At 62.3% G+C, this 57,671-nt stretch carries 49 protein-coding genes (2 of these 49 only partly in view); 20 read left to right on the top strand and 29 right to left on the bottom strand.

Features of this window, described 5'->3' with window-relative positions:
• The 8 genes from pilV to AC3WQA_RS05060 form a co-directional block, all read right to left on the bottom strand.
• Nucleotides 1–323 carry the 5' portion of a type IV pilus modification protein PilV gene (gene pilV / locus AC3WQA_RS05095; RefSeq protein ID WP_492674001.1) on the bottom strand. It extends 211 nt beyond the left edge of the window, so 323 of the gene's 534 nt are visible here — the first part of the coding sequence; it begins with the start codon at nt 321–323; its stop codon lies off the left edge, out of view.
• Between the two features lie 338 nt (nt 324–661).
• Nucleotides 662–1,417 (bottom strand): M90 family metallopeptidase, encoded by a 756-nt coding sequence (locus AC3WQA_RS05090; protein WP_492674000.1) that lies wholly within the window; start codon nt 1,415–1,417, stop codon nt 662–664.
• A gap of 495 nt (nt 1,418–1,912) precedes the next feature.
• Nucleotides 1,913–3,574, bottom strand: a complete 1,662-nt coding sequence (locus tag AC3WQA_RS05085) for a tetratricopeptide repeat protein (RefSeq protein ID WP_492673999.1) — start codon at nt 3,572–3,574, stop codon at nt 1,913–1,915.
• Nucleotides 3,571–6,258, bottom strand: a complete 2,688-nt coding sequence (locus tag AC3WQA_RS05080) for an NERD domain-containing protein (RefSeq protein ID WP_492673998.1) — start codon at nt 6,256–6,258, stop codon at nt 3,571–3,573. The genes AC3WQA_RS05085 and AC3WQA_RS05080 overlap by 4 nt, the downstream gene beginning before the upstream one ends.
• On the bottom strand, nt 6,255–7,415 hold the full coding sequence (locus tag AC3WQA_RS05075) for a restriction endonuclease subunit S domain-containing protein (RefSeq protein WP_492673997.1): 1,161 nt from the start codon (nt 7,413–7,415) through the stop codon (nt 6,255–6,257). Before AC3WQA_RS05075 ends, AC3WQA_RS05080 begins: the two co-directional genes overlap by 4 nt.
• Nucleotides 7,415–9,247 carry a class I SAM-dependent DNA methyltransferase gene (locus AC3WQA_RS05070; RefSeq protein ID WP_492673996.1) on the bottom strand — a complete coding sequence of 611 codons (1,833 nt, stop codon included), beginning with the start codon at nt 9,245–9,247 and terminating at the stop codon, nt 7,415–7,417. Before AC3WQA_RS05070 ends, AC3WQA_RS05075 begins: the two co-directional genes overlap by 1 nt.
• 15 nt (nt 9,248–9,262) lie before the next feature.
• Nucleotides 9,263–11,653 (bottom strand): EcoAI/FtnUII family type I restriction enzme subunit R, encoded by a 2,391-nt coding sequence (hsdR, locus tag AC3WQA_RS05065; protein WP_492673995.1) that lies wholly within the window; start codon nt 11,651–11,653, stop codon nt 9,263–9,265.
• 36 nt (nt 11,654–11,689) lie between these two features.
• Nucleotides 11,690–12,013, bottom strand: a complete 324-nt coding sequence (locus AC3WQA_RS05060) for an HVO_A0114 family putative DNA-binding protein (protein WP_487968101.1) — start codon at nt 12,011–12,013, stop codon at nt 11,690–11,692.
• 145 nt (nt 12,014–12,158) lie between these two features.
• Here AC3WQA_RS05060 and AC3WQA_RS05055 point away from each other — a divergent pair, with 145 nt between their 5' ends.
• Nucleotides 12,159–12,362 carry a hypothetical protein gene (locus AC3WQA_RS05055; RefSeq protein WP_492673994.1) on the top strand — a complete coding sequence of 68 codons (204 nt, stop codon included), beginning with the start codon at nt 12,159–12,161 and terminating at the stop codon, nt 12,360–12,362.
• A gap of 11 nt (nt 12,363–12,373) precedes the next feature.
• A complete protein-coding gene (locus AC3WQA_RS05050) occupies nt 12,374–12,952 on the top strand; it encodes a hypothetical protein (RefSeq protein ID WP_492673993.1) in 579 nt (192 codons plus the stop codon).
• Between the two features lie 557 nt (nt 12,953–13,509).
• Here AC3WQA_RS05050 and AC3WQA_RS05045 read toward each other — a convergent pair.
• Entirely contained in the window at nt 13,510–14,061 is a 552-nt protein-coding gene (locus tag AC3WQA_RS05045; protein WP_492673992.1) for a hypothetical protein, read from the bottom strand.
• A gap of 230 nt (nt 14,062–14,291) precedes the next feature.
• On the opposite strand from AC3WQA_RS05045, the gene AC3WQA_RS05040 reads away from it, so the two are divergent.
• The 10 genes from AC3WQA_RS05040 (at nt 14,292) to AC3WQA_RS04995 (ending at nt 21,559) form a co-directional block, all read left to right on the top strand.
• Nucleotides 14,292–15,029 (top strand): hypothetical protein, encoded by a 738-nt coding sequence (locus tag AC3WQA_RS05040; protein ID WP_492673991.1) that lies wholly within the window; start codon nt 14,292–14,294, stop codon nt 15,027–15,029.
• A 119-nt stretch (nt 15,030–15,148) separates the two neighbouring features.
• The gene (locus tag AC3WQA_RS05035) at nt 15,149–15,346 is read left to right on the top strand and encodes a helix-turn-helix transcriptional regulator (protein WP_492673990.1); all 198 of its coding nucleotides are present in this window, start codon (nt 15,149–15,151) and stop codon (nt 15,344–15,346) included.
• A gap of 14 nt (nt 15,347–15,360) precedes the next feature.
• Nucleotides 15,361–17,196: an AICE element replication initiation protein gene (locus tag AC3WQA_RS05030; protein ID WP_492673989.1), complete on the top strand. Its 1,836-nt coding sequence runs from the start codon at nt 15,361–15,363 to the stop codon at nt 17,194–17,196.
• The gene (locus tag AC3WQA_RS05025) at nt 17,189–17,440 is read left to right on the top strand and encodes a hypothetical protein (protein WP_492673988.1); all 252 of its coding nucleotides are present in this window, start codon (nt 17,189–17,191) and stop codon (nt 17,438–17,440) included. The genes AC3WQA_RS05030 and AC3WQA_RS05025 overlap by 8 nt, the downstream gene beginning before the upstream one ends.
• 23 nt (nt 17,441–17,463) lie before the next feature.
• A complete protein-coding gene (locus AC3WQA_RS05020; RefSeq protein WP_492673987.1) occupies nt 17,464–18,393 on the top strand; it encodes a hypothetical protein in 930 nt (309 codons plus the stop codon).
• A gap of 162 nt (nt 18,394–18,555) precedes the next feature.
• Nucleotides 18,556–18,990 (top strand): hypothetical protein, encoded by a 435-nt coding sequence (locus AC3WQA_RS05015; protein WP_492673986.1) that lies wholly within the window; start codon nt 18,556–18,558, stop codon nt 18,988–18,990.
• Nucleotides 18,991–19,051: 61 nt separating this feature from the next.
• A complete protein-coding gene (locus AC3WQA_RS05010) occupies nt 19,052–19,300 on the top strand; it encodes a hypothetical protein (protein ID WP_492673985.1) in 249 nt (82 codons plus the stop codon).
• Between the two features lie 2 nt (nt 19,301–19,302).
• Complete coding sequence (locus AC3WQA_RS05005) at nt 19,303–19,764, top strand: DUF2924 domain-containing protein (RefSeq protein ID WP_492673984.1); 462 nt, start codon at nt 19,303–19,305, stop codon at nt 19,762–19,764.
• A complete protein-coding gene (locus AC3WQA_RS05000; protein ID WP_492673983.1) occupies nt 19,761–21,110 on the top strand; it encodes a recombinase family protein in 1,350 nt (449 codons plus the stop codon). The genes AC3WQA_RS05005 and AC3WQA_RS05000 overlap by 4 nt, the downstream gene beginning before the upstream one ends.
• The gene (locus AC3WQA_RS04995) at nt 21,107–21,559 is read left to right on the top strand and encodes a site-specific recombinase resolvase (protein ID WP_492673982.1); all 453 of its coding nucleotides are present in this window, start codon (nt 21,107–21,109) and stop codon (nt 21,557–21,559) included. Before AC3WQA_RS05000 ends, AC3WQA_RS04995 begins: the two co-directional genes overlap by 4 nt.
• 26 nt (nt 21,560–21,585) lie before the next feature.
• On the opposite strand, the gene AC3WQA_RS04990 is transcribed toward AC3WQA_RS04995, so the two are convergent.
• Nucleotides 21,586–21,951, bottom strand: coding sequence for a hypothetical protein (locus tag AC3WQA_RS04990; RefSeq protein WP_492673981.1), 366 nt, complete (start codon nt 21,949–21,951; stop codon nt 21,586–21,588).
• A 568-nt stretch (nt 21,952–22,519) separates the two neighbouring features.
• On the opposite strand from AC3WQA_RS04990, the gene AC3WQA_RS04985 reads away from it, so the two are divergent.
• From AC3WQA_RS04985 to AC3WQA_RS04950, 8 genes are all read left to right on the top strand, one after another.
• Nucleotides 22,520–23,125: a type IV toxin-antitoxin system AbiEi family antitoxin domain-containing protein gene (locus AC3WQA_RS04985; protein WP_492673980.1), complete on the top strand. Its 606-nt coding sequence runs from the start codon at nt 22,520–22,522 to the stop codon at nt 23,123–23,125.
• Entirely contained in the window at nt 23,122–23,973 is an 852-nt protein-coding gene (locus AC3WQA_RS04980) for a nucleotidyl transferase AbiEii/AbiGii toxin family protein (RefSeq protein WP_492673979.1), read from the top strand. Before AC3WQA_RS04985 ends, AC3WQA_RS04980 begins: the two co-directional genes overlap by 4 nt.
• 74 nt (nt 23,974–24,047) lie before the next feature.
• The gene (locus AC3WQA_RS04975; protein WP_492673978.1) at nt 24,048–24,545 is read left to right on the top strand and encodes a hypothetical protein; all 498 of its coding nucleotides are present in this window, start codon (nt 24,048–24,050) and stop codon (nt 24,543–24,545) included.
• Between the two features lie 136 nt (nt 24,546–24,681).
• Nucleotides 24,682–26,247 (top strand): recombinase family protein, encoded by a 1,566-nt coding sequence (locus AC3WQA_RS04970; RefSeq protein WP_492673977.1) that lies wholly within the window; start codon nt 24,682–24,684, stop codon nt 26,245–26,247.
• Nucleotides 26,244–27,143, top strand: coding sequence for a plasmid partitioning protein RepB C-terminal domain-containing protein (locus AC3WQA_RS04965; RefSeq protein ID WP_492673976.1), 900 nt, complete (start codon nt 26,244–26,246; stop codon nt 27,141–27,143). The genes AC3WQA_RS04970 and AC3WQA_RS04965 overlap by 4 nt, the downstream gene beginning before the upstream one ends.
• A complete protein-coding gene (locus AC3WQA_RS04960; protein ID WP_492673975.1) occupies nt 27,140–28,024 on the top strand; it encodes a plasmid partitioning protein RepB C-terminal domain-containing protein in 885 nt (294 codons plus the stop codon). Before AC3WQA_RS04965 ends, AC3WQA_RS04960 begins: the two co-directional genes overlap by 4 nt.
• 75 nt (nt 28,025–28,099) lie before the next feature.
• A complete protein-coding gene (locus tag AC3WQA_RS04955; RefSeq protein ID WP_492673974.1) occupies nt 28,100–29,389 on the top strand; it encodes a YfjI family protein in 1,290 nt (429 codons plus the stop codon).
• A 170-nt stretch (nt 29,390–29,559) separates the two neighbouring features.
• On the top strand, nt 29,560–30,252 hold the full coding sequence (locus tag AC3WQA_RS04950) for a hypothetical protein (RefSeq protein WP_492673973.1): 693 nt from the start codon (nt 29,560–29,562) through the stop codon (nt 30,250–30,252).
• A gap of 47 nt (nt 30,253–30,299) precedes the next feature.
• Here AC3WQA_RS04950 and drmC read toward each other — a convergent pair whose 3' ends face one another.
• From drmC to AC3WQA_RS04855, 19 genes are all read right to left on the bottom strand, one after another.
• Nucleotides 30,300–31,061, bottom strand: a complete 762-nt coding sequence (gene drmC, locus AC3WQA_RS04945; protein WP_492673972.1) for a DISARM system phospholipase D-like protein DrmC — start codon at nt 31,059–31,061, stop codon at nt 30,300–30,302.
• Between the two features lies 1 nt (nt 31,062).
• The gene (drmB, locus tag AC3WQA_RS04940; protein ID WP_492673971.1) at nt 31,063–32,919 is read right to left on the bottom strand and encodes a DrmB family protein; all 1,857 of its coding nucleotides are present in this window, start codon (nt 32,917–32,919) and stop codon (nt 31,063–31,065) included.
• A 2-nt stretch (nt 32,920–32,921) separates the two neighbouring features.
• Nucleotides 32,922–36,890, bottom strand: a complete 3,969-nt coding sequence (gene drmA, locus AC3WQA_RS04935) for a DISARM system helicase DrmA (RefSeq protein ID WP_492673970.1) — start codon at nt 36,888–36,890, stop codon at nt 32,922–32,924.
• Nucleotides 36,891–36,914: 24 nt separating this feature from the next.
• On the bottom strand, nt 36,915–37,868 hold the full coding sequence (locus AC3WQA_RS04930; RefSeq protein WP_492673969.1) for an O-methyltransferase: 954 nt from the start codon (nt 37,866–37,868) through the stop codon (nt 36,915–36,917).
• A gap of 3 nt (nt 37,869–37,871) precedes the next feature.
• Nucleotides 37,872–39,287 (bottom strand): ATP-binding protein, encoded by a 1,416-nt coding sequence (locus AC3WQA_RS04925; protein WP_492673968.1) that lies wholly within the window; start codon nt 39,285–39,287, stop codon nt 37,872–37,874.
• Between the two features lie 76 nt (nt 39,288–39,363).
• Complete coding sequence (locus AC3WQA_RS04920) at nt 39,364–43,725, bottom strand: Eco57I restriction-modification methylase domain-containing protein (protein WP_492673967.1); 4,362 nt, start codon at nt 43,723–43,725, stop codon at nt 39,364–39,366.
• Complete coding sequence (gene drmD / locus AC3WQA_RS04915) at nt 43,722–46,850, bottom strand: DISARM system SNF2-like helicase DrmD (RefSeq protein WP_492673966.1); 3,129 nt, start codon at nt 46,848–46,850, stop codon at nt 43,722–43,724. Before drmD ends, AC3WQA_RS04920 begins: the two co-directional genes overlap by 4 nt.
• A 16-nt stretch (nt 46,851–46,866) precedes the next feature.
• Nucleotides 46,867–47,328 carry a very short patch repair endonuclease gene (locus AC3WQA_RS04910; RefSeq protein WP_492673965.1) on the bottom strand — a complete coding sequence of 154 codons (462 nt, stop codon included), beginning with the start codon at nt 47,326–47,328 and terminating at the stop codon, nt 46,867–46,869.
• A 21-nt stretch (nt 47,329–47,349) separates the two neighbouring features.
• A complete protein-coding gene (locus AC3WQA_RS04905) occupies nt 47,350–48,399 on the bottom strand; it encodes a DNA cytosine methyltransferase (protein ID WP_492673964.1) in 1,050 nt (349 codons plus the stop codon).
• A 66-nt stretch (nt 48,400–48,465) separates the two neighbouring features.
• Nucleotides 48,466–48,663 carry a methylation-associated defense system helix-turn-helix domain-containing protein MAD1 gene (gene mads1, locus AC3WQA_RS04900; RefSeq protein WP_492673963.1) on the bottom strand — a complete coding sequence of 66 codons (198 nt, stop codon included), beginning with the start codon at nt 48,661–48,663 and terminating at the stop codon, nt 48,466–48,468.
• Between the two features lie 176 nt (nt 48,664–48,839).
• Nucleotides 48,840–49,295, bottom strand: coding sequence for a lysozyme (locus tag AC3WQA_RS04895; RefSeq protein WP_492673962.1), 456 nt, complete (start codon nt 49,293–49,295; stop codon nt 48,840–48,842).
• On the bottom strand, nt 49,292–49,768 hold the full coding sequence (locus AC3WQA_RS04890; protein ID WP_455342684.1) for a hypothetical protein: 477 nt from the start codon (nt 49,766–49,768) through the stop codon (nt 49,292–49,294). Before AC3WQA_RS04890 ends, AC3WQA_RS04895 begins: the two co-directional genes overlap by 4 nt.
• Complete coding sequence (locus tag AC3WQA_RS04885) at nt 49,765–50,067, bottom strand: DUF6127 family protein (RefSeq protein WP_492673961.1); 303 nt, start codon at nt 50,065–50,067, stop codon at nt 49,765–49,767. Before AC3WQA_RS04885 ends, AC3WQA_RS04890 begins: the two co-directional genes overlap by 4 nt.
• A 76-nt stretch (nt 50,068–50,143) precedes the next feature.
• Nucleotides 50,144–50,365: a hypothetical protein gene (locus AC3WQA_RS04880; RefSeq protein ID WP_058719301.1), complete on the bottom strand. Its 222-nt coding sequence runs from the start codon at nt 50,363–50,365 to the stop codon at nt 50,144–50,146.
• Nucleotides 50,358–52,373 carry a hypothetical protein gene (locus AC3WQA_RS04875; protein WP_492673960.1) on the bottom strand — a complete coding sequence of 672 codons (2,016 nt, stop codon included), beginning with the start codon at nt 52,371–52,373 and terminating at the stop codon, nt 50,358–50,360. The genes AC3WQA_RS04880 and AC3WQA_RS04875 overlap by 8 nt, the downstream gene beginning before the upstream one ends.
• 3 nt (nt 52,374–52,376) lie before the next feature.
• Nucleotides 52,377–52,772 carry a hypothetical protein gene (locus AC3WQA_RS04870; protein WP_492673959.1) on the bottom strand — a complete coding sequence of 132 codons (396 nt, stop codon included), beginning with the start codon at nt 52,770–52,772 and terminating at the stop codon, nt 52,377–52,379.
• Nucleotides 52,769–53,854 (bottom strand): hypothetical protein, encoded by a 1,086-nt coding sequence (locus tag AC3WQA_RS04865; RefSeq protein WP_492673958.1) that lies wholly within the window; start codon nt 53,852–53,854, stop codon nt 52,769–52,771. Before AC3WQA_RS04865 ends, AC3WQA_RS04870 begins: the two co-directional genes overlap by 4 nt.
• Before the next feature lie 3 nt (nt 53,855–53,857).
• Nucleotides 53,858–55,123, bottom strand: a complete 1,266-nt coding sequence (locus tag AC3WQA_RS04860; protein WP_492673957.1) for a hypothetical protein — start codon at nt 55,121–55,123, stop codon at nt 53,858–53,860.
• Nucleotides 55,124–55,145: 22 nt separating this feature from the next.
• Nucleotides 55,146–57,671 carry the 3' portion of a hypothetical protein gene (locus tag AC3WQA_RS04855; protein WP_492673956.1) on the bottom strand. It continues 1,047 nt past the right edge of the window, so only the last 2,526 of its 3,573 coding nucleotides appear in the window; the start codon falls outside the window, past its right edge — the gene reads right to left on this strand; the stop codon is at nt 55,146–55,148.

Raw genomic sequence — 57,671 nt, 5'->3', positions numbered from 1 at the left:
GTGCTCCACATCTGCATGTCGTGCGCGGCCACGTCGTCGGGCGTGCACGGCGAGGTGCTGTCGCAGGCCGTGGTGACGCTGGTGGCGACAGGGTAAACCGAGCTGTTGTAACTGCCATCCCACACGGCGACCGGGTTGGCGCCCATGCGATCGGCCATGTTGTGGGCCATGAAGGTGGCCTGGGTGCGCAGGTAGGCCGCCTGGTTGGAGTGTGTGGCCATGATGAGCAGGCCGGCCAGACCGACCAGACCGATGCTGAAGATCATCACGGCCACCAGCACCTCGATGAGCGAGACGCCGCGCTGAGGTGATCGCTTGTGCATGGTTCCCCCGGATACTTGTGCGAATGGCAGTCGTCGAATGACGTGTGGGCGGCGATGGAGCCTGCCCATGCGCCGCGCGCTGCCAGGATAGACGGCTCGGATTATGCGCGGAGCGACCGCTGGTGCGGGTGCCGCTGGTCGGGAAATCTACACCGTCGATCGGCGCAAGCGGCCGTATCGGCGGGCGTGGTGCGGCAAACGTGCGCCACGTCACGTGTTCCGTCCACGCCTGCCCGTCGCCGTGTCATGCACGACAGTGGTCGCCTCCCGCTGCGTGATGCAGGTCGGCGCGGGTGACCGGGGGTGCGATGTTCGGCATGGCTGGAAACCCGGCGCCGTCAAAACGGATGCTGGCGATAGAACCGTTCGAGTTGCCGGTAGACCTCCGGCAGGTGTTGGCGCAAGTTGGCCGGCGCCTCGAAGAACTGTTCGCTGGCCACCGCGAAGAACTCGGCTGGGCTTTCGAGGGCATAGGCGTCCAGTGGCAACGGGATGCCGCTGCGCTGATCCTCCTGCAGGCGCTCCCACGCGCCGGCAAAGGCGCGCGACCACGCCCGGCGATCCATGTGTCGATGCAGCGGTGGGCAGCCGTCGGCGTCGCCGTTGCGCATGTCGAGCTTGTGCGCCATTTCGTGGATGATCACGTTGCGCCCGGGAGCTGGCGCGGCTGGCCATACATCCGCCCACGACAAAATCACCGGCCCATGCTGCCAGGCTTCGCCCGCCATCGCGATGTGCGTTGCGTGTTGCACTCCGGCGGCATCGGTGCGGGTGCGGCGCGGTACGAAGGAGTCCGGATACACGATCACGCTGTGCCAGCTGTCGTACCAGGCCAGGCCGAGTTTCAGGATAGGCAGGCAGGCATGGGTGGCGAGCAGCACGCGGTCGGCGTCGCCCAGCACGGTGTCCTTGACCGGTTCCAGCGACTTGCGTTGCAGGAACAGCGTCACCAGCACGCGCAGCGCGGCCAGGTCGGAGGCGCCCAGCCGCTGCGCCGGGGCGCAGTGCCGCAGTGCGTGGCGCCAGAGCGGCTCGGCGATCGGGTGGTGGGCAACGATGCGCCGCTCGCGCCAGTTTCTGAAGTTGTCGAACATGGCCACGTGCGCGATGGGGAAGCCAAGAGCATCGGGTCGATGCGGGCATTCTCAAGGCGCTGGCGGTTGTCCGGCGGCTCCGCGTGACAAGCCGGTGGCGGCAGGCCGCGCGATGCCTGGTCGCGCGATCCGCGCTGGCATCGGCAAAGAAAAACCTGATTAGCGGCAAGGCGCAGCTGAAAAACCGTTCGCGCTGAGCGTAGCTTGCGACAGCAAGCGAAGTCGAAGCGCATGCACGCGGCCATCCTTCGACTTCGGCCCTGCGGGCCTGCGCTCAGGGCGGGCGGCGAGGTGTCGACGGCTGAGCTTCATTGCTAATCAGGAAGAAAAAAGGCCAACGGCGAGCCGTTGGCCTTTGAACTTTGGTGGCGGACGGTTGACCACGTGCCAACTAGCCTCTCGAGCTTATGAGCACTTGGGCGGGTTGCAGCGGGTACACGAGGGATAACGGATTCATCGCGCATTCGAGAAAACTCATGAAATAAAAAAATGCATTTAGGCAGCGTTCATCTCAATGACCCGCCAGCCATATTCACCCTTTGTTGGATTTTTGGCATAAACAGCCAGGGCGACCACCTCGTCAATACTCGGGTCAATAGATTCGACAATGTGAGGGGGAGCAAAAGCATCCTCTACGAAGCCAAAACCCTTCGGATTACGACGTAGTTGTCCATTGAACCGTCTGACGTCTTTTCCGGGCAATTCTTGCCGCTCCACGTTGAACACATCCATTCGATTGTTCTTTGGGTTACGCGCGAAGCTGCACCGAACGCCATCACCAATGCGCAGGGAGTTCTCTGAGGATTCATCGACTTTTACCTCTTCGCCGGTGTCCACGATAAGAACTTTTGCTGACTTGTCGGCGGCTGCCTCACGCGTGATTACACCAACGCCTGAATCCACAGAATCCCATCGCTTGCCATCCTCCCGAATCGAAACATGAACGATCGTTTGCCGGTCATCTCCGTTCTGCCGACCAATAACAACCGTTAACGGCGTTCCAACTTCAAACTTCAGTTTCTTCATGGCCGGACCAACAAGGCTCCACGCATGGCCATTGGAGTCCTTGATTGCAAACCGAGACAGTGGCTTCGGCTTCCAACCAGGACGAGGATCCTTTGGCATGTGTGGAACAAGGAGGCCGAGGTAGTTTGCTGCCCTGGTTTCCACGATATCGAAACAAAGTGACAGCGCGGCAGGGGAATGCTTCCCATAAAAGTCCCTGGGTGGTTCGGCCCCCTCTGCAGCAGGGTCATACCAAGGACTGGAGATCAGAGCCTCCATTTCGCGACCAATAGGCCACCCTTCCGCTTGACGGATATCGATGGTCATCGCGACCTCACGACTCGCTTGTGCGTACTCCTCCTGCTCCACCAGAAGTTCGGCAAGTTCACGATGCGCCCGGACCAGGAACTTGGGTTCGGCTGGACATTCCAAAGCCCTGCAGAAGCAAGCCAACGCCAATTCAGGCTGCTCGGATTGATACAACCTGCCTGCTTCAGCCCACACCCAAAATTCGTTGCGTTTAGTCTTTATGACGCTGGCCAGAAGTTCTGCCGCGCGGTGGAAATCTCCCATCTGACGCAAGAGAATGGCCATATCCCAGTGGAGCCAGAGGGAATCATCATCCTTAGTTGCCTTCCCGACTCGCTCGGCCCAATCCAGTGCCAATGCCATCTGTTTCTGACTAGCTTCCGGATGCGCCTTGACCCATTTGCACAAGGTGCGTGCGATATTCATCGCCAAAGAAGAGTAAGTCTTACCTTGGTATTGGCGTGGTTGCCAATCTTCGTCCCTTAGCCCTTCGATGCCCGCCCAACGAATGATTCCAGGAAACTTTGGAAGATTCGATCCAACCTTCACCAGTTGCCCCAGAATGTTAGAACAAGCCATCCCAGGAATGCTTGGCTCCAATGAATGGTACTCGTCCATCCAGCCCATCAAATCGTCCACGTCGCGCGTATTTATTGGCCGACTCTTCGCCATCTCAGCGACCATATTAGCGACGATGATTTTGATGCAGTCAAAGATGACCCACTCATATTCAGATTTGGTTTTGAAATCCCCAGGGTTGTTAGTCAGGATTTGTCTCGCCGTATCCAAGGCCTCTTGAAGTCGCCCAGCCTTGCGCAGCGTACGAACGTCATCTGAATTCACAGAAAAGCCCCCTTGATTTCTTCAAGTAGGTCAATATTGCTGGCATGCACCGGGCGCAAGCTGGAAACGAGCCCCTGCTTGTCGAAGTTGATCTCAAGACCGACTCGCTCATCTTGGCTACGAGCGACCGTTACGGCCAAGCGATACGAAGTCTCAGTGGCGGACACGACCTTCCAGCCAATTTGACCCAAGCGCGACCGTGTAGAACGGAGCAAGGCGGTAGCCTCAGGTGAATAGTCGTTCGTCGAGAGGCATTCAAAGGCAACGTCAGAAAGCAAACCCCAGTGCTCGGGTTCCTTCACGTGCATGGCCGTGACGACATTTTTCCCGTTGTAGGCGATCCGCAGCTGGCAGTGTTCGCCCTGTGGATCAGAAAGGTCATACTGCTCTTGGTAGGGGTGACAGGCCGCTTTTACGACTCGCCAGCCAAACCGCTCTGCAGCGTTGACGACACGAAGCCAGATGGCGACAGACTTGAGAACATCTTTCGATTGGTCGAGCCCCTCGGGCAAGCTGCGCTGCTGATCTCTCTCGGACGCGATTCCGTTGGGCTGAAACACCCAACCCGCACCCACTGAGATGTCAGCAGCCACCTTGACAGCACCTGCTTTCCAGACAGCAGCGTCGAAGGGGTGGATATCCGTGAAATTCAACAAAACCACTTCACGCTCGGCGACAGTGATTGCCGAGTACAACCAACGGAAGAATCCTTCCGAGTGGCGGCCAGCGGCGTGATCGCAATTCACGTAGCAAATCGGCTGTGACATGCCTTGGGCATGGTGAACCGTGGATGCATATCCATAACGGGCATAGGTGAAATCTGGCGCGGCTGGTGGCGGGGGCGGCACCTCTATTCCCTGCAGCGCTGCCTGCTTGCCGCCGAACGCTTTCTCTCTGTCGCGCTTTGCGGCATTTCGCCAGACGCTTTCGGCAACCGCCGTCTCTTTGTCCAACTCCGGCTTTTCTGCCCGCAAGAACTCCTCGAACACCTCAAGCTCAATCTCATCGCGACGATCGACCCTACACCTGAGGGAATGGAACTTGACCGGGCCGCTCTTTACCCAGCTCAACCCTTGTTGGTACACGGATCGTTTGCCGACACTCGCGACGGTCAGGCGCCCGCCGGACTGCATGGCTACCCTTGAGCCGAATGCATCGCGCACATCAGGGCTCACGTAGACCTCCAGCAGGTCGCCCACCTCCATCGTGTCCAGGAGTTTCTTGCCGTGCAAGCGCTCACGAATCCACTGGGTCAATGCGTTGGCCTGGCCATGTGTCTCGGCCAGATACCAGACTGAGCTTGGGTCTGCCTGGAAATGATCCACCATCTCATTGGCAGCATCCTTTTTATCGAGAACCCTGAATCCTTCATCGGTTTCCAATTCCAAGGCAGCAAATTTCTGGGCACGGATGGCGGTTACCAGCTTGACTGCGTTGGCCAGTTTGGCTGAACCACCTGTGGTGTCGATCAGTTGCGTCAGCTCTAGCGATTGGTGCTTCAGTTCACGTGAGTTCTGGAAGTCACCCGAAAGCACGGCACCCTCGCTGCCGCCGCGCTGAATCTGATACGGATCACCAAAGAAAACGACCTTCCGCGCCCCCTTGCCAAGCGCAGCGAAGTCGAAGAAATCCGACAACAACTGGCCGCTGCCATATTGTTTGCCGTCAGGGGTCGAGAATCTGGAGTTACTCAGCAAGTGGGCGTCGTCCAGAAGGTAGACGCAGTCGGCCTCGTCATCGCAGGCGCGCAACGGGATGACTTTGAGCTTCTTCTGTTCGGCCTCGCTTTCCGGTTCATCATCCCCGTTCACACTACCGGTGTAGAGATGCCCGTAGATGCTGTTGGACTCCACCTCGGCGCCATCGGCAAGGCGCCGGTTAGGTTGCAGCACGATGGGCTGCTTTCCAGCCTTTTTAACGACCTCCGCTACCTCGACAAGCAAACGGCTCTTGCCGGTCGAAGTCATGCCCAGAATTGAAAAACTGACAGAATCGTCCGCAGCGACGAAGCTGCACAGTGTCTGCAAGGCCTCGCGTTGATGTCCGGTCAGCGAGGTACGCGCTTGGGGTTGATCTGGGCGCGAATTAATATCACGAACCTGTGGACGACTGGAAGTCCATTCAATCGGCTGAACACCCAGCCTGCGGACGATCTCCAGCGCTTCGTCGCGAGCAATCCTCAACTCAGGTGAGGACAGGCCATCGAGCATGACTGCACAGTGCGCCAAATCCGTCGGGTAGAACCAGGAGCGAACCTTGGATGGGAGTTCCAACTGATCCGTGATCTCACCTGAAAAGATGACACCAGCAGAAATATGACCCAAGTTGCGCCCGGACAGCAGCGCCTTGGATTGCAGCCAATCCAGAACGGAGAACTTGTTGTCGCGCAACTGCTGATAGGGGTTGGCCTTTCGGCCGCCCTTGACGATCACGCCATCGGCTTGCCAAGGCCCGTTCTCGGTACCGGTCAGTGTGCCGCCATAACTCTTGAAGTCGGCCACAATGATCGCGGACGGCAGGATGCAGACCAAGTCGATCTCGGCGCCGTTCCACATTGCGTTTGCAACGGCAACAATCCAGTCGGAGCTGTCTGCCCAGCGATCTTCCTGCCGCTCCAGAAAGACCTGGAGCATCTGGTTTTCGTGGGTGCGGCTGGCCTTCTCGCCATAAACGAGGATGGTCATTGGCGATCTCCGGTGGGTTCGACGCCAAACACCCGCTCTAGCGTCGCCGGGATCAGTGCGGCGTTGGCTTGACGAATGGTGGTGTGTTTGGCCTTCAAGGCGGCGACTTCGGCTTGAAGGCGGTCGAAGGTTTGCTGTACCGCGAGCGAGGGTATAGGCACCTCTATGGCCATCAACTTTTCCAAGCCCAAGGTCCTGTTGCGGCCAGCACCACCGGGCGATGCATCGCCAATCTTGAGCAGTCCCTCGTCGGTCAAGAAGTAGTAGCGCAAGAATTCAGCGGTCGTCAGTTCAGCGTTCGCGTGGCAGGTGATGAAGCGGTGGGAGCCAAAGCGGCCCGCGTCTTCTGGCTGTGCGATAGCGATGGCGCCTTCCCAAGCGAACACATTAGAGAACAAAAGGTCTCCCGGTTCGATGCGGTACAGGCGCTTGGTGCCGACCTCACTGCCGGAAAGCGGCGGCTTGTGGAACGTGCCCTTGCCGAACGAGCGGATGCCGAGTTCCGGATAGCTGCCATCCAGGTCAATGGACTGTTCCCGACGCACAAGTGGTGCCACCTCCGCCATGGGTCGCGGGGGCACGTCGGCAATGGCATCGCGGAAACGCAGTGCCAGCAGATGTTCGGCGTCGCGCTCGACGGCATCCAGATGCGCTTTAACCTGCCGGGTTTTCTCAGCAAGCGCGTCGAGGCGGTCAGCGAGGGCTTGTTGTTCGGTCAGCGGCGGCAGCGCAATCTGCTGATCGAGAAAACGATCTTCTTTGATGCGTACCCGGTTGGTTGTGCCTTCACTGGCAGCCTTGCACAGTTCCACGAAGGGCGATGACCGCACCAGCCAGCCCATGAATGCCGCATCGCACTGGTCCAGGTCGCGAAACTCGAATGAAGGGAAGTCATTACTGACGATGGCACCGTCAAGTTCTGGTGGAACCAAGCCAATCGCGCCATTGCGCGCATCGATCTTGGACAGGATCAGCTGGTTGGTGCGGACGAAACGGCGCACCGAAACGACGTCGCCGCCGCGAACCTTGCCCCGACTGACGACACCTTTCCCCCAAAGCTTGATCGTCACCTCGTGGTACTCAGCCTCTGGGTCAAGTACCGCAGTCTCGTCGGAGCGCCGCAGCAACTCGCCTAGGGCAATTTTGAGCCACGCCATCATTCGCCGCCTTCAACGCCCACCAGGGCCTCAATCTCACCCAACAGCCGCATCACTTCGGCCTCGTGGCTGCGCATCGAGGCGATCAGGTCTTTTGGATCGGCATGCTCCAGCCCTGCCTTGGCATTCGGGTTTTTGATGTCCAGGTTGTAAATGGGCCAGTACAGCGCATCGCCTTCAGCATGGGCAGACTTGGCAGCCTGTTCGTGGGCCTGTTGCTCACTCTTGAGTGCCTTCAGGCGGTCTTGCAGCTCGGCCTTCTGGCCATTGGCAGCAGCCTGGATGGCCTGCTCCAACTCCCGAATGGGCTTGCCCAGCGCGATGGCGGCATTGCGTTCGCTTTCCGCCCGCTGCCAGAGCGGCGTGGCCGCTTCGACGGCAGCGGCGCGCTTGGCGGCAAAGTCCACCTTCCAGGCCTGGGGGCCTTCTTCGCGGGCGTTCCACCACGCCAGGGCCGGGGCAAATTCCTCAAACTGCAGTGGCGCCGTCTTGCTGTACTTCTTGCGACCTTCGGGCAACGGCAATTCGTAGTACCAGATGGTGTCAGTGGGGCCGCCACGTTCGAAGAACAGCAGGTTGGCCGGGATGTCGGTGTAAGGCGCAAACACGCCCTGCGGCAGGCGCACGATGGTGTGGAGTTTGAACTCCTTGAGCATCTCCTCCTTGATGACGGCGCTGATGCCATCGCCAAACAGGGTGCCATTGGGCACGACCACGGCGGCCCGGCCACCGCGACCAGCCGGCTTGCAACCCGGTACGGGCGCACCAGCCACGCGCAGCTTGCGCATGATGTATTGCAGGAAGAGCAGCGCCGTTTCCGCCGTCTGCATGTTGGGCGGGAAGTTGGCCTTGATGCCAGCCTCCTCCTCGCCGCCGAAGGGCGGATTAGTGAGGATGACGTCCACCCGCTCGCTGTGGCCGATCTCGTTGACCCGGCGCTCAAGCGTGTTGCCGTAGGCGATCTGCGGGGCCTCCAGGCCGTGCAGCAGCAGATTCATCTGCACCAGCATGTAGGGCAGCGGCTTGGCCTCCTGACCGAACAGGGTGTCCTGCTGCAATACCCGGCGTTGGTCGGGCGTGCTGACCTGCGGCGCGATGTGGTCATACGCCTCGACCAAAAAGCCGCCGGTACCACAGGCCGGGTCGAGCACTGTTTCACCCAGGCGCGGGTCGGTGACCTGCACCATGAAGCGCACCACCGGGCGCGGCGTGTAGAACTCGCCGGAATCGCCAGCGGCATCGCGCATTTCACGCAGCATCGACTCGTACAGGTGCGAGAGGGTGTGGATTTCTTCGCTGGCGCTGAAGTGAATGCCGTTGATCTTGTTGATGATGTCGCGCAGCAGGTAGCCGCTGACCATGCGGTTCTGCACGCCCTTGAACACGTTGGCGATGACTTCGCGCTGGCTGCCTTTTTCTCCGTCGCCAGCCAGGCCGCGCAAGTAGGCAAACAGGCCCTTGCCGACCGTGCCATCGACACGGATGGCTGCTTCCTGGCTGATGAACGTCAGCAGTTCGTCACCAGTGATGCCGTCATCACGAGCGGCCCAGTCGCGCCACCGGTAAGGGGCTTCGATGATGGGCTGGTAGCGCTTTCCGTCGAGTTCGGCTTCTTCCTCATGGACCGCTTCAAGGTCGTCGAGAAACTTGAGGAACATCACCCAGGTGAGCAAGGGCAGACGATCCACGTCGCCATTGAGGCCCTTGTCCTTGCGCAGGATCTTGCGGGCGCTGCCGATCAGGGCCGACAGGTTTTCACGGGTGGTGAGCGTTGCCTTGGCTTTGCGTGGCGCGCGGGTCTTCTTCTCACCCGTGGTGGCAGATTTGGCCATTGGATACGGTTCTCGTTAATGGTATAGCGCGGTCTGCAGCCGGGAGACAGCGTCCTTCATGCCGCGCACACCGCCGAAGTGACGGGTGGCGATCTCGGAAGGACTGCCGTAGCGGTCGAAGGGCTGGACCTTCATCAGCTCGGACAGCGCATTGAATTGCAGGATGCCGCGCTCGATGTAACGGTCGAGGAGCAGCGTGAGGATTTCGCGGGCTGTCTCACCGTGCTGGGCGAACAGATCTTGCGTCTTGCGCTTGGCGGCTTCAGCACGCTGGCGGCGGGTCAGCAGTGGCGCATTCCAGGCCAGATGGCACAGCAAGTCGAACGGGTCTGCGTCAGGCTGCTCACTGCTGCTGGCCAGCTCCGCGAAGCTGATGCCGCGCTCGGTCAGCTCGCGCAGCACTTCCGCCCGGGTATCGGGGTTGGCCCAGGCCGATTGCAGTGCCTCGCGCGTCGGGTAGAGCGTGCGCACAGCGCGGCCGGAATAGTCGGTGTACTTCACCACCTGCAGCTTTTTGCCATCGGTGTCCAGGTCATAGACCAAATGGCCGATGACTTCGACTTCGCCTCCGTCGATGTAGAACTTGCGCGGTTCCGCCGGTGGTTCCGTGATGATCTCGCCGTTGCCGCCAGTGTCATCGCCCTGTTCCGTTTCGACCACGTACTCCGCTTCGGGCTCAGCCACGCCGGGCACTTCGTCTGCGGTGGTTTCGACGACCTCACCCGATTCGTCGACCGTCACTTCTTCGATGCGAGCAGGATCACCATCGAAGTCCGGATCGGCAAAGTGGCTGGTGGCCGTGCCAGTGAAGTCGATGATGTTGAAGTATTCCTTGCCGTAATCAACCTTGAGTCGCGTTCCACGGCCGACGATCTGCTTGAACTCAGAACGGGAGCCCACGACGCGCGCCAGCACCACGTTCTTGACCATCTCGGCATCAACGCCGGTGGTCAGAAGCTGAGAAGTGGTCAGGATGACAGGCGTGGGCTTGTCCACGTCTTGAAAATGCGACAGATGGGTCAGGCCGATGGCGCCTTCATCGGCCGTCACACGGCAGACGTAATCGGGATACTGCTTGACGAGATCGCTGTTCAGGTTGAGCAACTCCTGGCGCATCTCGGCCGCGTGTTCCTGGTCGACGCAGAAAATCAGGGTTTTGGCGAAGCGGTCGGTGCCTTTGAGCAGGTCGGTCAGATGCCTCGCCATCGCCCTTGTGCGGGAACGAAGGGCCACGACACGCTCGAAATCCTTGGTCTGATACTCGTCGTCGGGCACTTCGCGACCATAACGGTCCAACTCATCCTTGCTGGGCCGCCAGCCTGCAGCATCGACCGTTGTGATCACGCGATGCACGCGGTATGGGGCCAGGAAACCATCTTCGATGCCTTGGCGCAGGCTGTAGGTGTAGACCGGGTTGCCGAAGTATTCGTAGCTGTCGCGAGACTCTTCGCGCAGCGGCGTGGCCGTCATGCCGAACTGGACTGCGGGCTCGAAATAGTCGAGCACCGCGCGCCAGGCACTTTCGTCACGGCTGGAGCCCCGATGACATTCATCGATGATGATGAGGTCGAAAAAGTCGGGACGGTACTGACGGAACACATCTGCGCTGGCGGTGGTCAGCGCCTGGTAGATGCCGAAATACATATCCCGGCTTTGGCTGGTGTCGCCGCCAGCGATCTTGTGCCGAGCGTCCCCAAAGGGTGCGAACATCTTGGCCATCGGGTCGTCCACCAGAATGTTGCGATCAGCCAGAAACAGGATCTTGGGGCGGCGGTACTCCCCAGTCCGGTTCCAGCGGCTGTTCCACAACTTCCAGCAGATCTGGAAAGCGACGCAGGTCTTACCGGTGCCAGTGGCCAGGGTGGCCAGGATGCGTTTCTGCCCGAGCAAGATCGCTTCGATCACCCGATTGATGGCGATCTGCTGGTAATAGCGCGGCACCTTGCCGGAGATCAGATTGAACGGCTCCAGCACATGCGCAGCGGCGTCTTGGGGCAGATGGCTGGCGGCTGAGAGGCGGGCAAACAGTTCATCGGGCGTGGCATAGCGATCCACCTCGCGCTCGGTGCCGGTGGTGTAGTCGATCTCGATGATGCGGTGGCCGTTGGTGGCGTAGGCAAACTTGAGGCCGAGGATCTCGGCGTACTCACGAGCCTGCTGCACACCGGTTTCAGCGGGGAGACCAATCTCCTTGGCCTCCACCACAGCCAGGGGATAGTCACGCCGGTGGTACAGCAAGTAATCGGCCCGCTTCTGTTTACCGCGCCGCACCTTGCCCCCGGCCACGATGATGCGACCGTTGGTAAAAGTGCGCTGCTCGCCAATGGAATGCGGGGCCGCTCCCCAGCCTGCCTCCACCAATCGGGGGGTGACGAATTCGCGGCAGGTATCCGCTTCGGTGATCACGCCATCTTGCATTGCCTCCCCTTTCATCTTCGCCCCTCAATCAATCAGGATCTTGAAACTTGTCGCCAGCGCCATCGGCTCGATTTCACGTACGTTCTTCTTCAGTGCCACCAAGCCATAGCTTTCCATCATCCGCAACGTGCGCGACAGATTCGGTACCTGGCGCCCGGTGAGCTCCGCCAACTCGGTCAACGACTTGGGCCGCTTGTCACGAATGAGACGCAGCAGGGATTGGTTGTCCTCCGACAGCACCGCAGCCATGGTGGCCATCGATGGAAACCAGACAGTCGGGACATCTTTTTGAGCAACTGCCCCCTGCGATTCACCAGGGCGACGAATACCGACAACACAGCGCTTCATATCGGATGTCCTGATCGGCATGGCATAAGACCCTCATCTTATCAATGTGGCACAACTGCAGCCAGATTTTGATGAACAAAGGCTTGGCTTCTTGATCGTTCAGCGCGTGAATGGTGGCGTCATCAATCAACCAAGGAGCCCCGCGATGAACACCAAAACCACCGCCCTCGACACCTATCTCGCCCGCGCCGCAGCCATCCACAACAAATTGACCCGGCTGCGGCAACTGGCCGACGACCACTTCGGTCACGACCCGGCCACCATCCACTGGGGCCAAGTGGGTGACCTCGGGCGGGTAGATCAGGCGCTGGATGACCTGCTGGCAATCTTCGACAGCCAGGCCAAGTGAGGGATGCGGTCATGGACACACTGCCCAAACTCGCCCCGTCTCAAAGCCTGCTGCTGCGCACCGCTGCTCGTCGCGCTGATGGGCGCGTAATTCCGCCAGACACCCTGCGCGGCGGCGCACGGGTCAAGGTGCTGACCGCGTTGCTGCAACGTGGCTGGATCGAACCTGCCGAAGACGGCCACCTGCTGACCGACGCGGGCTACGCGGCCATCGGCCAGGAAAGGCCGGTTCGGCCGGATGACGTCCAGTCCGTGGACACCATCGGTGATCTCCAACTTCTGGAGGGCATCCCTGTGCGCCCTGGCACCAAACTCGCCGCGATAGTCGTGGCGCTGCGCCGCACCGCAGGGTGCGACCAGCCTGCAACTGATGCTGGCGACTGGCTGGCAGCCGCACACCGTGCGTGGGGCGATTTCCGGGATGCTGCGCAAGAAACTCGGCCTGAACGTGGTGCTGGCTCACAACGACACCGGCGAACGGGTGTACAGGGTGGTGTGATCTGTCGCCAAGGGTGTCCAGTTTCTGGAGGCCATTGCCGATACCCAGGCCCGTCTGACGCATCGGACACAGGTTGTCGTAACTTCCCGTGAGGCGCGCACACGCGCACGCGTATAGAGAGTTTCGTAGAGAAGTGTCCGATGCGTCAGACGGTGATCATCGCGCTTCTGCGCACGCTCACCGTTTTGCCCGGTTTTTGACCATCAAGGGGCGCACGCCCCCGCCAGTACTGACTTTTCCACGTTCACCGAATCTGGTTCGGTTGTGGGCCGATTTCTGCAATCCAGGCGGCGAATCGGCCGCAACCCCGCGCCAGCATTGAGTTTTCGTCCCTGGCCGTTTTCGTGAGGTCGGGTGCAAACCTGCAAACCCGGTACGCACCAAGGTTCGCACCTTCGCCATTCCCCAACTTCCAGCACACGCCCGCGCAGACGCGGAATTCAGCCCATCGACCCGCGCCGCCGAGTGCGAACCGCAAACCCTGCAAACCTTGTTTTCTGGTCAGACGGTGGCGCAATGCTGCGCTCGCGCCCCCCGTATTGGACTCTCGCCAGGAAGGACCCCTTTTGCCTGGGGTATGGATGCGTGCGCCGACCATAACAACAGGCGGGGACCGTCACCACCGTCACAACCATCACGGCCAGGCTGGCTACTGACGCGGGCTCGTGTCCAGTTGATGAAGCCTAATACGCTCGAATCCTTGGAACATCTTTTGAGCTGACCGCTGCAAACGTTTGAAATCAACCCAGGTCTCCGGGTCTGGCTCTGCACCTGCCTTGTAGGATGAATGTGCGCCGTCGGGGTAGCGAAACACCGTGGATTTCGGGTCAAGCCGGTCGAATTCTGCGATCCGATCAAGAAGCCAACCAACCTGATCTGCCGGATATCTGCTCTCGATATGTGGCTTCAAGGACTTCGCCAGATCACAGAGCCTGTGACCGTGCCTTTCATTGGGCATGAGCGCCTTCAGATACAACTCAAGGGCGTGCCGATAGCAAAACAGGATCGGATAAGCGGCCTCCCATGATTCGCGCCGCTCGGCCGCAGTAGCCAGAAGCCGGTCGGCTGCATCGGCAAATGCACGGGCCACTTCGAATTCATTCATGCCTCCCGCGCCGACCGCGAACGTCCCAAAATGGAAATCGGACTCCCCGAGTTCGTCTGGTGGCTCAGTAAAGATGTTGTGCTGATCTCTGCTCATTGCTTGCCCCTGACTGTGGATATTGAGACGGCAGACTGGGTTGCTCGCCCGGTGTGACGTTGGTGATGGTTGTGACGATCACCACCTATTGTTTACACCGAAGAAAGCGCAGATCTACCCTCTGCAGGATCATCACACAGGGCGCACAGTGACGGTTCGTACTGAGCGATGCGGAACCAGCACGGATGAACGTGGACTGCGCTGGACCACCCTCGGTAGACTGATGGGTAATGAATCCGCATCTACTCACCCTGGCCCTGACCACACCGCTCGAACAACTGCTGGAGTTGCCGAACGCGGTACGCATTGCCGCCTGCGCGCGAGAAGATTTGCAGCGTTTCAGCGCCGAGCAGTTGCAGCAGATGTTGTCCGGCGTGGACGCCGCCATCACCGATGCAGTGGCATTGGCACAGGTCAAATATGGTGGTGCGTTGGTCAACCGGGATGAACAGCGCGACTTGGACTGGTTCATCGAAGTCACCAATCAAGCCGAATGGCCCTACCTTAGGTTAGCCACTGCAACGGATCGCGATTACCTCCGGCTCTTGGCGCTCTACAAGTTGGGCGTGGTGATTGAGGCCACGACAGATACCCCGCCAGGGATCATCATCAGGGCTGCGGTCGATGCGCTGATGGAATCATTGGAGTCCTTGGTGCTGGCCGATTTGCTGCCGGAATCACCAACGACTGAGCAGATCATTGAAGAGGCGTGGAAGGCGGGGATCACGCCAGAACCCATTGCTGACGACGAAGTCCGCAAGGCGCAAAGCCAAGCTGGCAGGCAGGCGGCTGATGCTCGTCATGCCAGCAACCGGGCTGCCAAGAAAAAAGCCCTGGAACTGTTTGCCTCGAATACCTACCGCACCAAGGAAGAGGCCTACCGCATCATCGGCGCGCAGGTGTGCAAAGCACCGGGCACGATCAAGAATTGGATCGCAGGCATTCCGAAAGACCTACCGTCCAAGTAGTCGACCTGCAAACCTTCACGCTGCGCGCAGCGTGATCATCGTGCGCGCACCGTGTCTGTGAATGCCGATTCTTGAGGTATTCAATACAGAGCATCCCGAAACGACCACGGATGCTCACCATGAACCAACCTCGTCCCGCCCTGCCCGAAACCGGCTTTGTACGGTTGCCGCAGATTCTGTCCCTGATCCCCATCAGCCGCTCGGCTTGGTGGGCGGGTATCCGGGAAGGCAAATTCCCCCAGGGTATCAAGCTCGGCAGCAAGACCACGGTCTGGCGCGCTGAGGACATTCGCCATCTCATCGAACGCTCGCGCTGATTCGGGCGGTGACGATGAGCGCGGCCATCCCTTCTCCGGACGGAGCAGTAGACAACGACCGTCACCACCATCACGACCATCACACGGTCGAGGTGGCTGGCGAGGCGGTGGTCGTTGATGACGTCAGTGGCGAACCCAGCCCCACGCCGGATGCCGATCCCATCGCGGTGATCGAGGCGGCGCTGGTCCGTCTGGTGGATGACGTGGGCGTGCTGGCCGAAGACGACGTGGTGCGTGCCTTCTCGATCCTCAAGGCCACGGACCTGCCCACCTACCTTCGCCTGCGCCACGCCGCCAAGAAAGCCAATCACGGTTGTTCGGTGACGGTGCTCGATAAGTTGGTGCGCGCCGAACTGCCTGCCAGTGATGACGACGCCAGCGCGCTAGATGAACTGGTCGCCCTGGCCAGGGCGCAATGCCAGTTGCACCACGACGCCGATCGCAACGCGGTGGCCGTCATCCCGATGCCCAATCGGCGCGAAGTCTGGCGCGTGTATTCCTCCGGCTTTGAGGACTGGCTGCGCGCCGCCTACTGGCGTGCCAAGGAAATGGGCGTGCCAGAGACCACGATGAAGTCGGCGCTGGCGACGCTCGCCGCCGCAGGCATCAACGATGGCGAGGAGATCGAAGTCCACGTCCGCGCTGCCCGCTGTGACGATGGCTACCTGATCGATCTGGCCGATGAGCAGTGGCAGGCCATTCACGTCACCCCGCAGGGCTGGCGCGTGGTCAACGAGTCGCCGGTGTACTTCACCCGCACACCCTCGATGCGCCCGCTGCCGATGCCGGTTGTTCATGGGGATGTCGGCTTGCTTTGGCAGCACACCAACATCCCGGCACACAGCCGCGTGATGGTGCTGGCGTGGTTGCTCGACTGCTTCCGTCCGGACACGCCTTTCCCGGTACTGGAGCTGGTGGGTGAACAAGGCTCGGCCAAATCCACCACGCAGTCTGTGCTGCGCAGTCTGGTCGACCCCAACAAGGTGATGCTGCGTGGCCGCCCCAAAACGGTGGAAGACGTTTTCGTCGCCGCCGCCAACAACTGGCTGGTCAGCTACGAGAACCTCTCCGGCCTCACGCCCGAGCAGCAGGACGCCTTTTGTACCCTGGCCACCGGCGGCGGCTTTGCCTCGCGCCAGCTCTACACCAACGGCGAAGAGCACGTGATGGAAACCAAGCGCCCGGTGGTGCTCAACGGCATTGCCGTGGTCGCTACGCGGCCGGACCTGATCGACCGGGTGATTCACATCGATCTGCCGACCATTGCCGCCGAAGCCCGGCGCGACGATGCCGACACACATTCGGGCTGGGAACGTGATCAAGCCACAGTGTTTGCCGGGCTGCTCGATCTGTTCTCGGCGGCCCTGTCCATCCTGCCCACGGTCAAGCTCACCCAGAAGCAGCGCATGGCCGATTACGAGCGTCTGGGCGAGGCGGTGGCCCGCGCCCTCGGCTTTGCCCCGGGTGAATTCCAGCAGCAATACGCTGAGCTCGTGCGTGCGGGCATCGACCGGGCGCTGGAGAGCAATGCCGTCGCGCAAGCCCTCGACAAGTACATCGCCGAGCGCGTGCTGCCCATCAACTGGCAAGGCACCGCTGGTCAGCTCTACGACCTGCTGAACACCCACAGCATTCCGGATCGCAGCAGTTGGCCTCGCTCACCCAAGGGCCTGTCGGATCAGTTGCGCCGCATCGCCCCGGCCTACCGCGCCAAGGGCATCGACATCACGCATCTCGGCCACAGCCGCGAGGGGGCGCGCTGGCGCATCGCCCAGATCCGCACCCAAACCCATCCTGCCACGCCACCCGGCATTGAGGGTGGCACTCGATATGGAGCTCACCGTGAGTAATTCCAACTTGCATCCCATCTGGGCGAAAGCCCTTGGTCTTCGGGCCACTTCGCCAGCGCCGCCGCCAGAACCGGACGTCGCCTCGGTCCATTCACCTGATGCGGATGGCTGGCAGGTCATCAACGCCGTCACACCGCGCCCCGGTGCGCCCGTCGCCGTCAAGAAAAAGCTCGGTCCACATCTGTGGATCAGCGCCACCGTTCGTCCGGGTGACCCGCGTTACCCGTCCGCCCTGCAAGCCTGAAACCGCAACCCTTTGGAGCCATCATGAATCTTATCCCTCAACTCAAAACCGCCATCAAGAAGTCCGCCAAGCCATCCGTGGCAACCACCGAGCCACCTGCTCCGGCACCTACGGGCCAGTCCGCCGATGAAATCTGCGACCTGGAGGCTCTGGCTGGAATGCTGCAGCAATTGCAGACCCGCAATCAGCAATACCAGCGCGCCATCGATGCCTTGGTCGCCGCGCGCCGTGTCGTCAATGGCTGGGACCCGAAACCCGAACCGGAACTGACCTGGTCGGTTCGCCGTGACGTGCTGGCGGCGATGGGCGACGTAGAAGCCTTGGCGCGATTCGACCGCGACCACGCGCAAGACCTTGAGGCCGAACAGGCGGCGCGACACGCGGCCACCCAACAGGCGCTGGAGGCACCGGCACGGGTCAAAGCCCTGGAGCAGTACATCACCGAGCTGGCAGCCGAAATGGCGCGCGATGTGGACGAGGGCTTCATCTTTGAGGAGATGAAACGGCTGTTCCAGCCCAGCGCGCAGCGAATGCTGGCAGCCGCAAAGGCCTTCGTGCAGGCTTGGCGGGAGATGAGCACAGTCGAGTCGAGCCTGAAGAGCGCCTTTCGCTTGACGCACTACAGCGTGCAGGGCGACCGCCGCAGCGGCTACGAGATGACCTTGATCGGCAAGGCCAACGATGATGATTTGCTGCCCAACCTGATCGAGGGCGTCGCCTATGACGATCTGGTGGACCTGAATCGCCAGTTCCGTCGCGGTGACGATGCGCTGTCGCACCGGATCTCGCAGCGGCTGCGCGAGGCCGGAATTCCTGCAGGGATGCTGCGTGTGTATCACCCTGGTGGTGCCAGCGACGACCGACAGATCTACGCACCCGACCCGAACCCGCCGCGCAAGCGTCCGCCGGAGTCCCCCTTCGGCGGTTCCACCGTGGTCACGATCCAGACCTGAGACATCGGCCCCACAGGCGAATTGGGTCCTTCCCCGCCCATTCGCCATACGGGGGGCGCAAGCGCGCTGCCCCGCTACCGACAGCCCCCGAAACAGGGTTACCAGTTACCCCCCCGGTTACCGCCCGGCACCGCGCCGGGTTACCACCCTCAAGGAAATGCGATGACCACCACGACAAACATCACAACCAGCGGCAGCGCCGCCCCCATCACCAGCCAGCGGCTGCCCCAGTGCAACCCGGAGGTCGAGCAGCGTGTGTTGGGTTGGCTCAATAGCGGCCAGCTTCTGGCCTGGATTCCAATCATCAGCCAGCAGAACTTCCCCGACACGCCACCCGAGGTCTTGGCGTTTGTCGATCAATACCAGGAAGAACTGCGCTGGCCCATTCGCCAGCCCCAAGACCTGCTGAACCTGCCCGAAGGCATGACCGGCTGGTTGCTGCCCATCGATGCCAACGACACCGATGTGGCCTGCGGCGTGTGGGATGGTCAGGTCTACATCCTGGGCATCACGGATCAGCGCACCGGCAAACCACAGACCTTGCTCGGCGAGCGTGACGAAGGCGCGACAGATGCTGCCAATCAGAGACTGGTTTGACTTGGCTTCTGGTCGCCACAGCGCGTTCATGGAGGTCCGCAAACCCCTCTCGGAGAAATCAATGAGCACCCACCCAACCCTGCGCGTGCAGGTCACCGACACCAACCAGCGCCCGCGCGGCGTGATGACCATCGACGCCGATTTCGATCACCTCGGCCCCTACCGCGTGCAGCACGACGAGCGCACGTATTGGTTCACCGGCAAATCCGGCACCCACCGCGCTAGCGGTTTGGCCACGCGCGAAATGGCCACCGCTGACGATGCACGGCTGTGGATCACCCTGGGCGGCACCGCCATCTGGGAGGACTGAGGATGGCTGCCGAACAGCAACACACCATCTCAGCCCAGTTGGCCGCGTTGCCCTCCCTGCCGATGGTAGAGCTCTGGGCGCTGTGGGATCAGCATTTCCCAAAGCGGCCCAGCCACCGCAACCGCAATTACGTCGAATCGCGTCTGGCCTACCGCATCCAGGAGCTGGCCTACGGCGCGCTGCCCACCAACATCCGCAAGATGCTGGTGGAGGCCGGGGCCAAGCATTCCAGGATCAAAACTGCCACTGGACGCAGCACGCAAACCCTGCTGATGCCCGGGACCACGCTGATCCGCGAATGGGATGAGCGCCAGCACCGCGTCACCGTCACGCCCGATGGGCTTTACGAGCTCAACGGGCAGGTGTTCAAGAGCCTGTCGGCGGCGGCGCGCCACATCACTGGCACGCAGTGGAACGGGCCGAAGTTCTTTGGCCTGCGTGATGGCAAGGGGGCTCAACAATGAACGCGCCGCTGCTCGTGCCACCCAAGCGCTGTGCGGTGTACTGCCGCGTCTCCAGCGACGAACGCTTGGACCAGTCCTTCAATTCCATCGATGCCCAGAAGGAAGCCGGGCTAGCCTTCATCAAGAGCCAAAGCCACGAGGGCTGGATCGCGGTGGCCGATGACTACGAGGATGGCGGTTTCTCCGGCGGCAACATGGAACGGCCTGCCTTGCGCCGCCTGATGTCGGACATCCAGATGGGCAAGGTCGACATCGTGGTGGTTTACAAAATCGACCGACTGTCGCGCTCGTTGGCCGATTTTGCGCGAATGGTGGATGTGTTCGACCGCCACCGCGTCAGCTTCAGCGCCGTCACACAGCAGATCAACTCGGCCACGTCGATGGGCAGGCTGATGCTCAACGTGTTGTTGTCGTTTGCGCAGTTCGAACGCGAAGTGACCGGCGAGCGCATCCGGGACAAAATCGCTGCCAGCAAGGCCAAGGGAATGTGGATGGGCGGGCCGCTGCCGCTGGGGTACGACGTTCGGGATCGGCTACTGATGGTGAATGAAACGGAAGCCACGCTGGTGCGCCGCATCTTCGACGACTTCGTGACCGTTCGCTCGGCCACGCTGATGGTCAAGGCCTATGGTGCGGAAGGCGTGGTCACCAAGGGCGGCAAGCCCTTCACCAAGCAGACCATCTACAAAATGCTGCACAACCGGATGTACCTGGGCGAGATCGTCCACAAGGGGCAGAGTTTCCCGGGCCAGCATCAGGCCATCATCACCCAGGCACAGTGGGATGCGGTGCACGCACTGATTGCAACCGATGGCATCGAACGGCGGCGCGAGACGAGCGACCGCCAGAGTGAGCCGGTGTTACTGCGCGGCCTGCTGTTCACGCCCGATGGCGAACGGCTTGTGCCGAGTTACACAGTCAAGAAGGGCAAGACCTACCGCTACTACACGCCGATCAAGCATCGGCGCTTTGGGGCGTGGGCCAGCCAGCACGGCCCTCTACCAGCAGCGCCCATCGAGGAGTTGGTCATCCAGCAGATCGTGGCGGCGCTGTCGGCTCCGCGCGTCGTGCAATCGGTGTGGGACCGGATGCAGCAGATTCGGCCTGATCTGACCGAACCCCAAGTGGTGCTGCCGATGCGCAATCTCGCCAGCCTGTGGCCGCAGCTTTTCCCCGCCGAACAATGCCGACTGGCGCAGTTGCTGATCGAGCGTGCGGTGATTGCCGATGGCGGGCTGGAAATCATCTGGCGCGATCAGGGCTGGCAGGAACTGGCCAGTGAGTTGCTGCCAGGCACCATTGGCGCGGAATTGCAGGAATGGGAGCAGCAGGAGGTGGAGGCATGAAGCCGAAAGTGCAGGCTTTGGGCGGCCCCATCGCCCGCGAATGCCGGGATGGCGGACAGGTCAAGCTGTCCACCTTCATTCCCCTGAAGATCAGGAAGCGCGGTGCCAGCAAGGTGGTCGTGCGGCCCGACGGTCAAGTCGAGGCACCGGGCAAGGTGGCCACGCAACACGACCAGCCCTTGCTGGTGGCCCTGACGCGGGCCTTCTACTGGCAGCAACTGATCGACGATGAGGTGGTTGGCAGCGGCAGCGAAATCGCCCAACGGGAAGGCCTGCACCACTCGACGGTCAACGAACTGCTGCGTCTGACCTTGCTGGAGCCCGCCATCATCCAGCGCATCCTGGCCGGTCAGCAGCCCCGATGCATGAGCCTGCTGTGGTTCCAGCGGAACCCGCTGCCGACTGACTGGGTGGCGCAGCGTGAGGTGGTCACGGCGTTCGATGCGTAACGAGGGCCGTCGTCCTTCAACCCGCTTCAATCGGTGGATGCAGGTAACCACTTGATACCCGCCACCCCTAGGTTTTTCTGGGTGATGTGGGTGCTGAGGATCGGCACAAGGGTCTGCACATTGGTTTCAAAGCTGTGCTGCCACATGGCTTGCAGTTTCTTCAACGCGTTTTCATTCCGGTAGATGCTGCCGTCCCAGTCGATGACCATCATCGCCACGTCACCGTCGTCGGCCAGCATGCACAGCAGGGCGTCATCGGCATCCTTGTTTAGCGAGGCCTTGAGCTCGTCCTCATAGTCGGCCAGAACTTCAACGTACAGGTCGATGCTCAGTGGGCCCTGCCCAGACAGCGCAGACTGCAGATCGGCGGCAATTTTCTTCTGGTTGGTCATCGTCGACATTTTCGCTGCAAGGGTCCTGCTTGCCCGCAGCGGACCGAATGGGCTACCCAGTGGGAGGTCGCGACGGGGTTTGATGCTTGACCGGTGGTCTTGGTTGACGGTGAACCTGTGCGCGTAAGTGGTTGATTTTGCTAGACCACGATCTGCGCATACCCGCAGGCCAAACGGAGAATAGAGACGGCTCTGGCCGAGAAAGTGGCCGATTTCGGGCGTTTCGGGTGAGGGCCGCCCGCAGCACTGATAGCCGGAACCCCGCGCGGCGTGGGGATTTCGGGCAAGAAAAAGGGCCCGGAGACTATCCGAGCCCTTGTGTATGGTGGTGTAGTTCCCCACTACAGGAAACCGCCCTGCTATAGAAGCAGGGATACCGTGGATGTAATTGTACATCATGCGGAAGTCCGGGGAAAAAACGAGCGCCCCCACGCACTTCCTCGCTGGTTCGGGCTGTGACGGTCTGCGGTTCGATCTCCAAAATGGGAACCAAACACGGCTGCATGGAGCTGTTCCTGTTTTTCGTCGAAATCTTGCATTGGACGAATAAACGGAACATACTCCCACCATGCTCGCCGACACCCACACCCAGCGCGTCCTCGATCTGGCCAACCAGAAGGGGCTGCTGCGCGCCAGCGATCTGGACGCCATCGATGCGCCCCGGGTCGTCCTGACGCGCCTGACCGCCGCTGGCGTTCTGGAAAGGGTCGGACGCGGGCTGTACCGCCTGCCGGATGCGCAGGGATCGGAATTCGAAAGTCTCGCGACCGTCGCCACCAAGGTGCCGCAGGCCGTGTTCTGCCTGCTCACGGCGCTGCAATTCCACGAGCTGACCACACAACTGCCGCGCCAGATCTGGATCGCCATGCCGCGCGGCAGCCACGTGCCCCGGATCGAATATCCGCCGGTCAAGATGGTTCAGATGACCGGTGACGTCTACACGGCGGGCGTCGAGGAGCACCTGCGCGACGGGGTGAAGCTGCGGGTGTACGGCGCGGCCAAGACGGTCGTGGACTGTTTCAAACACCGCAACAAGGTCGGCCTGGACGTGGCGCTGGAGGCGCTGAAGGACGTTCGCGCCAAGCGCAAGGCAACGGCGGACGACCTGTGGCGCTACGCGAAGGTCTGCCGCGTGGCCAACGTGATGCGCCCCTACCTGGAGGCCGTCGAATGAGCAACGTCGCGGCTTCCGTGCGCGCCCGCCTGCTCAACGTCGCCAAGGCGCAAGGCGTCGACTTCAATCAGGTGCTGGTGCGTTTCGCGCTGGAGCGCATCCTCTATCGCCTGAGCCAGTCCGAGCACGCGGATCGCTTTCTGCTCAAGGGTGCGCTGCTGTTCACACTCTGGTATGACATGCCGCACCGGGCCACGCGCGATGCCGACCTGCTGGGCTTCGGTGCGAGCGATCTGGAATCCGTGGCCCAGACCTTTCGCGACATCGCCAGCGTCGCCGTGGACGACGGCATCGTGTTCGATCCGGCCTCGGTCGTCGCAGAAGAAATTCGCAAGGACGCCGGATACGCCGGGGCGCGCATCCTCATCGGTGGCGAGCTGGCCAAGGCGCGATGCAAGACGCAGATCGACGTCGGCTTCGGCGATGCGGTCACACCGGCTCCGGTGGACTCGGTCTATCCGGTGTTGCTGGATGACCTGCCTGCGCCTCGCCTGCGCACCTATCCCGTCTACACCGTCATCGCGGAAAAGCTCCACGCTATCGCGCTTCTTGGCATGACCAACAGCCGGATGAAGGATTACCTCGACCTGTCGGTGCTGCTGGAGCGCGAATCCCTGGACATCGATCTGCTGGCGCAAGCGGTGAGGGCCACTTTCGAGCGACGCGGCATGGCCGTGCCCGCGGCACTGCCGGTCGGCATGACCGACGAGTTCGCAAACGACACGTCGCGGCAGGCGCTGTGGCAGGCATTCCTCAAGAAGAACGAACTCGCCCCCGAACCCCTGGCCGCCATCGTGGTTCGACTGCGGGCGGCCCTGGAACCAGCGTTGCACCGGGCTGCCCGATGATGGCTGCCCCATAGGCGCGACAAGCACGGCGCGCCTTTCGCCACGGTCGGTTGCGGCTTCCATGCGGATTTTGCATGGAGACCACGACGATGACCCAACACTGTGCCTGCTGCGGCAGACCTTTCGAAACCCGCCCGCAAGTTCCCGATCAAGCCTACTGTTCAGCGCCCGACTGCCAGCGTGCCCGCAAGCGCCAGTGGCAACGGGCCAAGCTCCAGTCCGATCCCGACTACCGGGTCAACCAGCGCGCCGCCCAGCAGGCGTGGTCACAGCGCAATCAAGACTACTGGCGCAACTACCGCGACGAGCAGCCCGAGTACGCGCAGCGCAATCGCGAGCAGCAGCGGCTGCGTGATGCAAACGCGCGGAATCAGGGGGCTGAAGTCGATCTTGCAAAGATGGACGTGTGCGACTTGCCGACCGGCCTGTACCGCATCACGCGACACCCAGCTTTTCCGAGGGAAAACGGCGATTCGTGGATCGTCGAGATCACGCCGGTCTGCGTGTCGTGTCCGTGCAAGATGGACGTGTCAAGAGAGGACTTGATCGACACCCTGGCGATCCGCCCGTAACGTCGACCCCAAACAGGCTCTCGAATGTTCTGCATGGCAACGATTCCGACCGTGTGCGCTGCCGCCGTGGCGTGGCGTCGCATTCATTGAAAGGAGTGGCGGACCCGAGAGCACCAATCACAGAGTGACCGGGCCTATGCAAGAAATCGAACCTCCTCCACACCCGCCGGGGTCGGGCCCGGTGTTTCGGGCCGCGCAGTACGTGCGGATGTCGACCGAGCACCAGCAGTATTCGACGGAGAACCAGGGCGACAAGATCCGCGAGTACGCCGCTCGGCGCAACATCGAGATCGTCCGCACCTACGCCGACGAGGGCAAGAGCGGACTGCGCATCGACGGCAGGCAAGCACTCCAGCAACTGATCGCCGACGTGCAGGCGGGCACGACCGACTTCCAGATCATCCTCGTCTACGACGTGAGCCGCTGGGGCCGATTCCAGGACGCAGACGAGAGCGCCTATTACGAGTACATCTGCCGCCGCGCCGGGATTCAGGTCGCCTACTGCGCCGAGCAGTTCGAGAACGACGGGTCGCCCGTGTCCACCATCGTCAAGGGCGTCAAGCGAGCGATGGCAGGTGAATACAGCCGCGAACTGTCGGCGAAGGTGTTCGCGGGCCAGTGCCGCCTGATCGAACTCGGCTTCCGCCAGGGCGGGCCTGCGGGCTACGGCCTGCGCCGTGTGCTGATCGACCAGTCCGGCTCGGTGAAGGGACAGCTGTCTCGCGGCGAGCACAAGAGCCTGCAGACCGACCGCGTGATCTTGCAGCCCGGCCCGGACGAGGAAGTCGCCGTCGCCAACCAGGTCTACCGCTGGTTCGTCGAGGACGGCCTGTTCGAGTCAGAAATAGCCGACCGGCTCAACACCAAAGGCATCGTCACCGATCTCGGTCGGGCGTGGACACGGGCCACCGTTCGCGAGGTGCTGTCCAACGAAAAGTACATCGGCAACAACGTCTACAACCGACGCTCCTTCAAGCTCAAGAAAACGCGGGTGGTGAACAACCCGGAGATGTGGATCAAGAAGGAGGGCGCGTTCGAAGGCATCGTGCCGCCGGAATTGTTCTACACCGCCCAGGGCATCCTGCGTGAGCGTGCGCACCGCTTCAGCAACGAGGAACTGATCGAGAAGTTGCGACGTCTCTTCCAGCAGCACGGCTACCTCTCCGGCCTGATCATCGACGAGGCCGAAGGAATGCCCTCGGCGGCGGCCTACGCGCACCGCTTCGGCAGCCTGATCCGCGCCTACCAGACGGTGGGTTTCACACCGGATCGAGACTACCAGTATCTGGAGGTCAACCAGTTCCTGCGCCGCCTGCACCCGGAGATCGTCGGCCAGACCGAGCGCATGATCGCCGAGGTCGGCGGGGCCGTCGTGCGCGATCCAGCGACCGACCTGCTCACGGTCAACCGCGAGTTCACCGTCTCGCTGGTGCTCTCTCGCTGCCAGTTGCTGGATGACGACCGGCGTCGCTGGAAGGTGCGCTTCGACACCAGCCTCACACCGGACATCACGGTCGCCGTCCGGCTCGATGAGACCAATCAAGTCGCGCTCGACTACTACCTGCTGCCTCGGTTGGATTTCGGCAAATCGGGCATCCATCTGGCCGATCACAACGGCCTCGAATTCGAGAGCTACCGCTTCGACAGCCTGGACTACCTCTACGGGATGGCCGAGCGCAGCCGCATCCGGAGGGCCGCATGACCAAGCCACACCACGCCACCGACCTGCAAATGATTCCGGTCGATCAGATCGCCGTGCTCAACCCGCGCGACCGCAACGGCCGCGTGTTCGAGGAGATCGTCGGCAACATCAAAAGCCTCGGCTTGAAGAAGCCGGTCACGGTCACTCCGCGCGTCGATCTGGAGGATGGGAAACGCTACCTGCTGATCTGCGGCGAAGGTCGGCTCAAAGCCTTCCAGTCGCTCGGTGAGAAGGAGATTCCGGCACTGGTCGTCACGGTCAACGACGAAGACGCCTTCATCATGAGCTTGACCGAGAACATCGCCCGCAGGAAGTACAGCGCGCTGGAACTGCTGATGAGCATCGAGCAGTTGAGCCAACAGGGTTACGACAGGCGCGTCATCGCCCAGAAGACCGGCCTGAGTCTCGACTACATCAAGGGCATCTTGCTCCTGTTCGAGAAAGGCGAGGAACGTCTGCTAGCTGCCGTCGAGTCCGGGAGGGTTCCGCTCAACGTCGCCATCACCATCGCGGGGGCCAGTGACGAAGAATCGGTACAGGCCGCGCTGCAAGATGCCTACGAAAGCGGCCAACTGCGTGGCGGGCAGCTGATGCAGGCTCGGCGTGTGCTGCAGCGGCGCAGCGCCCTGGGCAAGACGCTGGCCCACCGGCCTGCGCGCAAGGGCGCGTCCGTCACCACCTCCAGCCTCGTACGCAACTACCAGCACGAGGTCGAACGGCAGAAGCTGATGGTCAAGAAGGCCGAGTTCGCGCAGCAGCGCCTGCTGTTCGTGATCGAAGCGCTGCGTCAGTTGCTGGCCGACGAGCATTTCTCCAACCTGCTGCGCGCCGAAGGCCTGGACACCTTGCCCAAGCAACTGGCCGAGCGGGTCTGGGCCGGAGGCCACGCGGCATGAGTCGGCCGCCGCTGGGCTTCATTCCCGATCCGCTGACGCTTCCTCTGGATCGCATCCTGCCGTCGCGCAAGACACCGGATGGTTTGCATACCTCCCGAAAGTTCAAGCAGATCATGGCCTCGATGGAGGCGGTCGGCCTGATCGAGCCCCTTAGCGTAGGCAAGGCCGACAAGGTGACTGGCCAGCACGTCCTGCTCGACGGGCACATGCGGTTGCTGGCGCTGCGACAGCTCGGCTACGCTGACGCGCCGTGCCTGATCGCCACCGACGACGAAAGCTACACCTACAACAACCGGATCAACCGCATCTCATCCATTCAGGAGCACCACATGCTCCGGCGCGCGGTCGAGCGCGGCGTCACGCCCGACCGGCTGGCCAAGGCGCTGAACGTGGACGTCAGCCAGATCCACAAGAAGGTGAATCTGCTCGACGGCATCTGCCCGGAGGCGGTCGAGATGCTGAAGGATCTGCACTTCGCCGCCAATCTCGGTTCGGTGCTGCGCAGGATGAAACCCACGCGGCAGGTCGAGTGCATCGAACTGATGCTCACTGCCAACAACATGACGGTCGCCTACGCCGAGGCCTTGCTCGCGGCCACGCCGCCGCCACTGCTGGTCGGCGAAACCAAACCACGGAAATTGCGGGGCGTCACCGCCGATCAGATGGCGAAAATGGAGCGCGAAATGGGAAACTTGCAAGGGCAACTGAAGCTGGTCGAGAAGTCCTACGGGCAGGACGTACTGCTGCTCGTATTGGCGCGCGGCTACCTTGGCAAGCTGATCGACAACAAGGCAGTGTTCCGCTTTCTGTCCCAGCGCCAGCCCGACGTGCTGGCCGAATTCGAGAACATCGTCCAGACGGTGACGCTGGACGGCAAATGAATGCGCCGTGTCTCCGATGCCAGTTCGCCATCGCACGCAGCGTCGCCACCTGACGATGAGCACGACGAGGCGGCGATGGCCGCACACCGCAACGCGCCACAACCCGATCCCGCCTGCCTCTACGGCCTGATTGGCGACGTCGCCCGCGCGGGCAGTGACGGCACGGAAACCAACGCCTACGCCATCGCCGCCAACTTCATGGCATATCTTTCCTGCGCGGTCGGGCGCGGCGTGTACCTGCCCATCGGCAACACCTGGCACCATGCCCGGTTGTTCTGTCTGCACATCGGGCGTTCGGGACGTGGCCGAAAAGGCGATGCGGTGTCACTGACGCTGCGCATCGATCTGGCGCTGCGAGCGATGGACGAAGCCTTCGCGCCGCAGATTCATCGCGGCGGGCTGTCCACGCGCGAAGGTCTGGCGGCGCTGATCCACGACGGCTACCGGCAAGGCCGACAGGACGTGCCCGCCATCGAGGACAAGCGTTTGTGGGTGGTCGAATCCGAGTTCGCCAATGTGCTGCATCAGGGGCGACGCGACGGCAACACGCTGTCGGCGGCGCTGCGTGACTGTTGGGATGGCGTCGATCTCAAACCCGCCACCAAGTCGAACCGGCTCTACGCCAGTGATCCACACGTCTGTCTGAGCGGCGCGATCTCACCGGGCGAGCTGACCGGCCTGATGAGCACGCGCGAATTCACCAACGGCTTCGCAAACCGTTTCCTGATGATCTGGGCCGAGCGGTCACGGATACTGCCGTTTCCGAAGGAAACGCCGCAGGCAGCGGTCGAGCATCTGGCGCACCGAACGCTGGAGGTTCTGACCTTCGTCCACGCCGACCGGCACGACGAGCGCGAACACCTGCGGATGGAACTGTCGCCCCAGGCGCAGTGGCGTTACGCCCAGTTCTACCGGGGCGAACTGCACGATGGCATCGACGATGGCGCGATTGGGGCGTTGCTGGAGCGTCGCGCGCCGATGCTGCTCCGGCTGGCCATGCTGATGGCGCTGACCGATCTGCAAACCCGCATCGACGTCCCGCACATCGACGCCGCGATGGCGTGGATTCGACACGCCACGGCATCCGTGCGTTTCGTGTTCGTCAGCGCCGCTGAAGAGGCGAAGCTGGCGCAGGTGCTGGAACTGGCGAACCGCGTGTTGGCCTTCCTGCACGAACGCGGTCAGGCCACGCGCAGCCAAATCAGCGCCGAATGTTTCCGGGGCAAGGTGCCGAAGGCGCGGATCGACGCCAGCCTGGAGCACCTGTTGGCCAGCACGCCGCCCAAGATCACGGTCCAGTGGGGCGAACGCGCCGACGGTGCGCCGGGTGCGCCACTGCGGGTGTACCGGTTGGCCACGGAGTGATGTGGAGGATTTTTTCGCTGATTTCGCCGAGGTGGATCTGCCGCAAGTGCTTGTCACCGCACTAATTTCGCTGATTTCGCTGATTTCGCCGTGTGCTCTACCATCTGAAACCGTCAGGGTCGCCCAGAACAGACTGTGCGATTCGCACCTACAGATATGGAGGCGGGCCGATGCAGCAGTTGCGGTGCTACGGTGACGACAGAAACAAGGGGTTCTGCGTGCATTGCGGCGGGCCAAGCGAAACCGTCGACCACGTCCCGTCGAAGGTTCTCTTGGACGAGCCCTATCCGGAGAATCTCATGGCGGCCCCAGCGTGCCGTGAATGCAACAATGGCCTTTCGCTGGACGAAGAATATCTGGCGTGTTTGCTCGAATGCGTCATCGCCGGGGACACCTCACCGGAAAAGCTGCACAGGGCCAAGATTGGCCGTATCTTGCGGGCGAACTCCTCGCTGTTGACCCGATTGCAACGGGCACGCACGGATAGTGCAGAAGGCCCGGTCTGGACAGCCGAAAACGACCGCGTGAGTCGCGTCGTCCTCAAACTGGCCCGTTGCCACGCGGCGTTCGAACTCAACGAGCCGCAACTCCATGATCCATCACATCTCGGAATCAAGCCGCTGCCGCTGATGATGAAAGACGAGCGCGAAGCCTTCGAACGTGATGACGACGCATTCGGCATCTGGCCGGAAGTCGGGAGCCGTGCGATGCAGAGGCTGCTCGTGGCGGGCACCGACACTTTCACTGAGGGTTGGCTGGCCGTGCAAGAAGGAAACTATCGCTTCCGTACCAGCCAAGCCAACGGGCTGACCGTGAAGATAGTCCTTCGGGAATATCTCGGCTGCGAAGTCGTCTGGGACTGATCCGGCAGGACGCATTCGTAGCGGCAAATGGATTGCGATGTGGCGATTCAGACGGGTGCAACCGTCTTCGTGTCCACCAGCGCCTGCAAATGGTCGAGTAGCAGCTTGGGAATCTGCCCGCCGGTGAGCAGCACACCGGCTTCCATGTTCTGCTCCATGGCGTGACCCGTCAGGTTGGCGCTGGTGATGAAGCACACGTCGCCGTCGGCGACGGCGACCTTGGCGTGAACCCGCCCGTCCGCGAACGGGGCCGATCGCTCGCGCCAAGCGTAGAGCTTCGCCGAGGAAACCAGCGTCCGCATCTTGCCGATCACGTCGAACGAGATGCTGCCACCATGATCCTGCGACGATTCGAGCAGCATAGCGATGCTCACACCGCGTGCGCTGGCGTCGTTCAACGCTTTCACGATGGTCGAGACGTCGTAGGCCACGAAGCTGGTGATGAACAAGTTCTGCTTGGCCGCGCCGATGACTTGCAGCAGCGCCTGTTCCGTTCGACGAGCAGAGACGAAGGGCGTCGTCGGCCCCGTCCACACGAGTTCGGTGGACTGGTGCCTCGACACGTTCTCGAATGCATGGCCTGCGGCGAGCAGCATCGAGGCCAACTCGTCGGAACCGACCGACGTGACCCGCCACGCATCGACGAGCCGATCGACGACGGCTCTTGCAGTGGCCGTGCCGACGACATCCGACAGGGAGAGGTTCGCCTTTACGTCCTCGATCTTCCGAACTCTGCCCGCCAGCGCCCGAACCTTCTCCGGCGAAACGAGACAGACCACGGCTGTGACGGCTTCCAGCAGTCTTTCCATGTCACAGCCCCGCGAAGAACGCGGCATTCCCTCGGTCGAGGGTCTGCACCAGCAATGATCTGTCGAGGTAACGGTTGCCTCGCTCGCAGGAGGTCTCGGCGACGAGGCTGCATGCATGGCAGGCCGCCGCGTGGAGCGAACGGTCTTTCGCCGGATCGTGCTCGGAGCAGAGCGGATCGGACGAGCAGATCTTCGATCGGTTCAGCGCCTGCCGGAGCAATCGCCCGAGGTTTTCCGGCTTGCCAAGATCGACGAGTCCGCCCAGCGTCCCATCGGAATCGGCTGCCGCCGTGTAAATGAGGATGCCCGCCTGGGGATTCGTGCCCGACACGTCGGCGTAGATTCGTTCGCGGATGCTCGCTGCGTTGTAGCCGCATTCCAGTGCCAGCTCGCGGATAAGGAGGTGCGAGAGCGTGTGGAGCATGGCGTACCGGATGCCGGGGTAGCCCTCGTTCGGATCGAGGTGGCGCGAATTGCGCCATCCACGATGACCCCCTTCGAGCATTCCGTCCACACGCTTGACGCCATCCTGCGCCTCCCACGTCTTCAGCGCCTGTTCGTCGAACTGGATGAAAATTCCTTCGCCGTGAACCTGATTCGCGGGAACCCAATCCGGCTTGCGGCGTGCAAGACCTGCCATCTGTGGTCGCTCGTTGGGGGCGCTCGATTCCTCGGGCGCTTCCACGCGGGTGAAGCCCAACAAGGCGTTGACCTCGCGCAATCTCTCCAGCAGCAGCACTCTGCCGATTCGATTCTCGAAGCCGGGCGGCGTGGCCACCTTCTTGCTCATGAAGTGCGGGTAGTCGGCAGGCGGATTGGCCGCCGTCAGCACTTCCCACTCCGGCCCCTTGATGTCGGCTTCACCCACCGTGTCCTGACCGCCGCCATTCCGATGGGCTTCGATGGCCGCCCAGACATCCGACGCCGGGTACTTGTCGATGCCCGGCAAGGCTCCGGTCTTCTTCAAGGTCTTCACCGTCACCGCGACGGCGGCCTCCGAATCCAGATCGTCGAAGAACTCCCATCCGTCCTGAATCAGTTGGCCGAGAGGGTCTTTGGCCTGGGGGATGGCGAGCGCCGACAGGGTGATCGGGAACCAACTGTTCGTCGAACCCAACAGGACTGCCCGTGCTTCCTCATCGCACTCTTCGTCGAAATGATCGAGGTGAGGATGTCTGCCACGGCAACTCGGCAGGTTTTCCTTCCCGGCTTTGCCAAAGGCGTGGGCCATGCTGCGCGATGCGCCGCAGGCATCGCACTTCACCCACAGGTTCTCGGTCTGCAACGAAGCCCCGCTCTCGAAGAAGCGCAGCGTTCCCTTGCATGAGCTGTTGCCGCCATGGACGAAGTAATGCCAAGGAAAATCGTCGAGGTGGCCGTCGCGGCAAGCCAAGAGAAAACGCGCCGGAACGGCGTCGGCGTCCTTCGCGGGCTGGTCACCTTTGGAGCCACGGCACCCCTTGTGGACGAAGCGGGTTCGTTCCGGACGGAAGCGGTTTTCCTTGATCTCGAACAGCCCCGCGTCGAAGGGCGACAGCAGACCGCACTTCACGCAGCGCATCCAGCGCGGAAACGGGCGGACTGGAACACCAATGTTCGCCTCCGCCGACCACGGATCGACCAGTTCACTCTTCTGGAACGGCGGCACGCGCAGGTTCTCCACCTGCGCCCCGAGAACCTTCCGGACGGCGGCGAGCAGGCGGGGCTCGCCGATGGGCTGGCATCTGTCTTTTTCCCACTGGTCGATGCCCAGTGTCACCACCGAGAGGCTTGGCAGGTCGATCAGCGCTCCAGGCCCGTACGTCCATAGCAGTTGGCTGGGGCGGACTTCCCCGACGGGTGTCTTGTTGGTGGTCATGGTCAGTCCTCGTCCTTCGGCACCGGACGCGGCTTCCATCCGTGGTCGTCCGATATGTGCCCCGTGTTCATGATCAGGCGCACGCCCGGCTCCACCTCACGCATCGACATCGGAACCGTCCAGTTGTCCCATGCATGGATGCCCGGCGACTTGACCAGGCCGACCATCGTCGCTGCCTGCGCCCCTCGCTTTTCATAGGCCAGCGTGCGACCGGGAACGCTCACTTCCTTCGCCCATTCGTCCGCACGCTCTTTCAGTTCGCGCTCGGCCAGACTCTTGATGGTGGTCGTCTCGCTGACGTTCCAAGCCCGCCTCACCAGCACGTCGATGGCGTCAAGGATCTCGGGCTTGTCGGACTTGTCCAACTCGCCCGCACCCACGTTCGGACTGAAGGCGTCGTTATCCAGACGCATCAGGCTCAGGAGCGCGCCGGTCAGGCCCCGATCCATGGCGCGCGGTGAGAACGGCGTCACCGATTGCGCTTCCACATGCTTGTAGAAGGTCGCGTGGTAGTGCTCGAAGGTTTCATAGTGCGAGAGGTCGCGTGGACGTGCCCATGTGAGCACGGTGCAGACCAAACCCGGGAAAGAACGGCCCACGCGGCTGGTGGCCTGGATGTATTCCGCCGTGCCCTTGGGCTGGCCGTTCACCGCCATCAGGCCGAGCCGGTTCACGTCCACACCAACCGACAGCATGTTGGTCGCCAGCACCACGTCGATCGCGCGGGTGTCGCCCTCGTTCCATTTCGTCACGTACTTCCCGGTGGCCGAGTCGAACGTGGCCTTGAACTTGACCTCCAGATCGTCGAGGTACTTCGGGATGTCCTGACTGGAGACGCGAGAGGTCAGTTCGCGGATGTTGTTGACGCTGCGCTGGGCGAGCGCGGGCCGTTCGACCATGCTCATCTGCACACGGTAGGAACGCGTCTGCACGTCGTCCTCGGCCAAACGCCGCATCCCGCCCAGTTCACGCAGTGAATTGAAATAGCCGACCGCCGTCATGTACGGATCGGCAGGCTCCCCGAAGCGGTCGAACAAGGCTTGGGCTGCGGTGAGAAAGGCGGTATAGACGCGGATCAACATCGCAGGCCGCGAGCTGCCTGGAGAGCACACGCCCAGATAGCGCCGTCCGGGTCGCTCTTCGATCGGACGCTGCACCGAGAAGTAGTTGTCCTCCACGTCCAAGCCATGCGGTGGGAACACAGACACGCGCCGCATGAACACGTTGTTCACTTGTTCCTTGGCTTTGCGTACTGTCGCAGTGGACGCGACGATCTTCGGTTTGACTGTCTTTCCATCGAACGTCCACCCGCACAGTTCATCGACGGCGGATTCGTACAGACCGACCATCGTGCCCAGCGGCCCGCTGATGAGGTGGAACTCATCCTGGATGATCAGGTCGGGCGGTCGAATTTGGGCAACGGGCTTCACTGCAGCAGCAGGCAGACCCTTGGTCGCCCGGTGCCCGGTATTACATTCGCAGCCGGGCCATAGCAAACCATGACGCTCGCACTCCTGGTTCACCCGACCGAACAGCGTGCGCACTTGACCGCGCCACGCCATCATGGCGAACTTGTCCACGGTGGCGATCATCATCGTTGGCGGTCGGTGGTAGATCTCTTCATCCACCGTCAGCACCGGGATGCCGGGGTGCGGCAGCTTGGCAGATTTGCCGCGAGAGAACTCGCAGCAACCTTTCTTGTCGCCGCAGTAGACCAAGGTGCGCCCTCGATCTTTGTCCACATCCACTTCGCGTCCCGGTGCGATGTCGGAGCCGCACCACGGACAACTGGTCAGTTGCGCAGGAGACGTTGCCCCGGCGTGATTCCTGCCGGGATTGCGGATGTCCTCGATGGCGCGATGGCTATCCTCGGTCGTGCCCGGCGTCACCTTGTTGCCGACCCACAAGCCGATGGTGAAAGGCTCATGACCCAAGGACGAATCACCAGCTGCCAACGCATTGCGCCGCAGCACCTCCATCGCGCAGATCAGCGCGGTGGCGCGCTGGAACTGCTGCAAGGTCAGCAGGCGCAGGGTGTAGCGCATGATCACGGCCAGACCACGAGAGGCGTCGTAGCCACCGAGCTTGCCTTGCAGACGTCGAATCGCCATGGTGAACGCCGCCACGCCAAGGTAGGCCTCGGTCTTGCCACCACCGGTGGGGAACCACAGCAGATCGGCATGGGCTTCGATCGGCTGCACGCGATCCGGATGCGTGGGATCGGCCAGCGATGGAATCGACAGCAGCAGGAACGCCAACTGGAAAGGACGCCAGCTACGGTTCTTCGGCAGGTCGAACTGATCTACGGAGACGTCCCGGCCTCGCCGTACTTCGAGCGCGTACTGGCTGCGCACACGCTGGATCGCCATCGCCTTGTTGGCGAAGCGGAAAGCCGCCAGTGCCTTTTCATCGCTCTTCAGCGTGTCGATGCCCTGCTGTAGACGCTTCTGGATGTCCCGACACCGATCCAACGCCTGTGCAGCCGAAGTGTCATACCCGACCACGTCCTCGCCGATGCGGACGCGCTGCTCGGCGATCCACGCGGTGTAGTCGTTCGTCAGTACGTTCAGGGCGGCGACCAACTCTTCGACGCCCAGTGTGGCCAGGCGCTGCATGTCGAGCAGACCGCTAGCCACCATCTCCTTCATCGCCGGGCGGTCTGCGGCATCGAGTCCCGGCGTCTCCGTGACCTGCACTTCGTATTGCGGCAGCACGGTGGTGCGCACTTCGGTGGCCAGGGTCACGTCGTTCGCCGTCTCGGCATGGACGGCGATGCCATGCCCGACCGCGAACTCGACGCGGTTGCGGTAGATCATCTCCAGCGACTCGCGTTCGGCGTCCATTCCATCGGCGTCCAGCACTGGGCGGCGGCGGAAGATGGCACGAGTGGAAGCATCCGCTTCCGCGCGGACGATCAGTTCCGGCTGGAACAGCCACGCCGTATCGCGGTTGGTGTCGGGCTCCTCCTGAGCGTTGATCAGGAACAGCGTCACCAAGCGGTCGCCGTTGGCGTTCTTGGCGCGGATGGAACCCTGTATCCGCACCGCCGGACGATTCGCGTCCGGTGCCTGATGAGGAATCACGCCTTCGGTGAGCGGCAGCACTAGCTTCCCGCCGCAGGGGATGCGCTGCCAGACCTTGGCTTTCTGTCCGTTGGGGCGCGTCAGCTCGTGCTCCTCGTTTGGAACGCGCTCGTAGCTGCCCCAACGTGCCTCGACCTCGATGCGTTCGACGTCGCCATCGACGCAGAAGGTCATGCCGAAGCTGCTCGGCACCAGAGACTGATTGCTGGCGGCGTCGATCTCGTCCGTCGAGTCGGACTCAGGCTCCACCCGCCCAGTCGCCGTCCCAAACTCCGCGCCGGGCTCATGCTGGCCGGGCACGATGGGATCGGTGGGTTCCTCGACCTCGTCCTCGGCCAGCGGGCCTTCCAACCCTTCGATGCCGCCCTTGGCATCCTCACGCGGTGCCAGCTTGCCGACCAGATAGCGATCGCGCACGCCCATGTCCACGATGCGCTCGTGCGGGCCGCCCGCCGGCCCAAGCAAATCGTCCACCACGGCCAGTTGCAGCAGTTCGCGGATGTAGGTCCGATCTTCGACCACCGACACGCCGTCGATGGTCTGGTGCAGTGCCCTGGTCACTGCCGAAACGAATTCTTCCCACTGCAGGCGACCGAGGTTCCCCAACGACGGAGGAGCCAGTGAAATCGTGGTGACTGGCACGGGTGCATCGGTGAAAGACACCCGGTCGAAAAAGATCGTGGTGGTCTCGAGATTTGAGCGAATCCGCAGCACGCGTCCAGCGCGAACGATTTCACCAGCGGTGTTCAGGACGAGAACCCAATCGTCCTCGGCGATGGCCTGATACAGGGAGCGATCGCCCTTCAGGATCAAGGTGTACGGTGCGAGCCTGCGATCGGTTCCGAGACGGTGGTCGATGGCGATCCATGCGGTGAGTGTTGTAGTCATTTTCTGGAGCCTCGAATCCACGGACTAAAGCTCGACCCGCGAGAAATGCGGATAGATGCGGTAGAACTTCCTGAACACATCGAACGGGTTTTCGCCCATGTTCGACGTTGGCAACTCGAAACCCATCTTGGCCTGGGCATCGTCGTTCGATTCCATCGTCAGCCGCTCCAGCGTAGAGAGCGCAGGCAAATCGACCCGATGCGGCGCATCGGTCGTCGCATGGAATTCCCATGCCCGCACCACTTCCTCGATGGTCTTGTCGTCGTTCTGGCAGACCACGAGGGCTGCCGTCACCATCGCCTGCCCGTCGGCGTAGTGCGTGGCCAGTGCCCAGACGATGCGGCGATCTCGAAAACTGAGAACTTCCTTTTCAACTGCCAGCTTGAGCGCATGTAGCAGGCTTCTCCCGAAGTTCTCCTGCTTCATCCCATCTGCAATCAGTCCATTCGGGAAAAGCGCACCGAGTCGCCTTTGGAATGCCTGAAGTCGCCACTCCATAAGCTCTGCTTCCGAAAGATTTCCGTCTGGCCTGCCGAGTGAGCTGGGATTTGCATTCAGAGTAATCCGCAAAACGCTGCCGATCGGGACGGTGCCAATGGTGCGCGCGAACCGCTCGATCTGAGAGGTGATGCCCTTGGGTTCCGTGTAGTCGAACCAGATGATCGCGGGTGAATCGAGATCAGTTTCGTCCAGATAGTCTTCGAGACTCTTGTGGACGCACTCGATCGAGGCGATGGGGCGATTGAACAGCTGGCGCTTGTGAACCTGCTCCTCCGTCTCGATGCAGGTCATCTTGGCGATGCCGACCCGACCGTGGATCAGCCGGAAGTCTTCGAGGAAGGGCCCACCCAGGCCGACGTAGTGGTACTTTTCGAGCGCGAGTTTCGGAGCAAGCCGCATCAGCAGCGACAGGAACAGCTCCCGATCCACGGCTTTGTTGGGCCGTAACCGGTACGGCAGCGACGATCCAGCACTCATCGTTCAGCTCTCCTGCTTCTTGGCCTTCGTGAGCTGCATCTCGAAGCACTTGTCGCCGACGATGCCAGCCTTTTCATCCGGGTCATCGAATAGCAGCTTGGAGACGAGCCGCACTTCCTCGGCAGGGCGCGAGAAGACGATCTTTCGGGACGATGGTTTCTTGTCCTCTGGTTCCGGCAGGACCTTTGCCTTTTGTGGATTGAACTCGATCGCGCCGGCAACTGTCCGGGTAGCACTGCGAGCGGACACGACCTCGATGGCACGGCTCAACGGCATCGGCTTGGCAGTCTCCCAATGACTCGACTGATCGGCACGCGGATGGTTCTTCCACTGGTTCGTATACGAAATCCAAATGCGCATACCCTCTTTCATCTTGACGAGGGATTCCAGCCAGACGTTCGACGATGTATCAAGTGCACGCTTCGTCGTCGTGACCGGCAGTTTGTCGGCGTGTTTGGAACGGAACTCGATGATGCCGGTGATGATGGCGAACTGCGGGTGGTACAGCGGAATGCCGTCGCCCCAGCCCGTCAGACGACCTTTATCTCCAACGATGACCGCACGGTCGTTGCAAAGCACCGTCCAGCCCGCAGTGGCGGACGAACGGTCACGTTCAAATCCCGCGTCATCCTCATCATCATCTCCAAGACTCTTGCCCGTATTGAGGCCGACGGTGATCGAGACGAGCACGCCGTCTATCGTCTTCTGGTAGATGTAAGGGGCAGGACTCTTCTCGTCTGTCGAAACGAGCACCTCGACACGGACGGACTCCACGGGTGTTCCGTTGAGTTTGACCCTCAGGCCCCATTGGATGAACATGGTGAAGTGCTCCGCTATCGCGGTGCGTACCTCGTTCTCGAAGGCTCCATTGGCGAAGTGCCGCGAGACGCCTTCGTACAGGTCGGTGACGTAAATCGTGGTGCCGGGCTCGTCGAGCCGCTCCTTTGCTTCGGTCGGCTCATTGATGGGAAGCGGCTCCCAGTTCTTGGCATCCAGCCATTCCGATGTGATCGGCACCTCGAACGTGTCCTCGCCATGCCGCGTCCGCACCAACGCATTGCGTCCCATCTTGAAGATCGCGCGCTTCATGCCGACGCCGTACATGCCGATGGTTTCGGCATCGGAATCGCGGTCGTCATCGGGTTCTCGCCCCATCTTGAACGCGTAGTTCTTGGCAACGTCGCGCGGAATGCCGCCGCAGTTGTCGGCAATGGAGAAGTGGTCTTCGGCGATTTCGATGTCCACGAAATGCTCGGCGTAATCGACACCATTTCCGTTGGCCAGCCGCATTGCGCCATCAAGGCAGTTGTCGAGCAGGTCGAGAATCGCATCGGCGAGGCTGATGTCGCGCGTGAGCATCGACACGAAGAACTGCTTCGTCGGGCTGGCCTGAGCTGTGTCAGTGCTTGGTTTTGTCATGGACAGGTTCTCCGTATGCAATCCAATCTCGTCGAACCGACGGTCGTCTCAGATACCGATGTGGGTTGGATTTGAGTCATGACACCCCCTCGTGATGATCATGCCGGTGGCCGGGCTGGATGCGATAACGTGCGCCACGCCTCTCGCCTTGGCGCTCGACTCTGCTGCCTGCGATCAGGTCGTTGATCGCGGTATTCCACTGGCCGTCCGTGATTCCGGTGGCTGCGAGGACATCGGCCTTGGCGTGCCAGCCGTCGTGTGCGCTCAGGAAACTGAGGATAGCCGTGGATGGCGTCGTGTCGTTAGCGGTGGTCGTGCCCCCTGTCCCGAAGTCGAGCGAGGGTTGAGCCGCTGCGGTTGTGCTGGCGGGACGACCAGTGCGCGGGGCACGGGTAGAAGCGCGCGGCGTGGCGTCAGCATGTAGCCCTTGAACGACTTCTTCCTCGTATCGCGTGCGGTTCAACTCCGACAGCCGCCGCAGCACTTCGACACGCGCCGTTTCCGAGATGGTGAAACGGATGCGATCGTTCTCCGGCAGGTACGGCACTTCGTGGAAACCGTGTTCAAGGTCGAGGTCGTCCCAGCCATAGGCTCGTGCGACGTCGATGTCGATTTCACGCTGCAATGTGCGCAACCCTTTGATGTGGGGATCTTGCTCGGTGTCGTTGTGGAAGCGGTTGTAGAGCTTAGTCAGCCCAATGCCGTCTTCAACCATCAGGTCTGCGCGCAACCGATGCAAGCGCATTCCTCGCTCTTGAAGCTCGCCGCGTGGCCAGTCCGGGAATGCAAATGTTTCAAGAGCATTCCCAATCGAGTACTTCAGACGCGTCTCCAGTCGTGAGCTATAAAGGCGTGCCCAAACCTCGTGCAGGGAAGACTGGCAGATTGCCAAAACATCAATATCTGGAAATACGACCGCTCGATCAGATATCACATATTCATTTGGGATGAGCACATACGAGAGGTGCTTGGTTACCTCACTGCACACCATAACCTTGCTTCTTCCGCCGCTATTAGAATTCCATCCCTCTGGGTGGCGCTCGAAATACCGACCGCGACCGATGGCGTGGTAAAGGCCAGGTCGCTTTTCACCGAACTGCCACCAACGCTCCGGTAATGGCTTCCGAAGAACAAACTCGCCGCGTTCGTTGAGACGCTGACGCTCCGGCTTGACTCGCTCTTCGATTCGCTGCCACGGCAACTCGTATTCTTTTGCTCTTTCTTCTGGCCAGTCCCAGAAATTGATCACCCACCGGCTTGGGCGCTGTTCGGGGTCTGAATTGAGGTCTTCGCCATTGATGTAAGGAAAGATCGCCTCGGCGTTTCGCGGGTCGGCATCCAGCATCCGCTGTGCTTCATCAGGTGAAAGCACGAAACCCATACCAAGCACGTTGGAGCCCTGATAAGCAATGCCTTCGTTGGCTTTCAGCCGTTTTGGACTCCACTCCTCACGATCAGACAGAAAAGCCGATATGAAGGACGCTGGTTGTCCAAGAAGCGAGCGTTCGCCTGACCACTTACCCTTGTGAACATGCACGCGACTGGTTACGACTGCCGCCTTTCCTGGCCAAGGCTCGTTTGGGTAGGCCGCATGGATGACGGCTCCCGCGCCGACCATCGCTTCCAACCCAATCCGCCGTGTGTCGCCTTCCGCGATGGTGTTGACTGCCAGCAACCCGAATCCGCCGCCTTCTCGCAGCAGGCTCCATGCCCGCAGGAAGAAATAGGCGACCAGATCGGCAGAGCCACGCCGCCTTTCGGCGATATGGGCGACCAACCAATCGCGAAAGGCTGTGCCCGCGATGCCGGTAATTCGCTTCCCGCCAAGAAAGGGCGGATTGCCGACCATGCCGTCGAAGCCGCCGCGTTCGCGCGCGAAGACTTCCGGAAACTCCAGGGGCCAATGAAATGGCCTACGCGCGGGCTTGTCGGTAGGCAGATCGATCGAAAGCGCAGCAATTGATCTGCGACGCATTGAGGCAAGCACCTCGCGGTCGCCATCAATGGCCTGCCCGGCCTGGACGGGTAGCGATGTCAGTGCATTTTCCAATGCAGCGTCACTACCGCCCGATGCGAACACCTCCGCGATAAACGCGTCGGTGATGCCCTCTGGTAGTTCGAGCTTGCGGCGCGCGTCGGCGTCCAGATGAGCCATCGTCTCCACGTCGCGGATGTCGCGGATGGGCATTTCGCGCAGGCGCAGCCGCAGTTCGATGGCCCCGCGCACGGCTTGCTCGATGTTCTGGCCGAACAACGGTCGCTGGCCCTGGCCGGTGGGGTTCATCGAAAGCTGGGTGAGCTGATCCAGCCGATGGATACCCAACAAGCTGTCGCCGCAGCGCAGGTTGTGGTCGAGGAAGCCGAAGGGGCGACTCTTGGCCAGCGTCACTAGCCAGATGGAGAGCTTGGCCAGCTCGACAGCCAGTGGGTTCAGATCGACGCCATAAAGGCAGCGTTCGGCTATGAGACGGCGGGCGACGATGGTGCGAGCCTCGATATCGCGCGGCAGCGGCTCAATGCCGGTATCGGCATCCACCGCTCGTCCATCGGCACTGATCGTGTGCCCCTGTGCCTCGGCCTGTGCCCACGCCTCCACCAACCGGTCGGCCAGCCAGCGGCAGGCTTGCACAAGGAATGCGCCCGACCCCATGGCCGGATCGCAGACCTTCAGGTCGAGTAGTTTGGCGGGCGATCTCAGTGCCCAATCCGCGCGTGGCCTTCCCTCTGCCGGGCCGACGTAGGCGATGGGTGTGAGTGTCTCGGCGACGATCGCTTCGGTGAGCGATTTCGGCGTGTAGTGGGTGCCAGTCTCGCGCCGATCGGAGCCGGTGGTGACGACGAAGGCACCGGCGGGATAGACCAGCGGGTAGCCCCAAGGATCGGTGCGCACCAGATGGCAGAAGGGTTTGATGCGGTCGCGTAGCGCCGTGTTGCCATGGCAGGCCGTCAAAACGCGATCGGCGAGCGCATCATCCATGGCCCGGTTCAGATCGTTGCGCACGCGGCTGGCGGAACTGCCAGAACGCTCCTGAAGCAGTTCGGCGAGTCGTTCGGCACCGTCCAGCCGTGCCGATTCGAGTTCGGCCAGCGTGACCCAGGGCGACTGGGCACTCTTGGTGCCGTCGAGTTCAAGCGTGACCTCAGCGGTGCGCTTGACCGTGCGTTCTAGCAGGCCCTCATAGACGTAGCCGATCTGCTCCACGTCCAGCGCCCGATACGACAGCGTGCGCCCCTGGAATTGCTGGATGGCTTCGAGCAGTAGCAAGACGGTGCGGTTGTCGATTGGCAGGGGCTTGGCGACGTCGATGCGCCAATCGGAGCCTTTGGCCCGGCCTTCAAGGAAGGGGAAACGATCCGGATCGAACAGGGAGCCACCCAGCGCAGGCAGACGCAGGTTTTCGTGCTCGATGCCACCGTACACGGCGCGGAACACGGCCAGCAGGCGTGACCATGCGTCCCAGCGGCGCTCCAGAATTTCATCCGACTCGGCGCGCAATTGCATTCGCAAGGTCGAGAGCGCGTAGTTGGCTTCGTAGCGTTCGTCGCCCAGAAGCAGCAAGCCGCGCTCCTCGGCGGAGAGCAGGAAGACCAGCCGCATCATCACCGTCAGCGCGGCTTCGTAGAGTTCGGCTTCCTTTACGCCGCGCAGCAACTCGCGGCTGCGATCTTGGTCGGCCTTGTCGAGCGCTTGAATCAGCACTTCGACGGCGCGGCGCACCTGCTCGCCCAAGGCGTCGGTCACTTCGTCCTGGAACTTCAGCGAGCGATCGACCAGCGCGGGCAGTCTTTCGGACTCGCCCACGAAGAAACGCCGGATGCCCAAGAGGTGGACGAAGGCTTGGAGGGTGACGGGTTCCTGGCCCCAGATGCGTGCATACCAGCTGGCGAAGGTCGTGACCGCGCCCACCGGGGCATCGACCAGCATCCAGCGTTCGCCGTTGGTGATGAGGCCGAGACGGCATCCCGTGGCGCGGCAGAGCATCACCATGCGTTCCGCCGGTGTGCTGGCCCAGCCGTCCAGCTTCGAGGTGGCATCGAGATCGACGTCCGACCCGTAGGCGTGGACGAGCATCAGCGGCTTGTCGTCATTGCCAACGACAGCGAAATCAGGCGACAGGCTGACTCCATGCTCGGGCAAGCTGACGTTCGAATGCGTGGCGCACCAGTCCTTGCCCTTCAGGACATCGCCACGACCGTCCTCGTCGAGCTCCAGTCCGCGTGACAGGACTTCATCGATCCATGCCGTATGCAGATCGGTAAAGCGCGGATCGTCCGTTTCCTGAGCTTCGTGCCATTCGTCGTAGGCTTGGCGCAGCCGCTTGCGCTTGGCTGCATCGAGTTCTTCCAACCCCTGCGGGAAGACCTCCTTTAGGACGGGGACGGCGAGGAACGGGCCGGAAATCTCGATCAGCGAGAGCCATTCGTGGTGCATGCTCATGTGACACCTCCGGCAGACTCCGGCACGACAAAGATCACGGCCACAGGGAAGGTGCGGTCGTAGAGCTTGGCGTAGCGAGCTTCGATGGCGTGCGTTTCCATCCGGCGCTCGTCGGGAATGCGCGCGAGGCGCGCTTCCAGTGCCGCGATGTCGCGCCGGAGCTGTGTGCGTTCGTCCTCGGTGAACAGCGAGAGCTGTTCGGGCTGCCGCTCCTTCTTCAGTTCGGACTGGATGGCCTTTTCCAGATCGTCCAGCACGGTGCCGATGTCGTCGACCTCCTGCTGCTTGCGGGTCTGAAGAGTGTTGGTCAGGAATCGGAGGCGTTCCTTCGAACGTGCATCGACCGTTTTCAGGATGGACTCCTGCTGGCGATCGAAGCGGGTGCGAAGTGCATCGAACAAGGACGGGGTTGCCGTGATCGGCTTTGCCTCATCCAGCCATTGCTGGACACGGGTGACACCTTCTTCACGCCGAAAAGATTGGTCTCGCAGGTAGCCACCGGACACCGTCAGTTCCTCGTGCAACCGATGGTGGTTGCCTCCGGTGACGACCAGCCGTGAGACGACGACCACGGCAGGGCCTTCGATCTGAGCATCTGGCACGGTGCGGACGGTGACGCGATGCAACTTTTTCACGTCGTCCTGCGCCCAGATCTCCGCGCGCAGCAGGCGCAAACACATCTGCACCAGGCGATGGTGCAAATGGACGAGTACGACGTCGTCACGGCCACTGGCGACGGCGTGGTCGAAGGTGATGGGCCTTATCCGTTGGGTGTGCGGATGGCGCAGCCCCTCCAAACATCGCGCCCACGAGCCAGACAGAGCGGGCATGCGGAAGACGCTGCCAGATGGTGCGCCATCGAGTTCGACTTGTTCCAATGGCGGGCGACCCGCCAGCGCGAGGCCGGTCTTCACGGCCATCGAGACGTGGTCGGGCGTGAGGTGGAAGTCCTGCTGGGTGCTGAGCAAACGCTCGTGCAGCTTGGCGACGCGCTCCTTCAACTCGCGTTCGGCACGGACGAAGTTCTTGGCTCGGGCGATTCGCGCTTCGGCGAGGCGGGTATCCAGGTCCTTCAGCGAGCCTTCGATGAGGCCGGACATCTGTGGCGCGATGACTGGGTTGACGCTGCCCATGTCGGCACGCATCGAATCCAGCTTCCGCAAGGCTCGCAGGATGTCCTCGCCGTGACCACCGACCGACGCACCACCCGCGTCGCCGCCATCGACCGGGTGCCAGATCAGCACTTCCTTTTCGCGCTGGCCGTGGCGGTCGATACGCCCGTTGCGCTGCTCCATCACGTTGGGGTTGTAGGGAATCTCCAAGTGGATGAGCCGATTGCAGTGGTTCTGCAGGTCGATGCCTTCCGACGCTGCGTCGGTGGCGAGCAGGATGCGGACGGGAGAATCTTGCGGCGAGGCTTGGAATGCCGCCTTGATCGGTTCTCGCTCCTCTTGGGAGAGCCCGCCATGGAGCTGGGCGAGACGTTCACCGCCGAAACCGTGACTGGCGAGGATTTGATGTATCCACTGGTGCGTGGTGCGGTACTCGGTGAACAGGATCACCCGGCGGTCGTTCCACTGACCGTCCGGCTTGAGGTTGGCCGTGAGCCAGTCGAGGATGGCCTTGGCCTTGGAGTCGGCCTGATTCCGGGCGCGTTGCGCCCATGCCCTCAGTTCGTCCAGCATCCCACGCTGCTCCGCCGTCAGGGGCGAGGCACGGCGTGTCGCTTCCTCGACGGCCTCGGCTTGGGCGTTCTCGACCTCCCGATCGTCGGCGTAGTCCTCGTCGGTTTTCAGGATGGCCTTGTACAGAATGCGATCGGCCATCGTGTCCGGCTTCGCGAGCCGAGCTTCGGACAGCGATGCGACGTGCTTCTCGATCGTGGATGCGAATGCCGCTGGCGACGAGAGTAGGCGCTTCTTGAGGAGGCGGTTCACGAAGGCGGTGCCGAAGCCGTTGCCAGCTTTCCCCGCGTCCTTCTCGCGGCTGACGCAGTAGTCGTCCAGCTTGCGATGAATCTCGCGCTCCTCCGCCGTGTACGGAACTTCGAGCGCCTGTAAGGTACGGCGGGCATACAAAGGGTTGCCCTGCGCATCGACCAGATCGCTCTTCAGGCGACGGATCATCACCTGACTCAGGCGCTTCTCATCGGGGAGGATATTGCGCGCGAAGCGTTGGTCGTCGAGCAATTCCAGCAGCGATGTGAACGACTCGGTGTAGCCGTTGTGCGGCGTCGCGGTCAGGAACAGCCGGTGCTGGAAGTGCGGGCCAATGGCGCGGACGAAGCGGGTGCGCTGGCTTTCCAGCGCGTAGTGAGCGCCTGCGGCGGGCGCGACGTTGTGCGCCTCATCCACGACCAGCAGGTCAAACTTGCGGGGGTGACCGACATGCGGGGGGATCACGTCGCGCATGGCACGCAGGCCTTCGCCGCCTTTGGCCCAATCCATCGACGTGATGAGGCGCGGATGCGACGTCCACGGATTGGCGTGAATGCCGCGCTCGCGCCGCAACTGCTTGATGTAGTCGGTGTCGACCACGCGGAAGTCGAGGCCGAACTTCTCCAGCATCTCGACGCGCCACTTCTCCTGAAGCGACGCGGGGCAGATGATCAGGACGGTGCGCGCGCGATGCCGAAGCAACAGTTCCTGGATGACAAGACCAGCTTCGATGGTCTTGCCGAGGCCGACGTCGTCGGCGATGAGCAGGTTGACGCGAGCCATGTCGATGGCTCGCACCAGCGGATCGAGCTGGAAGTCCTCGATGCTGACGCCGCTGCGGAATGGGGCTTGGAGAAATCCACGATCGGCATTGGTAGCAGCACCCCATCGCACGGCATCGAGGAACGCGTCGAGCGTGTCGGAGTCGTCTTGCCCTGTGACCGAAGGCAGGCCAGCCCGCTCGATGACCTGAGCGCCCGGCTCGATCTCCCAGACGACTTGCAGTTCTTCGCCGAGACCGTCCTCGTCGATCGAAGACAACGTCAGGCAGTGTTGAGGCGTACCGGTATCGAGTCCGGCGGCATTGACGTCCGCCACCACCCACTGACGGCGGCGCACTTCGACGAGTTGCCCTGGCTCGGGGCGAGCGCGATATGTCTGAGGTTGCCGTTCGTTCTGGACACCCATGTAATTGCCATCTCCCTTATCGGTTCTTTTCGTTTGCGCTGGGCGGCACCACGCGATGCTTCGAGTCGGCCAAGGCAACCGCACGCGCAACGGTTCGGGCGGCCTCGGTCGGTGACTCGTGCGACCAGAACCGCAGAACCGTCCAACCGATGGATCGCAGACGGTCGTTCGTGTCCGCGTCCCGCCGCTGGTTCGCTTCGATCTTCTCCCGCCAGAACTCCGCGTTCTGCTTTGGCCACGTGGCGTGTTCGGGGCAGCCGTGCCAGAAGCAACCATCGACGAAGACGGCGACCTTTCGACCTGGGAAGGCCACGTCCGCAACACGACGAGGCTTCTTCAGCACTTCGTAGTCGATCCTGTAGCGCAGGCCGATGCGGTACATCTCCCGTCGCAACGCCACTTCCGCACCCGTCCCCTTCTGTCGCACCTTCGCCATGCGGCGACTGGCATCGGATGAAGAGGACACGGGTCGAAGCATCGGGTAGCCCTCGTCAGTCCATCACCGAGCCGCGACCGACGCGAGGTGTTGATTGATGCTGCGAGCGATGGCGCGGCCGAGATCGACGGGAACCGCGTTGCCGATCAACCGCCCGAGCACCTTGAAACTCACGTCGCCGTCTTGCGGGATGAATGCGTAGTCGCGTGGAAAGCTCTGCAAGATCGCCGCTTCCCGCAGGGAGATGGCTCGATCCTGCTCGGGGTGGCCGAAGCGACCGTTGCCGAACCCGTAGCACTGGGTCGTCATCGTCGGGGCAGGTTTGTCCCATTCCATGCGTCCGTAAACGCCCGGATAGGTGCGCCCGCTTTCGGCGCGGTGGCACTCGGCGATCAAGTCCTTGGGCCAGTCACGCCAAGTGCCGCCGGGTTTGGAGACTTTGATACGTTTGAGGTTTTTCTCGGACAAGGTCGAGGTGACGTGCAATTTGTCTCGCGGGGCAGACTCCCCGGCGCTGAGGGGCCGCAAATGGCCGATGGCCTGCTTCACGGTTTTCGGCTTCTCGTGGGTTGGCGCGATCATCTGAATGTCGCCATGCTTGGAGGCCAGCAGAACCATCCGTCGCCGCATTTGCGGGACGCCGTAACGGGAGCTATCGACGACGTCGTACCAGACCTCGTAGCCGAGTCGCTCCAACGTATCCACGAAATCGTGGAACACCTCGTGCTTAGCGACGGTCGGCACGTTCTCCATCGTGATGACGTCCGGCATGGAGCCTTGGGCGAGGCGCGCAAACTGATAGAGCAAGCCCCACTTGCCGTCCTTGCCATCCAACTCGTAACGCTGGGCATAGGTCGAAAAAGGTTGGCAAGGCGCACAGCCCGCCAGAATCGTCAACTCCGCGTCACCGAACAGCCCATTTAGTTCTTCGGTCGTAACCTTGCTGATGTCACGCTTGAGGAATCGGGCACCACCATTGTTTGCCGTGTATGGGAAGTGGCAGGCGGGATCGAGATCAATGCCCGCGACGACGGGAAGCCCCTCTAATTTGAAGCCATGCGTCAGCCCACCCGCGCCGCAGAATAGATCGACACAAGCAATATTTTTCTTCACGTCAATTCTCCTGTTTTCGTTTCGACCACTGCATGAGGCGATCGAAACCGGCAGAAGCCAAGTCCTTCATTCCTTTTCTCGACCTTCGGTTTCCGCAGCACCGCCCGAGCGCACCCACTCGTCGATTTCTTCGGATTTGAATTTCCAGAGTCGGCCGATTCGATGGGCAGGCATGTTTCGTTTGTTGATCCACGCATAAACGGTGTCCTTGCTCACGCCGAGGTATTCGGCGATCTCCTCGACCGACAACCAGCGATCAGTCATGTCTTGACTTCCATCAAAAGTCGAATTTCTAGCCACTTGACATCATCGCACGAAACCAAGCCTTATGTAACCCGATCAAGTTGGATTTGATGGGTTTTCATATGATTTCGTCTGATTCGGACTTGGCTGGTGATTGCACACTGCTGGCGCAACATGGCTCGCAGTAATGAGTGCCGTCAGCCGATCAGAGTGGCTTCGGCGCTGCGCCGGTTCACGAGGCCCGGCAGCACCTTGCCCCCACCGTAGACCCAGCGCCGCAGCTCCGTCCCGGCGGCGGCCCAGTCCCGCTGGTTCACCCGACGTCGCAGGGTCGAGGTCTGCAAGCGCCCCGCGCCAAGGTTGAAGGTGAAGTCCACGACTGCTGCAAGTCGCCCTTCCGGCTCAGTGGCCAGTACCGGGCAGTAGCGCAGCGTCGCAGCCAGCGCCGTTTGTAGATCGCCCGCCAGATAAACCTCGGCTTCCGCTTCGGTGATCGGCGGATGGTTTGGGGCGCACAGGTGGCCATAGCCAATCGTCCAGTAACCCGCTGGGCAGATGTACGGATGGGCGCGGCTGGGATCGGCCCTCGGCACCCGATGGAAGCCTTCGAAGCGCTTGGCCAGTTCGATGGCCGTTTTTGGTACCCCGGTCACGAGCGCACCCGGTCGAACACGCGCCCGAGGAACCAGAAGTTCAACACCCCAGCCCACAGCGCCTGATCGGCTTCCGTCCAGGCGTGCAGGATCGCGGTGCCCCAGCCAGCGCCAGCGGTGACGGCGGCCGCGAACGCTGCCGTCTTGGCTGCGCAGTACAGCGCCATGAACCAGTAGGTGATTACCGGGCGCACGCTGATCGACAACGCGTCAGCCCAGCGCACACCGGTCTTCTCACCTTGGGTGCGGACGGCCTCGCGCAGCGCATCGACGGCACCGACATTCCAGGCAGCTTCGGCACTCGCGCCGATTTCGGCCATCCGCTGCGCGCCGCGAATTTTCTCGAACTCCAGCGCCTTGTCCTGCATCGCCAGTTCGTGGCCACGCTCGCCTTTGCGATCCAGCCACTTGAGGATTTCAGGCGCAAGACGGAAGGCCCCACCGAGTAGGCCACCGAGCAGGGTCTCGATCATTGGGGGCCTCCCATCAGCTTGAGCTTGATGGCGGCACCGACCAGCAATGCAGCCAGGATGCCAGTGGTGGCCACCTTGATGGTCGTCTGCCAAGCCGTGCGACGAGCATCGCGCCATGCCTCCAGCAGATCGCGCAGCTCCCGGATGTCGCGGGCGGCGTGGCCGTTTTCCAGGCCAAGATGGGCGAGACAACGTTCGGCGCCACGTTCGGCGGCACGGTCGAGCAGATCGTCGAAGTCCTCCTTGCGCAGCAGGAGCATGTTCTCGACAAGCGCGGGTTGTTGTTCGGGGTCGGTCATTCGCTTTCTCCAGAAATGCGAAACCCGCCCGATGCGTGAGCATCAAGGCGGGTCTCAGGGTTGAATCAGTTGGGTTTCAGATCTCGATGATTTCGAGCGTCAGGCTGGGGGCGATACCTTCGATGGCGTCGTCGCGCACGAACACCTTCTGGCCGAGCGCCGCAGAGCCCCTCGCCTTGATTCGGCCACCACCGGGCAATGCGACCGTGACCACGCCGGAGCCGACGTCGATCACGGTGCCCGCCTGCAGCGGCGGGTCGGGGATTAGTTGGCGAAACTGCTCGTAGAGGTTATGCATAGGCCTGCACTCCCAGCGTCTGCCAGACCTCGGGCATCCCGGCCTCCACCTGCGTCGCGCGGACGATGCCCAGTCGCGTGACGCTGCCGTCCTGGTACTCCACGAATGCGCCGGGCTCGATGATCCCGGTCTCTGCGAGCACCGGCAGGCGCAGGCTGACCTCGAGCTGTTGACCGGTGTCGGCCAGCACCGCGATGCCACGCTGACGCGCGGCGGCGGCCTCGGTGATCAACGGATCGACGACCATCGGTGCCAGCACATCGCCGGCAGTCCCCGCTCGGGTCACCTGCCCGAGCACGCCGACGTCCTGCCCGGAGACGAACACGCGGTTGTACGCAGGCTTTTCCAGCCAGCGCAGCGACTCCCGGGCGACGGCATCGACCGGCAACACGAAGTCAGGTGTGACGGTGCTCCACTCCCAAGGAGCCACCGGGTAGCGATGACGCACGCGGATGCTCTGGGCCGATGGATGCGGAATCAAGTAGCCACCTGCAGCACCGGCAATGGCGGTCAGTGCGTCGATCCACGATCCCTGCTGCGCGAACGCATTGGCGGGGACGTTCCAGTCCGTCAGGCCCCAATCGACCGCCCAGCCCAGCGGGATGCCGTTGACCGTGAGCACGTCGTCCATCAACTGCCGTGCGGTTCGGCCCTCGGTGTTCGAAAACGTCATCACCGGCGCGTAGGGCGCGGCCAGAACAGCGTTGCGTCCTCGACCGGAAATGCGGATGCTCGCGTCTCCAAAGATGCGCTCGCGGCTGATGCTCTCGGCCAGAACCCGAAATGCGGTGCCGTTGACGCTGGCCACAAGCTCGACGGGCCCGGACGCGCTACCCGCGACCAGCGCTTCGGCTTTCGCAGGCAACACCGCATCGAAGCCCCACGCCCAGGACGATGCATCGAGCGACAGCGTGAGGTTAAACACCGGCACCGGCGCGCCATCGGACGCGCGGTGCAGGGTCACGTTGTTGATCACGAAATAGACCCTCCGAACAGGAATGACCACCGGCTCACCATCCGGAGGTGGCGGTGTGACGTGCTTTTCACAAACGAACAGCAGCTGGCTATCCGCCGGTGCCAGCGCGGCAAACAGCAGGTAAGCACTCGGCGTGTAGCAAGGCTGCGGAACGGGCGGCTCTTGCACCACCCACCGGCTGATGCCCGGTGGTGGCGGCACCGCCTCCTGATACCGGCCACTCCAGCCCTTCAGTTGCGGGTGCGCAGTCTGAAAATCGCTCCCTTGGCCGCGCACCACCAACACAGCGCTTTGCCACCGGGAAACTCTCCCCGCGCGCTTGGTGCGGTCACCGTCCTGATGCCGGAACCGCGTGGCATCCCGCAGAGGGCCTGCGTTCTGGAACAGACCGCGTCGGGCCGCTTCAAACCGCGTGGCGTCCTGGTGCGCAAACCACGTCGAATCCTGCAGTCGAGTCGCATCCTGGTGGCGAGCGTCGCGTTGCTCGGGCGCGGCCGCCAGCACCGGCGGCAACTTGTGCTCGATGCCTTGCGGGATACCCAAGGTACGCCGCCAGAACGCGGCCCAGCCAGCGGGCGTTGCGGCAGCGTCCTGCTGGCCCTGAGCGGCACCATCCTCGGTCTGCCTCGCCACCTGCCAAGGGTGAGAGGTCTGACCAACCGTCGGTCGCTGCGTGCGCGAGTAGTACCTGACCTTGCCGGAGAACACGACACCGGGAAGACTTGCGCCCACAACGTCCAAGGGCACGCTCGGGCGCAGCAGCAACGTGCTGACCGTCAAGGCAGGTAGCTCTGCCAGCAATTCGGCCCGCGCTGGCGGAATGAACTTGATCGAGACAACCGGCAACGGCAGGCTGGCCAGCACCACCACGTCGTCGCGCGGCGCGACGAAGCCCGCTCCGAACACCAACTCGGCGTCGGTGGCGGCAGGCTGATCGAACAGCAGGTTGACCAGAGTTGGGCCGAACGCGATGCTGACTTCGGGTGCTGGCAGCGTGGCTGCCAGCGTCAGTTCGCTGGATGCACTCGGCACGGGCTACCCCAGGATCGCCGACACCATCCGGGCATCACCACCCAGATAGAGGTTGGTGCTGGCCAGCTTCACGTCGCCGCTGCCGTCGGTGCCGCTGCAGTCCAGATCCAGAGCAGTGACTTCATTGCCATTCACCAGCCGCGCCCAAGAGGCGACTCCTGTGCTGGTGATCAAGCCATCCTCCTGCTGCGCCAGCGTCAGGAGCCCGCCTGCAATCGTGCCTGCAGGCTTGGTGAGCCTGATCTCGACCAGCATCGCGCTCGTCGGCGTCGTCGCCGGTGTAGCCGGTCGCGTACCGCCGTAAATGCGCAGGCACGCCGGGTTGCTGCCCGCATCCAGGAACGCCAGGGTGCCCGCCAGTCGTGCCTCGTTGTGTTCGACAGTGATGGCAACGGTCACGGCATCATCTCCGGGTGAAGGTTGTCCGCGATCACGGCGCGGTACATCTGCTTGTGGTCGTAGCTGACCACGGTGTATCTCTGGGCCGGGTCGATCAGCTCGAACCGGTACGCGCCCGTGGTGTCGCTCCAGGTCTCGGCCACCAGGACGCGCGTGTTCTCGCTGATCAGTTGCACCCGCCGCACCAGGGGCTGGTCGGGTTGGCCCTTCTCTTTGACGGTTCCGACGATCACCCCGTGGCCGCTGAAGTGGATGTCCTTGCGGCCGTTCGGGATGGCGCGGAATTGCCAGTCATAGCCGCCACCTCGGTCCCACAACTCAGAGTTGGGGCTGTTCAATCGCATCAGGTCACAGTCGGCATTTACGCCAATGTTGGCGGCGGGGTCGGGCAACACTGAGGTCGATCCACCGGCCAGCGGCAACAGGTCATCGGCGGCATTCACGCCCACGGTCGCAGGAAACGCGGGCAGACCTGACGGCGTGTCACCCGCAATCGCGTGGACGCGCGCCGTAGCCCCATACAGGAACACGCCCGGGATCAGCTTGCCCCGGTAGGCAGCATCCCCGACCTGGAACATCAGCACCCCACCGGCCTTGAACTGGATCAGCCGGGCCCACGGCACGCCGTTGGCGTCGAAGGCTCCGACGATGACCTCGCAGCGCAGGGTCATCCGCTGGCTGACGTTGAAGGTCGGGGCCACGTCGGAAACACCGGCAACCGGCTTGGCTCCATCGTTGACGCCGCCCGTTACTGCCGCGCCATCGCCGAAACCACTGTTCCAGCGTGTCACGCTCCAGGCACCGTCAATATGTGCGAACCGGTAGCCCTCGGAACCGTTGCCAGTGGTCATCCACAGACCGATGTGCTTGCGGGCGCTCGGGTCGGTCAGCAACTCGATGTCCGCCTCGAACCAGAAGTCGCCGTGGGCGGTTTCGTTGAAGCGCAGGATGGACTGGCTGTTCGGGGCCGAGATGTCGATGGACTGCTGCACGTCGTTGTAGGTCGCGGACATTCCGCCCAGGACGGCGGTGTAGCCGGTGGCAGGTGCCGTGGCGAAAGACTCGCTCAGCGGGTAGCTCATGGCTTACCTCCACGGGCCGGTGATGTCGAAGGCGATCTGCGCGCCCTCGGTTTCTGAGCTGTACTGCGTCCTGACCAGCAAGAAGCGCTTGCCCGCCTGACCCACCACGTTGTCCACGATGGTCTGATCGCTATAGGGCCGGTCTTGGGGCATCCACAGCATCCCAGGCAGGATGCCGCGCATATGCCCGTCCTCCTGCCGCACGTAGGTGGGCAACAGCCACAAGCTGTAGTCCGCGCCATTCGGGAACGGCATCGGACCCCGACCGCAGATCTGCTGGCCGTTGTTGGTGTTCAGCGACGTGAGTCCGAACCGAACGGGATTGCCGAGTTGCGTGTGATTCCGCAACAGCACCTTGCCGGTGAAGTCCAGGGACGAAACCAGACCGTAGCCGCTGAACTGCCCTGGATAGCTCCAGTAGTTGCTCATCCCCGAGTAGTTGTCGTCGGCGGCCAGCACGGTGGCGTAGTTGTCGCCGGGTTTGAAGCTGATCAGATCGCCGAAGCAATAGCTGTTGCGGCCATACCAGCCGTAGCCCGCCGCATTGGTGCAGAACAGGAAAAACAGACGGTCGTCACCGATGAGCACCCAGTTGCGGCCACCGCCGCCGCTGTCGCCATTGCTCTCGTACTGATTGCTTCTGGCGTGAAACCATTTGTACCAACCCCACTGGCTGGCGGTGACCTGCTTCCAGTTCTGAGTTGGGTTGTTCGGGTCATACGGGGCCTGCGCGCCAACGATGGTGTCGATGTCGGACAGGTCTTCCACGATCCCGACGTTGGCCCACTTCGCCCAGCCCGTTGTGTAGTTGGGCGTCTTGAGGCTGTTGTCGATCAGCAGGATGTTCTGCGGCGACAGCGGATTCTTGCTGCGGTAGGCGGCCTTGCCCGTCCCCGCGAACGGTTTCTCCCACCCAAGTGGAGCCACTTTGGCGCTGAGGTTCGTGGTCGTCGTCGCGGGCGACACCGGCGCACCCGTCACCGCGTAAGTGAAGGCGGTCGTGGTCGTCGTCAGCACACGGAATGATCCGTTGTACTCGGGCTGCTCGGCTCCAGCGATCTCGACGACCTGAAAAGGCCGATAGGCGTGGCCGGTGGAAATGGTGGCCGTGGCGATGCCATCGGCGAAGGTCAGCGTGTCGATGGCCTTCAGGGCGAAGCCATTGACGAGGCAGGCATCGAGCATCGTCACCAGATCGCCCCAGTTGTTGGAGATCTGTGGCGCGCCGGTCATGCCGCTGTTGAAGTATTTGACGGTCAGGTCGGTCATCTCAATGGTTCCTCTCTACGGTTCAAGGGGTGTCCACATCGCCGCGAATCAGCAACGTGAAGTTGTCATCGGGCACGGATTCCGGCCCCTGCTGGACGGTGCGCACCACCCAGACCGGGAACTGCGCGCCGATGGTGTTGAAGCGCAGCACGTTGCCGGTGGCCCAACCGTTGCCCCAACCGAGCGCGGGCAAATGGAAATACGGCACGCCAGTCGCCGGGTTGTTGGGTGCGCAATCCGCGCTGGTGTTGCCCGTGGCGATCACGCCGACGTTTTCGCCGATCACCTCAAACGAGGTGCTATTGGTCAGACGCACGATCCAGCGCTCGGTCAGTGCGCCGCGATTGGTCACACGGATCGGGTACTGCGTGTTGTTGAACGTCGCGGTTGCTGAACTGCCCGACAAGGCATCCGACCACCCGCCGTTCCAGGTCGACTGGTCGAACACCAGATTGACGCGGGCAAACAGGTCACCGGCCACCAGCGCGCTGGAAACGTGACTCCCCAGCGGATATTCGTGCGTCAGGGCACGCGTGAAACTGATCTCGCCGCTGATCTGCACATCGCGCACCACGGCCATGTCCTCGATGCGGTGCTCGATGGTCACCGGCAGGCTGTAGCCCGCCACGTTGGTGAAAGTGACGGCGCCCGCTTCCAGATCAGCGGAGTACCCGGTGTTGATCACCGCCCCGTCGTGGCCAACGACGCGCACACGCGACAGGCGCACACGCGCGCAGTTGATGGTCTGGCCGTTGCTGACCGATGTGGTGATCTTGCCGGTGTGCCCCACCACGGCGAAGCCACCGGGACGGAAGATCGGCACCCGCCCATCGCTGGGCAGGCGCACTGGATCGATGCCAAGCAGATCAGCGTCCAGCGGCAGATAGCTGTAGGCCACCGCGCTGTAGCGCACGCTGGATGCGGCCACCGGCTCGGGTCGGAAGATCTTGCCGTCCGTCCCGACGTTGCTGGCATCAAACCAGGGTTCGGTTTCGTTTCCAGTGGCAACGACAAAGGTGCCGAAGCGAACGCGCACCAGCCCGGTCTCGTAGTCCACGCTACCGCTGACGCCGGGGGCATCGAACTTGCCGTCGATCCCGGCGCTGACCCTTTGCGTTCCGCCGATGGCCCGGGCGAACTGGATCGACAGCGAGGCCGGACGCAAGGGTGCTGCCCCGGTACGGAACACGAACTCGCTGGAGACGTTCTCGCCCACCGTGGTCACGCAACTGGCGCGGGTGATCGCGTTGTTCGTTCCCGCTGTCCAGGACGTAAGCGCCACGTCGCCCGACAGGTAATTGATCGTGCCGCGCGTAACCCAGCCACTGGTGGTGAATTCGCGCAGGGTGCCCTGACCGTTGTCCCCCCAGGGCTGCGCGCCACTGATCGTCAGCAGCACCGTGCCCGTCACCACCTGTGCATTGACCCCCGGCACCAGCTTGAACGCCGGTAGAAACTGGAAGGTTTCCGAGTGGTTGCTGGTCGAGCCCGCACTGTTGTAGCGCAGCTTCACGTAGCCGGACTCATCGTTGGGATACATCGACGGCGCGTCGATGTACTGGATGCCCTCGTAGTTCAGACGGAACATCAAACCAGAGCTACCCCATCCCAGACGCTGCGAGGAATAGACCGGACGAGGGATTTTGATCGTGACATCGGGTTGGAACACGACCGCTCCGGTCGCGTAGTCCACTGTTCCGACCACCACGCCGTTGAGCACCACCCGGCCAGCGGCATCATCCCGGGCAATCTGCGTCGGGTCGACGCCATTCCACAGGCCGATCCCCATTTCTTGGATCTGCTTTTGTGTGTATACACCCAGGGCAGTCGTGTCCGTCAGCGTGTTCCACTCGACCTCGAGCGATCCGGGCTCGATAGCCCCCAGGGTCGCAGTGACCGGCAGCGTCCCCGCGCCATTGCGGGACGGGTGAGTGAACGAGTCTTCCTGCTTGGGCCCTGCGACATAGGCGACGGTGAGCTGCGTGCCCACCGAAGGCAGTACGTTGGGCGCGAAGTCGAGGCGGTTCTGCGCAACGCTCAGGGTGCCAGTGGCCGCCCCGGACAGCACACCCGAGGTGGCCGCCGTTGCCGTTTTGGTGCCGCCGTACTCCCAGGAAACCGTGAGCGAGCCGGGTTGTACCGCCGCCCCGGCTGGCGGGGTCAAGGCAAGGCTCTGGGCGGCCTTCAGGGTGGTGGACGGCTGCTGCGTCTCCTGCGTCGGCACGTTCCAGGTCAGGACGAGCGAACTGCCTACGTCGGGCAGCGCGCCCAGCGTCACGACGAACGCGCCGGTGTTCTTGTTGAAGGTGCCCGCGCCGTAGCTGGCATCCAGACCTTTGATCGAACCATTGCCGCTGTCGGACAACACGTACCAGCGGCCCTGGGCCATGTAGCTGATCGACAGCGTTCCGGGCTGTGGCACGGGGTTGACCGTGCCCACGTAGGACTGGCTGCGCGACTCGGGCGTGACCGGGATCTCGGAGCTTTGCGGCGAACGCAGAATTTGCGCGGCGGGCGTGTAGGTGACGGCTTTCGCGTTCGACATCGA

Source organism: Rhodanobacter sp. FW106-PBR-R2A-2-24, assembly GCF_058789615.1.
This window is presented reverse-complemented; position numbering and strand designations above follow the sequence as displayed.

Excerpts from the sequence above, each read along its gene's own strand:
- AC3WQA_RS05090 (WP_492674000.1), bottom strand. The coding sequence starts at position 1,417 with ATGTTCGACAACTTCAGAAACTGGCGCGAGCGGCGCATCGTTGCCCAC.
- AC3WQA_RS05080 (WP_492673998.1), bottom strand. The coding sequence starts at position 6,258 with ATGACCATCCTCGTTTATGGCGAGAAGGCCAGCCGCACCCACGAAAAC.
- AC3WQA_RS05075 (WP_492673997.1), bottom strand. The coding sequence starts at position 7,415 with ATGGCGTGGCTCAAAATTGCCCTAGGCGAGTTGCTGCGGCGCTCCGAC.
- AC3WQA_RS05070 (WP_492673996.1), bottom strand. The coding sequence starts at position 9,247 with ATGGCCAAATCTGCCACCACGGGTGAGAAGAAGACCCGCGCGCCACGC.
- AC3WQA_RS05060 (WP_487968101.1), bottom strand. The coding sequence starts at position 12,013 with ATGAAGCGCTGTGTTGTCGGTATTCGTCGCCCTGGTGAATCGCAGGGG.
- AC3WQA_RS05055 (WP_492673994.1), top strand. The coding sequence starts at position 12,159 with ATGAACACCAAAACCACCGCCCTCGACACCTATCTCGCCCGCGCCGCA.
- AC3WQA_RS05050 (WP_492673993.1), top strand. The coding sequence starts at position 12,374 with ATGGACACACTGCCCAAACTCGCCCCGTCTCAAAGCCTGCTGCTGCGC.
- AC3WQA_RS05045 (WP_492673992.1), bottom strand. The coding sequence starts at position 14,061 with ATGAGCAGAGATCAGCACAACATCTTTACTGAGCCACCAGACGAACTC.
- AC3WQA_RS05040 (WP_492673991.1), top strand. The coding sequence starts at position 14,292 with ATGAATCCGCATCTACTCACCCTGGCCCTGACCACACCGCTCGAACAA.
- AC3WQA_RS05035 (WP_492673990.1), top strand. The coding sequence starts at position 15,149 with ATGAACCAACCTCGTCCCGCCCTGCCCGAAACCGGCTTTGTACGGTTG.
- AC3WQA_RS05030 (WP_492673989.1), top strand. The coding sequence starts at position 15,361 with ATGAGCGCGGCCATCCCTTCTCCGGACGGAGCAGTAGACAACGACCGT.
- AC3WQA_RS05020 (WP_492673987.1), top strand. The coding sequence starts at position 17,464 with ATGAATCTTATCCCTCAACTCAAAACCGCCATCAAGAAGTCCGCCAAG.
- AC3WQA_RS05015 (WP_492673986.1), top strand. The coding sequence starts at position 18,556 with ATGACCACCACGACAAACATCACAACCAGCGGCAGCGCCGCCCCCATC.
- AC3WQA_RS05010 (WP_492673985.1), top strand. The coding sequence starts at position 19,052 with ATGAGCACCCACCCAACCCTGCGCGTGCAGGTCACCGACACCAACCAG.
- AC3WQA_RS05005 (WP_492673984.1), top strand. The coding sequence starts at position 19,303 with ATGGCTGCCGAACAGCAACACACCATCTCAGCCCAGTTGGCCGCGTTG.
- AC3WQA_RS05000 (WP_492673983.1), top strand. The coding sequence starts at position 19,761 with ATGAACGCGCCGCTGCTCGTGCCACCCAAGCGCTGTGCGGTGTACTGC.
- AC3WQA_RS04995 (WP_492673982.1), top strand. The coding sequence starts at position 21,107 with ATGAAGCCGAAAGTGCAGGCTTTGGGCGGCCCCATCGCCCGCGAATGC.
- AC3WQA_RS04990 (WP_492673981.1), bottom strand. The coding sequence starts at position 21,951 with ATGACCAACCAGAAGAAAATTGCCGCCGATCTGCAGTCTGCGCTGTCT.
- AC3WQA_RS04985 (WP_492673980.1), top strand. The coding sequence starts at position 22,520 with ATGCTCGCCGACACCCACACCCAGCGCGTCCTCGATCTGGCCAACCAG.
- AC3WQA_RS04980 (WP_492673979.1), top strand. The coding sequence starts at position 23,122 with ATGAGCAACGTCGCGGCTTCCGTGCGCGCCCGCCTGCTCAACGTCGCC.
- AC3WQA_RS04975 (WP_492673978.1), top strand. The coding sequence starts at position 24,048 with ATGGAGACCACGACGATGACCCAACACTGTGCCTGCTGCGGCAGACCT.
- AC3WQA_RS04970 (WP_492673977.1), top strand. The coding sequence starts at position 24,682 with ATGCAAGAAATCGAACCTCCTCCACACCCGCCGGGGTCGGGCCCGGTG.
- AC3WQA_RS04965 (WP_492673976.1), top strand. The coding sequence starts at position 26,244 with ATGACCAAGCCACACCACGCCACCGACCTGCAAATGATTCCGGTCGAT.
- AC3WQA_RS04960 (WP_492673975.1), top strand. The coding sequence starts at position 27,140 with ATGAGTCGGCCGCCGCTGGGCTTCATTCCCGATCCGCTGACGCTTCCT.
- AC3WQA_RS04955 (WP_492673974.1), top strand. The coding sequence starts at position 28,100 with ATGGCCGCACACCGCAACGCGCCACAACCCGATCCCGCCTGCCTCTAC.
- AC3WQA_RS04950 (WP_492673973.1), top strand. The coding sequence starts at position 29,560 with ATGCAGCAGTTGCGGTGCTACGGTGACGACAGAAACAAGGGGTTCTGC.
- drmC (WP_492673972.1), bottom strand. The coding sequence starts at position 31,061 with ATGGAAAGACTGCTGGAAGCCGTCACAGCCGTGGTCTGTCTCGTTTCG.
- drmB (WP_492673971.1), bottom strand. The coding sequence starts at position 32,919 with ATGACCACCAACAAGACACCCGTCGGGGAAGTCCGCCCCAGCCAACTG.
- drmA (WP_492673970.1), bottom strand. The coding sequence starts at position 36,890 with ATGACTACAACACTCACCGCATGGATCGCCATCGACCACCGTCTCGGA.
- AC3WQA_RS04930 (WP_492673969.1), bottom strand. The coding sequence starts at position 37,868 with ATGAGTGCTGGATCGTCGCTGCCGTACCGGTTACGGCCCAACAAAGCC.
- AC3WQA_RS04925 (WP_492673968.1), bottom strand. The coding sequence starts at position 39,287 with ATGACAAAACCAAGCACTGACACAGCTCAGGCCAGCCCGACGAAGCAG.
- AC3WQA_RS04920 (WP_492673967.1), bottom strand. The coding sequence starts at position 43,725 with ATGAGCATGCACCACGAATGGCTCTCGCTGATCGAGATTTCCGGCCCG.
- drmD (WP_492673966.1), bottom strand. The coding sequence starts at position 46,850 with ATGGGTGTCCAGAACGAACGGCAACCTCAGACATATCGCGCTCGCCCC.
- AC3WQA_RS04910 (WP_492673965.1), bottom strand. The coding sequence starts at position 47,328 with ATGCTTCGACCCGTGTCCTCTTCATCCGATGCCAGTCGCCGCATGGCG.
- mads1 (WP_492673963.1), bottom strand. The coding sequence starts at position 48,663 with ATGACTGATCGCTGGTTGTCGGTCGAGGAGATCGCCGAATACCTCGGC.
- AC3WQA_RS04890 (WP_455342684.1), bottom strand. The coding sequence starts at position 49,768 with ATGATCGAGACCCTGCTCGGTGGCCTACTCGGTGGGGCCTTCCGTCTT.
- AC3WQA_RS04885 (WP_492673961.1), bottom strand. The coding sequence starts at position 50,067 with ATGACCGACCCCGAACAACAACCCGCGCTTGTCGAGAACATGCTCCTG.
- AC3WQA_RS04880 (WP_058719301.1), bottom strand. The coding sequence starts at position 50,365 with ATGCATAACCTCTACGAGCAGTTTCGCCAACTAATCCCCGACCCGCCG.
- AC3WQA_RS04865 (WP_492673958.1), bottom strand. The coding sequence starts at position 53,854 with ATGAGCTACCCGCTGAGCGAGTCTTTCGCCACGGCACCTGCCACCGGC.
- AC3WQA_RS04860 (WP_492673957.1), bottom strand. The coding sequence starts at position 55,123 with ATGACCGACCTGACCGTCAAATACTTCAACAGCGGCATGACCGGCGCG.